The organism is Pseudonocardia sp. D17 (genome assembly GCF_036984265.1).
In the GTDB taxonomy this organism is placed as follows: Bacteria; Actinomycetota; Actinomycetes; order Mycobacteriales; family Pseudonocardiaceae; genus Pseudonocardia; species Pseudonocardia benzenivorans.
This window is the reverse complement of the sequence record NZ_BPRG01000216.1, coordinates 53,355-94,685: the sequence shown is the minus strand read 5'-3', so window position 1 is coordinate 94,685 and position 41,331 is coordinate 53,355. Positions and strand designations below refer to the sequence as shown.

The 41,331-nt window shown below is 73.3% G+C and carries 40 protein-coding genes (1 of these 40 cut by a window edge); 24 read left to right on the top strand and 16 right to left on the bottom strand.

All coding sequences use genetic code 11. The features are described from left to right. Together PSD17_RS29425 and PSD17_RS29420 are read right to left on the bottom strand one after the other, a co-directional pair. The coding region (locus PSD17_RS29425) for a polysaccharide deacetylase family protein (protein ID WP_339125668.1) at positions 1-1,648 on the bottom strand (1,648 nt) is incomplete at its 3' end. Further along, positions 1,645-2,397, bottom strand: coding sequence for a hypothetical protein (locus PSD17_RS29420; protein WP_339125666.1), 753 nt, complete (start codon positions 2,395-2,397; stop codon positions 1,645-1,647). The genes PSD17_RS29420 and PSD17_RS29425, both read right to left, overlap by 4 nt. A gap of 626 nt (positions 2,398-3,023) precedes the next feature. Between PSD17_RS29420 and PSD17_RS29415 the strand changes: the two genes are divergently transcribed. Next, on the top strand, positions 3,024-3,632 hold the full coding sequence (locus tag PSD17_RS29415; protein WP_013672781.1) for a hypothetical protein: 609 nt from the start codon (positions 3,024-3,026) through the stop codon (positions 3,630-3,632). Positions 3,633-3,693: 61 nt separating this feature from the next. On the opposite strand, the gene PSD17_RS29410 is transcribed toward PSD17_RS29415, so the two are convergent. Next, positions 3,694-4,182 (bottom strand): MarR family winged helix-turn-helix transcriptional regulator, encoded by a 489-nt coding sequence (locus PSD17_RS29410; protein WP_339125664.1) that lies wholly within the window; start codon positions 4,180-4,182, stop codon positions 3,694-3,696. Between the two features lie 54 nt (positions 4,183-4,236). Here PSD17_RS29410 and PSD17_RS29405 point away from each other — a divergent pair, with 54 nt between their 5' ends. Next, positions 4,237-4,668, top strand: coding sequence for a cupin domain-containing protein (locus tag PSD17_RS29405; RefSeq protein ID WP_339125662.1), 432 nt, complete (start codon positions 4,237-4,239; stop codon positions 4,666-4,668). Positions 4,669-4,699: 31 nt separating this feature from the next. Beyond that, positions 4,700-5,317: a mycofactocin system transcriptional regulator gene (mftR, locus tag PSD17_RS29400; protein WP_013672784.1), complete on the top strand. Its 618-nt coding sequence runs from the start codon at positions 4,700-4,702 to the stop codon at positions 5,315-5,317. A gap of 244 nt (positions 5,318-5,561) precedes the next feature. On the opposite strand, the gene PSD17_RS29395 is transcribed toward mftR, so the two are convergent. Beyond that, positions 5,562-6,176 (bottom strand): hypothetical protein, encoded by a 615-nt coding sequence (locus PSD17_RS29395; RefSeq protein ID WP_339125660.1) that lies wholly within the window; start codon positions 6,174-6,176, stop codon positions 5,562-5,564. Between the two features lie 608 nt (positions 6,177-6,784). On the opposite strand from PSD17_RS29395, the gene PSD17_RS29390 reads away from it, so the two are divergent. From PSD17_RS29390 to PSD17_RS29370, 5 genes are all read left to right on the top strand, one after another. Then, a complete protein-coding gene (locus tag PSD17_RS29390) occupies positions 6,785-6,988 on the top strand; it encodes a cold-shock protein (RefSeq protein WP_013672786.1) in 204 nt (67 codons plus the stop codon). A gap of 403 nt (positions 6,989-7,391) precedes the next feature. Beyond that, positions 7,392-7,919, top strand: coding sequence for a bifunctional DNA primase/polymerase (locus PSD17_RS29385; protein ID WP_013672787.1), 528 nt, complete (start codon positions 7,392-7,394; stop codon positions 7,917-7,919). Positions 7,920-8,187: 268 nt separating this feature from the next. Further along, positions 8,188-9,534, top strand: a complete 1,347-nt coding sequence (locus PSD17_RS29380; protein ID WP_103383640.1) for a DUF445 domain-containing protein — start codon at positions 8,188-8,190, stop codon at positions 9,532-9,534. Positions 9,535-9,824: 290 nt separating this feature from the next. Then, positions 9,825-10,841, top strand: coding sequence for a daunorubicin resistance protein DrrA family ABC transporter ATP-binding protein (locus PSD17_RS29375; protein ID WP_013672789.1), 1,017 nt, complete (start codon positions 9,825-9,827; stop codon positions 10,839-10,841). Further along, positions 10,838-11,641, top strand: a complete 804-nt coding sequence (locus PSD17_RS29370) for an ABC transporter permease (protein WP_103383641.1) — start codon at positions 10,838-10,840, stop codon at positions 11,639-11,641. Before PSD17_RS29375 ends, PSD17_RS29370 begins: the two co-directional genes overlap by 4 nt. A 25-nt stretch (positions 11,642-11,666) precedes the next feature. Here the strand turns inward: PSD17_RS29370 and PSD17_RS29365 are convergent, their stop codons facing one another. Both PSD17_RS29365 and crcB read right to left on the bottom strand, forming a co-directional pair. Further along, positions 11,667-12,035, bottom strand: a complete 369-nt coding sequence (locus tag PSD17_RS29365; RefSeq protein ID WP_013672791.1) for a fluoride efflux transporter FluC — start codon at positions 12,033-12,035, stop codon at positions 11,667-11,669. Further along, positions 12,032-12,520, bottom strand: a complete 489-nt coding sequence (gene crcB / locus PSD17_RS29360) for a fluoride efflux transporter CrcB (RefSeq protein ID WP_013672792.1) — start codon at positions 12,518-12,520, stop codon at positions 12,032-12,034. Before crcB ends, PSD17_RS29365 begins: the two co-directional genes overlap by 4 nt. Positions 12,521-12,681: 161 nt before the next feature. Here crcB and PSD17_RS29355 point away from each other — a divergent pair, with 161 nt between their 5' ends. From PSD17_RS29355 to lon, 5 genes are all read left to right on the top strand, one after another. Further along, positions 12,682-13,131 (top strand): helix-turn-helix domain-containing protein, encoded by a 450-nt coding sequence (locus PSD17_RS29355; RefSeq protein ID WP_013672793.1) that lies wholly within the window; start codon positions 12,682-12,684, stop codon positions 13,129-13,131. A 5-nt stretch (positions 13,132-13,136) separates the two neighbouring features. Next, entirely contained in the window at positions 13,137-13,937 is an 801-nt protein-coding gene (locus tag PSD17_RS29350; RefSeq protein ID WP_013672794.1) for a hypothetical protein, read from the top strand. A gap of 157 nt (positions 13,938-14,094) precedes the next feature. After that, entirely contained in the window at positions 14,095-14,448 is a 354-nt protein-coding gene (locus PSD17_RS29345; RefSeq protein WP_013672795.1) for a DUF2516 family protein, read from the top strand. Continuing rightward, positions 14,445-15,002 carry a YbaK/EbsC family protein gene (locus PSD17_RS29340; RefSeq protein ID WP_013672796.1) on the top strand — a complete coding sequence of 186 codons (558 nt, stop codon included), beginning with the start codon at positions 14,445-14,447 and terminating at the stop codon, positions 15,000-15,002. Before PSD17_RS29345 ends, PSD17_RS29340 begins: the two co-directional genes overlap by 4 nt. An 89-nt stretch (positions 15,003-15,091) precedes the next feature. Beyond that, the gene (gene lon, locus PSD17_RS29335) at positions 15,092-17,407 is read left to right on the top strand and encodes an endopeptidase La (RefSeq protein WP_339125652.1); all 2,316 of its coding nucleotides are present in this window, start codon (positions 15,092-15,094) and stop codon (positions 17,405-17,407) included. Positions 17,408-17,568: 161 nt separating this feature from the next. Here lon and purU read toward each other — a convergent pair whose 3' ends face one another. Further along, positions 17,569-18,435: a formyltetrahydrofolate deformylase gene (gene purU / locus PSD17_RS29330; protein WP_041760365.1), complete on the bottom strand. Its 867-nt coding sequence runs from the start codon at positions 18,433-18,435 to the stop codon at positions 17,569-17,571. Positions 18,436-18,593: 158 nt separating this feature from the next. On the opposite strand from purU, the gene PSD17_RS29325 reads away from it, so the two are divergent. Further along, a complete protein-coding gene (locus PSD17_RS29325) occupies positions 18,594-19,769 on the top strand; it encodes an MFS transporter (RefSeq protein ID WP_103383650.1) in 1,176 nt (391 codons plus the stop codon). Here PSD17_RS29325 and PSD17_RS29320 read toward each other — a convergent pair. Continuing rightward, positions 19,738-20,244 (bottom strand): DUF2505 domain-containing protein, encoded by a 507-nt coding sequence (locus PSD17_RS29320; RefSeq protein WP_103383645.1) that lies wholly within the window; start codon positions 20,242-20,244, stop codon positions 19,738-19,740. The genes PSD17_RS29325 and PSD17_RS29320 overlap by 32 nt on opposite strands. Positions 20,245-20,268: 24 nt before the next feature. Here PSD17_RS29320 and PSD17_RS29315 point away from each other — a divergent pair, with 24 nt between their 5' ends. Further along, positions 20,269-21,348, top strand: coding sequence for a UDP-N-acetylmuramate dehydrogenase (locus tag PSD17_RS29315; protein ID WP_339125649.1), 1,080 nt, complete (start codon positions 20,269-20,271; stop codon positions 21,346-21,348). Between the two features lie 153 nt (positions 21,349-21,501). Continuing rightward, complete coding sequence (locus PSD17_RS29310; RefSeq protein WP_339125647.1) at positions 21,502-22,677, top strand: L,D-transpeptidase; 1,176 nt, start codon at positions 21,502-21,504, stop codon at positions 22,675-22,677. A gap of 25 nt (positions 22,678-22,702) precedes the next feature. Here the strand turns inward: PSD17_RS29310 and PSD17_RS29305 are convergent, their stop codons facing one another. From PSD17_RS29305 to PSD17_RS29295, 3 genes are read right to left on the bottom strand one after another with little or no spacing between them, the layout of a single operon-like run. Next, complete coding sequence (locus PSD17_RS29305; RefSeq protein ID WP_013672803.1) at positions 22,703-23,719, bottom strand: NADPH:quinone reductase; 1,017 nt, start codon at positions 23,717-23,719, stop codon at positions 22,703-22,705. Position 23,720: 1 nt separating this feature from the next. Next, a complete protein-coding gene (locus PSD17_RS29300) occupies positions 23,721-24,467 on the bottom strand; it encodes an SDR family NAD(P)-dependent oxidoreductase (RefSeq protein ID WP_013672804.1) in 747 nt (248 codons plus the stop codon). Positions 24,468-24,503: 36 nt separating this feature from the next. Beyond that, positions 24,504-24,755: a DUF2530 domain-containing protein gene (locus PSD17_RS29295; RefSeq protein ID WP_339125644.1), complete on the bottom strand. Its 252-nt coding sequence runs from the start codon at positions 24,753-24,755 to the stop codon at positions 24,504-24,506. A 207-nt stretch (positions 24,756-24,962) separates the two neighbouring features. Between PSD17_RS29295 and PSD17_RS29290 the strand changes: the two genes are divergently transcribed. Both PSD17_RS29290 and PSD17_RS29285 read left to right on the top strand, forming a co-directional pair. Further along, positions 24,963-26,375: an NCS2 family permease gene (locus tag PSD17_RS29290; protein WP_049803596.1), complete on the top strand. Its 1,413-nt coding sequence runs from the start codon at positions 24,963-24,965 to the stop codon at positions 26,373-26,375. Between the two features lie 79 nt (positions 26,376-26,454). Beyond that, entirely contained in the window at positions 26,455-27,771 is a 1,317-nt protein-coding gene (locus PSD17_RS29285) for an MFS transporter (RefSeq protein WP_132975180.1), read from the top strand. A gap of 95 nt (positions 27,772-27,866) precedes the next feature. Here PSD17_RS29285 and PSD17_RS29280 read toward each other — a convergent pair whose 3' ends face one another. After that, on the bottom strand, positions 27,867-28,613 hold the full coding sequence (locus PSD17_RS29280) for a hypothetical protein (RefSeq protein WP_013672808.1): 747 nt from the start codon (positions 28,611-28,613) through the stop codon (positions 27,867-27,869). Positions 28,614-29,703: 1,090 nt separating this feature from the next. Then, the gene (locus PSD17_RS29275) at positions 29,704-31,212 is read right to left on the bottom strand and encodes a glutamate--cysteine ligase (RefSeq protein ID WP_013672810.1); all 1,509 of its coding nucleotides are present in this window, start codon (positions 31,210-31,212) and stop codon (positions 29,704-29,706) included. A gap of 160 nt (positions 31,213-31,372) precedes the next feature. On the opposite strand from PSD17_RS29275, the gene PSD17_RS29270 reads away from it, so the two are divergent. Both PSD17_RS29270 and PSD17_RS29265 read left to right on the top strand, forming a co-directional pair. Next, complete coding sequence (locus tag PSD17_RS29270) at positions 31,373-32,179, top strand: TrmH family RNA methyltransferase (protein ID WP_103380714.1); 807 nt, start codon at positions 31,373-31,375, stop codon at positions 32,177-32,179. A 247-nt stretch (positions 32,180-32,426) separates the two neighbouring features. Beyond that, positions 32,427-32,999: a DUF2537 domain-containing protein gene (locus PSD17_RS29265; RefSeq protein ID WP_339125638.1), complete on the top strand. Its 573-nt coding sequence runs from the start codon at positions 32,427-32,429 to the stop codon at positions 32,997-32,999. Between the two features lie 9 nt (positions 33,000-33,008). Here PSD17_RS29265 and sepH read toward each other — a convergent pair whose 3' ends face one another. The 3 genes from sepH to PSD17_RS29250 form a co-directional block, all read right to left on the bottom strand. After that, complete coding sequence (sepH, locus tag PSD17_RS29260) at positions 33,009-34,487, bottom strand: septation protein SepH (protein WP_339125636.1); 1,479 nt, start codon at positions 34,485-34,487, stop codon at positions 33,009-33,011. Positions 34,488-34,776: 289 nt separating this feature from the next. Beyond that, entirely contained in the window at positions 34,777-35,910 is a 1,134-nt protein-coding gene (gene serC, locus PSD17_RS29255) for a phosphoserine transaminase (protein ID WP_013672813.1), read from the bottom strand. 187 nt (positions 35,911-36,097) lie between these two features. Beyond that, positions 36,098-37,270 carry a citrate synthase 2 gene (locus tag PSD17_RS29250; RefSeq protein WP_339125634.1) on the bottom strand — a complete coding sequence of 391 codons (1,173 nt, stop codon included), beginning with the start codon at positions 37,268-37,270 and terminating at the stop codon, positions 36,098-36,100. 272 nt (positions 37,271-37,542) lie between these two features. Between PSD17_RS29250 and pdxH the strand changes: the two genes are divergently transcribed. From pdxH to PSD17_RS29230, 4 genes are all read left to right on the top strand, one after another. Next, the gene (gene pdxH / locus PSD17_RS29245) at positions 37,543-38,202 is read left to right on the top strand and encodes a pyridoxamine 5'-phosphate oxidase (RefSeq protein WP_013672815.1); all 660 of its coding nucleotides are present in this window, start codon (positions 37,543-37,545) and stop codon (positions 38,200-38,202) included. 145 nt (positions 38,203-38,347) lie between these two features. Then, the gene (locus PSD17_RS29240) at positions 38,348-39,793 is read left to right on the top strand and encodes an MFS transporter (RefSeq protein ID WP_445261043.1); all 1,446 of its coding nucleotides are present in this window, start codon (positions 38,348-38,350) and stop codon (positions 39,791-39,793) included. Positions 39,794-39,898: 105 nt separating this feature from the next. Beyond that, a complete protein-coding gene (locus tag PSD17_RS29235) occupies positions 39,899-41,203 on the top strand; it encodes a citrate synthase (RefSeq protein ID WP_103380716.1) in 1,305 nt (434 codons plus the stop codon). 104 nt (positions 41,204-41,307) lie between these two features. Further along, a protein-coding gene (locus tag PSD17_RS29230) for a cryptochrome/photolyase family protein (protein WP_339125630.1) crosses the window boundary here: on the top strand, positions 41,308-41,331 show its 5' portion. Its footprint extends 1,365 nt past the window's final position; 24 of the gene's 1,389 nt are visible here — the first part of the coding sequence; its start codon is at positions 41,308-41,310; the stop codon falls past the right edge of the window.

The following is a 41,331-nucleotide window of genomic DNA, read 5'->3' as shown; positions in this document are numbered from 1 at the left end:
GCTCCTCGAAGACGATCCGCCAGCCCCCGATGCCCATGGCCACTGTGAGGTCGGTGTCCTCGGCGAGCGTGTCGTCGCTGACGCCGCCCACGTCGAGCAGGGCGGTGCGGCGGAACGCGCCGACGGCGCCGGGCACGGTGGTGATGCAGCCGAAGACGTCCTGCATGCGGCGGTCGAGGTTGAACCCGATCACGTACTCGATGTGCTGCCAGCGGGTGACGAGGCTGGTCCGGTTGGCGACCTTGGCGTTGCCCGCGACCGCGCCGACGGTCGGGTCGGCGAAGGGCTGGGCCAGCAGCCGGACGGTGTCGCGTTCGAAGATCGTGTCGCCGTCGAGCATCACGACGATCTCGTGCGACGCGGCGCGGATGCCGGCGTTCAACGCCGCCGGCTTCCCGGCGTTGACCTGCCGGATGAGCCGGACGCCGGGGATGTCGAGGGCGTCGACGATGTCGGCGGTGCCGTCGGTGGAGCCGTCGTCGACGACGATGATCTCCACGGGGTGGTCGCTGGCCGCGACGGCGCGGACGGTCGCGGCGATGCACTCCTTCTCGTTGTAGGCCGGGATGATCACCGACACCGGCTCGGAGACCGGCTCGGTCCGGGACGCGGCGCGGCGCGCCCGCCGCGAACGACGGGCGTGCACGACGGCGACCGCGAGGACCAGGACGAGCCGGACGATGACGAGCAGCCCCAGCACGAGCAGGGCCAGTTCCATCGCCCGGACGATCCACGTCGCGACGGTGACCCCGGTGACGAGGCCGAGCCCGAGGTTGCGGTCGCTCGTCGAGGCGACCTGGTCGGCAGGCGGGAGGCCGACGCCCTTGCTGACGGTGGTGAAGGTGTAGCCCTGGGCCTTGAGGTCCGGGATGAGGCGATCGAGAGCGGCGACGGTCTCGGAGCGGTCGCCGCCGGCGTCGTGCATCAGGATGGCGCCGCCCGCGCCGTTCGCCGGCGTCGCCGCGGCGACGATCGGGTCGACGCCCTTGCGTTCCCAGTCGCGGCTGTCGATGTCGGTGAACGCCGTCACGAAGCCGCGGTCGCCGAGCTCCCGGACGACGTCGAACTGGCTGTTGTCCAAGGCGGTGACCTCGGACGAGTACGGCGGCCGCACGAGGTAGCTCACCCGGTTCGTGGCGCCCGCGATGACGAGCTGGGTCTGGCTCAGCTCCCGGCCGAGGCGGTCCGTCGAGACGGTCGTCAGGTCGGGGTGGGTGAAGGTGTGGATGCCGATCTCGGAGCCGGAGTCGACGATCTCGCGCAGCAGGTCGGGGTGCTGCGCGCCGAGCGAGCCGAGCACGAAGAACGTGCCCGGCACGTCGTACCGGCGCAGGACGTCGAGGATCTGCGGGGTCCACTGCGGGTCGGGGCCGTCGTCGAAGGTGAGGGCGACGGTCTTCGACGGGTAGCCGAGGCTGCGCAGCCTGCCGGCGGTGGCGTCGACGACCGAGCCGCCCTGCACGACCGAGAGCGGCACGCGTTCCTCGGGGCCGTGCGGGGCCTGCCGCTCGGCGTCGGTGCCGACCTTCGGGTTGACCAGGCCGTTCAGCGCGAGGACCGAGGCGACCATCGCCATCGCGACGACGAGGAAGACCCATTTCGGCCGGGGCACGCGGCCGCGGCCGAGGAGCCTGCCGGACCGGGTCACACGGCACCGTCCGCGGCGACCGTCGTGGTGGGTGCCGGTTCGGTCGTCGGCGGCTCACTGGGCGGCGGGGGCGGGGGCGGATCGCTCGTGACGGGCGGTGGAGGTGGCTGCGTGGCCGGCGGCGGGTCGACCGGATCGGACGGCGGTGGCGGCGGTGGTGGCGGTGGCGGTGTATCGGTGTGACCGGACCCGGTCCCGGGATCGGCGGGCGCCGGGTCGGCACCGCCCTCGGTGTTCGGGGGCGGCGGCGTCGTACCGGGCGGGGGCGCCGGCGGTGCGGGCGTCACCGGCGCGGCGACGGGCGGGACCGCCGGTGCCGCGACCGGCGCGGCCGGTGCGACCGGTGCGATCAGCGGTGCGAGCACCGCCGCCGGCGCGGTCGGGGCCAGGGCGCCCGCTGACGCCACGGGCGCGATCGCGCGCGCCAGCGCCGCACCGAGCGGGACCGGTGGCCGGGTCGCGGGCCGTGCCGCACCCGGTCCGACGACCTCCTGCTCGGAGAGGATTCCGGCGGATTCGGGATCACCCGCCGCGACCGAACCGGACCCCGGCAGCGCGAACAGGGTGGTCTCCTGGTGGGCGGCGAGACTGACGCCGACCACGGCCATGTATGCGGCACACGCCGACGCGGCCACGTAGGCGACCCGCTTGACCCGCTTGCTGCGCCTGCCGGTTCCGTCGACGAAAACCGGGCCGCTGCCGTGCTCTGCTCGGCCCGGTTCGGGGATGGGTTCCCTGTCGCCGCTCATGTCACGTTCCGTTCGTTCCAGGCCGTCGGGACGGCGGTGACGTCCCGAGGGCTGCGGGGCGGAGGCGGCGGCGCCCGCGACGTGCCGTAGCGCCATCCTGCCTCCAAACAGCGTAAGCACTGCCCTTATGGGCGAATTAGGCGGAAGTGCCCGATAGACCGTGGCGCCGGGCACGCGTATCGCACGGACTCCCCCTGAACCCACGCTTCTTGCGGGTCCGTCGACGAGTTCGGCGGCGAGGCCGTCGGCGTTACAGCAGCTAGAAGCGATCTTCATTGCCCGACGTCAAGACTGAGAACGTTCTCAGGTTCGTGGGGCAGGCGGGCCGGTGGCGAGTGCCGCAGCCGCACGTCAGCGCGACCACGTTACTACGATGTGTCATCGACTAATCATGACTACCCTGAACAGAGCAATGGGTCGTGCGCGCGCGTTGCGGTCGGTGGGAGTGGCCAGTGGCTTGTCCGTCGTGCGTCGGCGAACGGTCCGGACGGGAGCCTTCGGCGGCCTGACCGGCGACGGGATGGCATCCTGCGCAGGGTGAACCGTCGGTCCGGCCGATCCGTGTACGTGGGGCAGAGGTGCGGCCGGCAGGTCTGCGAGGACCCCGACGAACGGTGCAGTAGGCGATGAGCTCGACGCAGGACAGCGCGCGGCCGCGGTGGCGGTCGTGGCTCGGCAGGGCGGCGGTGATCGTCGTCGCCGGGCTGGTCGCCGCCGGGTGCTCGGCGGGCGGGCAGGACGGCGGGTCGGCGGCGGCGACGACGCCTCCCGCCCCGACCCCCAGCCGTGCCTACGCCGCCGCTCAGGTGCAGGCGACCGTCACCTTCTACTCGGCCGCCGACAACGACCCGCCGGGCAGCACCGACATCGCCCATCCGTCGGACCGGCACCGCACGGCGGGTGGCTCCGGCACCTTCGAGGACCCGATCACGATGGCCACCGACGTCCGCGAGATCCCCGTCGGCGGCGTCGTGTACTCGCCCACCCTGCGGCGCTACTTCGTCATGGAGGACGACTGCGCGCCGTGCGTCCAGGAGTGGGGTGCGTCGAAGAAGGCGCACGTCGCCTTCTGGGTCGGTGGCGGCACGGACTCGCGGGTCGCTGCGTGCGAGGACTCGCTGACCTCGGCGCGCCCGGTGACGATCGAGTACGACCCGCCGCCGGGGTTGCCCGTCGACACCCGGCCGCTGTACTCCGACGGGAAGTGTTGGCCGGCGACCTCGCCGAGGGGATGACCGCCGACCCGGCGGTTCGCGGTCCCGCACCGGCGGGACGGGTACCGCAGGTGTGCCGCGCTCAGCGGCCGAACCAGCCGGGGGAGTCCAGGCCGATCGCGACGTCCGGGGCGAGCGTGCGCAGCGCCGCCTCGAAGGCGGGCATCGCGTCGCCGACCTGCTCGGCGCGCCGGGCACGGAGCCGCTCGAAGATCTCCGCCGAGAGGGCCAGCAGCTCGTGGCCGCGCGGCGTCACCGTCACGATCTTGCGCCGGGCGTCGGCCGGGTCGGCGTCGCGGCGGACGTAGCCGCGCTCCTCCAGCGCGTCGATCGTCTTTCCGGCCGCCTGCTTGCTGACGCCGAGCCGCTCGCCGAGCTCGACGGCCGTGGCCCCCGTGGGCCCGACGGCCTGCAGGGCGAAGCCGTGCAACGGGCGTGCCTCGGCATGGCCGCGCCCGGCCAGCTCGGCGTGCAGGTCGTCGACGAGGCCGCGGAAGGCGGCGAGCAGGCGAAGTGCGAGCTCGGCGCCGCTCATCGGGACGTGGGCGCGCCGCATCGGACTGGACGACATCGACAACCTCGTTTACGGTATGGACAACGTAGTTGTCGATTATAGGAGGTCCCGATGTCCGTCGCGCGCAGTGCCGAGGTCCGCAGTGCCGCCGTCCGCGGTGCCGTCGTACGGGATGGAGAGGCGCGCCGTACCGAGACGCCCAACGCCGTCATGACCACCTTCGCCTCCCCGACGCTCGGCGGTGCGGCCCAGGCGTTGTGGCAGGTCGAGATGGCGCCCGGCGCGTCCGGACCGGTGCACGTCATGGACGCGGAGCAGATCTGGCGGGCGGTCGCAGGCGGGGCGACGGTGCACCTCGGGGGCGTGGACGAGGGCGAGGACGTCCCGCTGGCGCCGGGCGACACGGTCGTGCTGCCCGCGGGCCTCGTGCGCCGGATCGAGGCCGATCCGGACGCGGGGTTCACCGCCGTCGTCACGGGGGCCGGCGGTGCGCGCGCCTGCGTCCCCGGCGGCGAGCCGGTCGTCCCCGGCTGGATCTCATGATCCGGCACGCGGTGCGTGACATGCTGTGACGATGTCCGCTGTCGCCGAGGAGGGAACCCGCCGCGCGGGTCGCCGGCCCGTCACGTCGCGATTCGAGATCGAGCACATCGCGCTCGACCTCTTCGCCGAGCGTGGGTTCGACGCCACGACCGTCGACGACATCGCCCAGGCCGCCGGCATCGGCCGCCGGACCTTCTTCCGCTACTACGCCTCGAAGAACGACGTGCCCTGGGGCGCGTTCGACGAGCAGCTGACCAGGATGCGCTCGACGTTCGCCGCGCTGCCGCCGGACGTGCCGGTCATGCGGGCGGTGCGCGAGGTCGTCCTCGACTTCAACGACGTCGCTCCCGACGAGCAGCCCTGGCACCGGCAGCGGCTCCGGCTCATCCTGGGCACGCCGACGCTGCAGGCCTACTCGACGTTGCGGTACGCGGCGTGGCGCCAGGTCGTCGCCGACTTCGTGGCCGCGCGGCTCGGCACCACGCCCGACGACCTCGTGCCGTTGACGGTCGGCCACGCGAGCCTCGGGGCCGCGCTCGCCGCCTACGAGACGTGGCTGACCACGGACCACGACCTGCGGTCGCTGCTCGACGAGGCGTTCAGAGCGCTGGAGGCGGGCCTGGTGCCGACCGAGGCGGATGGCTCCTGAGGTTGCGCTCCTGAGGTTGCCTCCCTGACGTGACGCTGCGTGGTCCGTCGTCGCCGATGCGGCGACACGGAGTGACGCCTCGGGGGGACGAGGCGGGGTGGCGACGCAGTGCGCGTCGCCACCCCGAGTGCATTCGGATTGCCGTCGACCCATGTTTCGGTGCGGCGGTGCGTCGGTATTCGTCGGCGTCCGCCGGTGTGGAATTCGCTTTCCTTTCGCCTCCTCGGGCCGGGACGGAATTCGCTCAGCTCCCGGCCGTTCCCGCGGGGACGGCCGGCGCGTCCGTCGGCAGCGCGGGGGCGTCGGTCGGCAGGGCGGGGGCGTCGGTCGGCAGCGGCGGCGCGGCGGGCAGGTCGGTCGGGACCGGCGGCACGGCGGGGACCGCCGGTACGTCGGTCGGGACCGGGGGGACTGCGGGGACGTCGGTCGGCAGCGACGGGACCGGCGGGACGGCCGGGATGTCGGTGGGGACCGGCGGCACCGCCGGGACGTCCGTGGGCAGCGGCGGAGTCGGAACCGCAGGCACCTCGGGTACCGACGGGACCGGAGGCAGCTGGTCGGCGGCGTCCGGGGCCACCGCGGGGACCGCCGGCACCGCCGGGACCGCCGGCACCGCCGGCACCACGGCCGGGACCGGGACGAGCCCGCCCAGCAGGCCGGGTACGAGCCCCTGCACGGTGACGAGGACGCCGTTGAGCAGGGTGCCCAACGGGGTCGCGGGTACGGCGGGGACGACGGGGACGGCGGGGACGGCGGGCAGTTGCTCGGGTTCGGCCGAGGCGACCCCCGTGCCCAACACCACGGCCGAGCAGCCGGCCGCGAGGGCGACGAGCGAGGCTGCCAATCTGCGGGAGCGCACCGATTCCTCCTGACGAGAAGTGCGGGAACGAGTCGTCCGGAATGATGCGTCGACGCTTTACGGCGGACCAGGGTGCGGATCTCCGGCGCCCGGGAAACAGCGCTGCTGATCGTCACGGAATGCAACGCCAACGGATCTGAACCCCTGAACGACGGTCACCTGACAGGGTGGGTCTGCTCGTGCGGGCCCGGGCGCGCCGCGCGACCCGCCGTCCGTCGCGGACCGGATCGGGTGGAGTTCACTCGACGGCGTACGAGTTCGGCGAATTGCTCACGAACGAGGGACATGGTGACGGACCGTCACGAATCCGGCCTCGACGGCCACGAGTGGTGATCACGCCCGTGGGCCGGCGCCGTCGCGACCGGCCCTGGCCACGGCGAACACGCCCATGATCCGGCGCGTCGAGCCGTCGTCGCAGCTCACGCGGCCCGTGATACGGTTCTCGCCGGTTGCAGTCGTGTTTTCCTCGATCGTTGTGAAGCGTCCGTGGAGAGTGACGGTGGGCGCGGTCGACGGTCGAGGGGTCAACCCTCCCGCGTCGGCGACGTCCGCGCAGCCTCCGGCCGGCACGGTGCCGTCCGGATTCGCTTCACGTGTGGGAGAAACGCATGCCGCAGGGCACCGTCAAGTGGTTCAACGCCGAGAAGGGCTTCGGCTTCATCGCCACCGACGACAACGGACCGGACGTCTTCGTCCACTACTCGGCGATCCAGACGGACGGGTTCCGTACCCTCGAGGAGAACCAGCGGGTCGACTTCGAGGCCAGCCAGGGCGCCAAGGGCCCGCAGGCCGACTCGGTCCGCCCCATCTGATCGTCTCGCTCCACCCGATCCCTCGGGATCGCACCACGATGCCGGCGTCCTTCGGGACGTCGGCATCGCCGCGTTCTGGGGGTCTCCGGCCGGTGCCGTGCCCGCGGGCGCGACCCGGGGCCGGCGGGGGTTGCGTCGTCCGGCCGACGAACCGGCGAGCGGAGCGACGACCGGGTCACTCCCGAACGGAGTAGCCGCCGACCCGCCCGTCCCAACCGGTCGACCGTCGGCGACTGGTCGGCCGGCGCCGCTCGCGGAGGCGTCGACCCGCTCGTCTCGAATGTGGGCTCGGTCACCGCGAGCCGGGTTTCGGGTCGTTCCCGATGTCGCATCCTTGCGTTGCACGACATGTCAGGACGGTGCCGCGCAGGTGCCATTCCGGGAGCAGGCAGGAGGACGGACGATGTCTCGGTGGGACAGCTATCGCGCCGTGTACGGCGCGGAGCTGAGGGCAGCCGCCCGCGAGTACGCGGATCACGGATGGCCATTGATTCCCGGGACGGGCTCGGACGTACTGCTGAGCACCGGTGAGGTACTCGACGTCGTCGAGGTGCCCGACGAGCTGGGCCGCCGCGTGTGCGCCACGCTGCGCGCCCGCGGGCTCGTCGTCCCCGTGGCGGCGACCACGATCGGCACCTGGTGGTTCCCGATGACCGCGGGCTTCGGGCTGCCGCCCGAGCTGAGCCTGCACGCCGACGTCGTCCTGCACACCGACGGCATCGGGGTCGTCGCGCCGCCGAGCGAGCGGCCCGACGGATGGGTGCACTGGCGAGTCGCGCCCGGGCTCACCGGCTACTCGGTGCCCGATGCGGCGACAGTGATCGACGCCGTCATCGCCGCGGTGCGGTGGCGGGCCTCGGGAGGCGACGAGCAGCCGGGCGCCCAGCGGCCCGCAGCAGCCGTCGCAAAGGGGGCGCGGTCCCGGTCCTGACCGGGTCGACCGCAGCCGCATCCGGCTCGACGTCCCGCTGCCGCGGTGGTTCTCACCGCGCCGGGACGGCCGGGTGCACCGGTGTGGCGCCCGGGGGAGCATTTCTCCCCCGCCGCGCGGCCACACCTCGACGTGGCCGGGGCCGGCGGAACACCGGCGGCCCCGGCCAGAGCCATGATCGTGTCGCCGCGTCCGTTCCCGGACGACCTCGTGCATCCGCTGAGCGACCCTGCCGCCCCACCCTGGCCCGGGCGGGCACTATGGATCCGTGCAGACCTCGCAGGAGCAGCCCGCGCTGCCCGCGCCGCCGGCGGCCACGGCGACGTCGGTGACGCCGGCCCCCCGCGTGCCGCTGGGTGCGTTCGGGCCCCTCGACGACTCGGTCAAGCGCCGCGACCTGCGGCGGATGAAGCTCGTCGCCACGGGTTTCCTCGTCGGCGCGACGATCGTGTTCCTCGTCGGGCGTTACCTGGAGCTCCACGTGGGTGCCGGCTGGGGCTACATGCGCTCGGCGGGGGAGGCGGGCATGGTCGGCGCGCTCGCCGACTGGTTCGCCGTCACCGCGCTGTTCCGGCGGCCGCTCTCGCTGCCGATCCCGCACACCGCGATCATCCCGACCAAGAAGGACCAGATCGGCAACAGCCTCGGCGACTTCGTCGGCGAGAACTTCCTGTCCGAGGGCGTCGTGCGCGACAAGCTCGAGCGCGTCGGCATCGCCTCCCGGGTCGCGTCGTGGATCTCCCAGCGCGAGCACGCCGACCGGCTCACCGCCGAGCTCGCGACAGCCGCGCGCGGCATCGTCACCGTGTTGCGCGACGAGGACGTCCAGGACGTCATCGAGCAGGTGCTCGTCCGCAAGCTGCTGGAGAAGCCGATCGGGCCGCCGCTGGGCAAGGTGCTCGAGGGCGTGCTGGCCGACGGCGCCCACCACCGTCTCGTCGACCTCGTCTGCGACCGTGCCTACGACTGGGTCACCGCCAACCAGTCGACCGTGCTGCGCATCGTCCACGAGCGGGCACCGGGCTGGACGCCGCGGTTCGTCGACGAGATGTTGGCCGACAAGGTGTTCTCCGAGGTGCAGAACTTCGCCTGGGCGGTCAAGACCGATCCCGAGCACCCCATGCGCAAGGCCGTCGACACGTTCCTCATCGAGTTCGCCGGCGACCTGCAGAACGACGAGGCCACGATCGCCCGCGCCGAGCAGGTCAAGCAGCAGGTCGTCGACCACCCGGACGTGCAGGCGTTCATCGGGCAGGCGTGGGGCACGGTCAAGCGGATGATCCTCGACGCCGCCGACGACCCCTCCAGCGCGCTGCGCACCCGGGTGCGCGACGGCATCCAGGGGTTCGGCCACCGGCTCGCGTCCGACGACGAGCTGCGCGGCAAGATCGACGGCTGGATCGCCGACGCCGCGGGCTACGTCGTCCGGCACTACCGCGGCGAGATCACGACGTTGATCACCGACACCGTCGCCCGCTGGGACGCCGAGGAGACCTCACGCAAGATCGAGCTGCAGGTGGGGCGCGACCTGCAGTTCATCCGGATCAACGGCACCGTCGTCGGTGCGCTGGCCGGGCTGGTCATCTACGCCGTCTCGCAGCTGATCTTCTTCTGACGGCGCGCAGGCCACCGTCGTCCTGCCGGATCCGGCCGAGCGTCGACGTGCGCGCCGGGTCCGGGCGCAACCTCACGGTCGTCCTGCGGGCTCGAGAGGACGCTCGGGTTGCGGCCTCACTTCCGGGCGCAACCTCAGGGTCGCGCGGACGGCGTTCGGGAGCCGTGGGGTTGCGGCCGGGCCGGGCCGGGTCGGCCCGGCTCGGGTCGGGGGGTCGGGCGCGGCGCCCGGCCGGGCACCCTCGGACAAATGGGAGGACTTTGTCGGGGTTCGCCTCTACCCTCCGCCGCATGAGTGTGGCGGCGGTGCGGGTCGAGGGACTGACCAAGGCCTTCGGGGCGACCCGTGCCCTCGACGGGGTGGACCTGGAGATCCCCACCGGGACAGTGCTCGGTCTGCTCGGGCCCAACGGCGCGGGGAAGACCACCACGGTCCGCATCCTCACCACGTTGCTGCGGCCCGATGCCGGGCGCGCGACGGTCGCGGGGTTCGACGTCGTCGAGGAGCCGCAGCAGGTGCGGCGCGCGATCGGGCTGTCGGGCCAGTACGCGGCGGTCGACGAGAACCTCACCGGCGCCGAGAACCTGTACCTGGTCGGCCGGCTCTACGGTCTGTCGCGGTCCGCGGCACGGGCGCGGGCGGCGGAGCTGCTGGCCCGGTTCAAGCTCACCGAGGCGGCGGAACGCCCGTCGAAGACGTACTCGGGCGGTATGCGTCGCCGGCTCGACCTCGCGGGTGCGCTGGTGAGCGCGCCGCAGGTCGTCGTGCTGGACGAGCCGACCACCGGGCTCGACCCGCGCGGGCGGCTCGACACCTGGGCGATGATCTCCGAGCTGGTGTCGGACGGGGCGACGGTCCTGCTCACCACCCAGTATCTCGAGGAGGCCGACCAGCTGGCCGACCGGATCGTCGTCATCGACCGGGGGCGCGCGATCGCCGCGGGCACGGCCGACGAGCTCAAGTCGCAGGTGGGTGGCGAGCGGCTGCACGTCGTCGTCGGCAGGCCGGAGCAGGTGCGGTTCGCCGCGCAGGTGCTCGCCGACGTCGGTACCGCCGAGCCGCTGGTCGACGAGCACGTCCGCAAGGTGTCGGTGCCGGTCAGCGGCGGGACGAAGGCCCTGGTCGAGGCCCTGCGGCGGTTCGACGGCGAGGGCGTCGAGCTGCTCGACGTCGGACTGCAGCGCCCGACGTTGGACGACGTGTTCCTCCAGCTCACGGGCCATCTCGCCGAGGAGGAGCCGGCGGCGCCGCCGCAGAGGGGCAGGCGTCGGCGTCGCGACAAGAAGAACGAGGGGGCGAGCGCGTGACCGCGCTGACGCAGGCGGTGCGCGACAGCTCCGTCATCACCTGGCGCAACTGGGTCGGGATGAAGCGCGTGCCCGACGCGCTGATCGGCCTCACCGTGCAGCCGATCATGTTCGTGGTGCTGTTCGCGCTCGTGTTCGCGGGCAGTCTCGGCGGCGAGCAGTACCGGGAGTTCCTCGTCGCGGGGATCTTCGCGCAGACCGTGGCGTTCAACGTCTTCTTCACGACGATCGGCATGGCCAACGACCTGGGCAAGGGCATCATCGACCGGTTCCGGTCGCTGCCGATGTCGCGGGTCGCGGTCGTGCTCGGGCGAACGGTGTCCGACCTCGGGGTCACGCTGATCACGCTGGTCGTCATGTCGCTGACGGGGCTGATCGTCGGCTGGCGGATCCGGGGGAGCTTCCTCGACGCGCTGGCCGGCTACGGCCTGCTGCTGCTGTTCTCGTTCGCGATGTCGTGGATCGGCGTGCTCGTCGGCCTGATGGCGCGCAACGTCGAGGTCGCGCAGAGCGCGGGACTGATCTGGCTGTTCCCGCTGACCTTCGTGTCCAGTGCGTTCGTCTCGGTCCAGGGCTTCCCGGGGTGGCTGCAGCCGGTCGGGGAGTGGAACCCGGTCAGCGCGGTGGCCCGGGCCAGCCGGGAGCTGTTCGGCAACCCGACCCAGCTGCCCGGGTTCGCGGAGTCGACGGCGTGGCCCGCGCAGCACGCGGCGCTGTACGCGGCGTTGTCGTCGCTGGCGATCGTCGCGATCTTCCTGCCGTTGGCGGCGGCCCGGTACCGGAGGGTCGCGAGTCGCTAGGGCAGGTCGCCTCGCGCCGGAGCCTTCAGGTCAGGGAGCCGAGCGCGAGGCCGAGACCGGCCGCACCGAGACCGGCGAGGACCGAGCCCACGGCGTTGAGGACGGCGAACAGCCGCCCGCCGCCCGCGGTCAGCTGGACGGTCTCGTAGGCGAACGTCGAGTACGTGGTGAGCGCGCCGCAGAACCCGGTGCCGACGAGCGCGATCACCGCGGGACTCGCCGTCGACCCCAGGGTGAGGCCCAGGATGAAGGAGCCGACGGCGTTGACGGCGAAGGTGCCCCACGGGAAGCCGGTGGCGTGGCGTGACTGGACGAGCCGGTCTGTGAGGTAGCGCGCCGGCGCCCCGACGACCGCCCCGGCGACGACGAGCAGCGCCGTGAGTCCCGGGTTCACCGCGCCGTCCTCCGGGCGGCGATGCGCCGCCGGTACACCAGCCGGGTCACCTCGAGGCCGGCCCATGCCGCGATCACCGCGGCGACGAGTGTCAGGCCGAGGTAGCCGAAGGCGGAGCCGATCCGGTGCGCGGCGACGAGGTGCTGGGCGTCGACGGAGTAGGTCGAGAACGTCGTGAAGCCGCCGAGGATGCCGGTCGCGAGGAACGGCCGGGCGAGCGGGTGGGGGTCGGTCAGCTCGGTCACCGCGACGACCACCACCCCGATCAGGAAGCAGCCGAGGACGTTGATCCCGAACGTCGCCCAGGGGAAGCTGCCGGGCGGCGTCGGGATCGCGAGCCCGACGGCCCAGCGGCCGATCGCGCCGATCGCGCCGCCGACGGCGACCGCGCCGAACGCGCGGGCCTGTCCGCGCAGCGGCTCCAGCGGGTTGGCGGGTGGGGCGAAGACCTCTTCCTCGCCGGTTCCCGGCAGCGGTGCGGTCACGGTTCCTCCCCGTCCTGTCCGGGCCGTCCCGGCATTACCCGGCGGACCCTATCCGCGGCCTCGGAGCGGTGACACATGCCACGTGACCTGCGCAAGCAGTCTGCTTGCAAGAGCTAGCACTCGCGGGTACCGTCGGAGACACGGACGGGGGGTGGACACCGATGACCAAGGCCGACAAATCCGCCGAGAAGGTGGAGAAGGCCGTCGAACAGGTCGGCCAGGCTGTGGGGCAGGCCGTCGACGACATCGGGTCCTACATCCGCTCGCAGCGCGAGTCGGCGCAGGTGTCGTTGCGCCAGCTCGCCAAGGTGACCGGCGTCAGCAACCCGTACCTCAGCCAGGTCGAACGCGGGCTGCGCAAGCCGTCGGCGGAGATCCTGCAGCAGATCGCCAAGGGGCTGCGAATCTCCGCGGAGGCGCTGTACGTCAAGGCCGGGATCCTCGACGAACGACCCGCGAGCGCCGTCACCGACGCCGTGCTCGCCGACCCGCTGCTCACGGAGCGCCAGAAGCAGGTGCTCCTCGACATCTACCAGTCCTTCCGACGGGAGAGCGACGTCGCCGTCGCCCCCGCCGCGGACACCGTGACGACCGAAGAACAGGGGAAGTGATCAACATGGCCGTGTCGCTGCCGACCGCTGCGGACGTCCGCAAGGTCCGCGAGCAGGCTGCCAAGAACGCCGCCGAGCGGGCCGAGGCCGCCAAGACGCCGCTGCTCGCCGTGCTGGGTGCGGGTGACCGTGCCGTCGCCGGTGTGACGAGGTTCGCCACCGAGGCGCGCACCCGCGCCGAGAAGCGGGCCGACGTCGTGCAGCAGCGCGTGCTCGACCTGCCCGCCGAGCTCGACGGCCTGCGGGCCCGGCTCACCGGCGACGAGCTGCGCAAGGCCGTGGAGGCCGTGCGTGAGCAGGTCGCCGCCTACTACGCCGAGCTCGCCGGTCGCGGTGAGGTCACCTGGGGTCGCATCCGCAAGCAGCCTCAGGTGGAGCAGGCCCTGAGCGCGCTCGGGGAGTACGGCGAGAAGCTCGACGCGCGTGTCGACGAGCTCGTCGACGACGCCCACGACGCCGCCGAGAAGGCCCTCGCCACCGTGACCCGCCAGACCCGGGCCACCGGTGAGAAGGTCGCCAGGACCACCGACGAGGTCGTGGAGTCCGCGGCCGAGACGGTCGCCGACACCACTGCCGACGCCGGCAAGGCCGTCGCCGACGCGGGCGAGGGTCTGGCCGAGACCGTCGAGGAGGTCGGTGCCGAGGCCGCGCACGCCACCCGCACCGCCGCTCGACGCACGGCCAACCGGACCACCCCGAAGCCGGCGGCCGCGAAGGCCGTCGCGAAGCCCGCGCCGAAGACGGTGGCCAAGAGCACGCCGAAGCCCGCCGTGAAGCCGGCGACCCCTCGCGACACGACCTCCTGATCCGGGCTCGACCTCCGGACGCGCGATCCGACGACGCCCCCGCCGCCACGGCTGCGGGGGCGTCGTCGTGCCGTCGTGCGGGTCGGCCCCGGGCTCGGTCGGGCGGCGAACGGGGCGGGAGTGTCACGAATCGCCCGACGCACGTAGTCTGGCGCCCGTGAGCGTCCTCCGCCCCGACTATGTGGTGCTGTGCGTCATCGGCATCGTCGTCGCCGTGGTCTCGGCGTACGCCCTCGTGCACGCGGCGAGGGCGCGCAAGGACGCCTTCGAGCTGGCCGGCAAGCTCTCCAAGAACGCGTGGCTCGGGATCGTCGGCGCGTCGTCGCTGTTCCTGCTGCTGATCCCGGTCATCTCGGTGATCCGGTTCCCGTCGCTGGCGGGAGTGATCCTCGCGTTCCAGGGCCTCTACGGCCAGTTCACCATCTTCTGGCTGGCCGGGCTGGTCGCGACGCTCGTGTACCTCGTCGACGTCAAGCCGGCCGTCGCCGGCATCGGGCGCGGTGAGCGGTGAGCTGGTCGGTCCTCGGATCGCTCGTCGCCGTACCCGCTCTCGACCGGCCCGACCTGCTCGCCGATCCCGTCGCGCACGCGCTCAAGTCCCTCGACGCCGCGTCCGCGGCCGCCGTCGGGGTCGCGGAGATCGACCCCGCACTGGCCGACACCGCGGCCTTCTGCGAGGCCTACGGGTCCCCGCTCGACGCCTCGGCGAACTGCGTCGTCGTGGCCGGCAAGCGTGGCGGCGACGTCCGCTACGCCGCCTGCCTGGTGCTGGCGACGACCCGTGCCGACGTGAACGGTGTCGTGCGTCGCCGGCTCGACGCGCGCCGGGCGTCGTTCGCGCCGATGGACGACGCCGTGGCGCTGACCGGCATGGAGTACGGCGGGATCACGCCGGTCGGACTGCCGGAGGAGTGGCCGCTGCTCGTGGCGCCGGAGGTGGCGGCGGCGGAGCACGTCGTCGTCGGGAGCGGGATCCGGGGCAGCAAGCTCGCGGTCCCGGGTGCCCTGGTGGCGTCGCTGCCCGGCGCCGAGGTCCTGGAGGACCTGGCTCGCCCCGTGGGTTGAGTCGACACCGCTCAAGGTTCCCGCGTTCGCTGTCAGCAGACTTACTTGAACGCTGGAATGAGTTCAACGGTGTAAGCGTTGGTCGGGACATGACACAGACGCTGAAGCTGCCGGTGCTTCCGCTGACCGACTCGGTGGTGCTGCCCGGCATGGTGGTTCCCATCCGTCTCGACGCGCCGGAGGTTCAGGCAGCCGTGGACGTCGCCAACGGTGACGCCACGGAGAAGAAGGTCCTCGTCGTCCCCAGGCTCGACGGCAGGTACGCCGCGATCGGTGTGGTCGCCGTCCTCGAGCAGGTCGGGCGGCTGCCCAGCGGCGAACGTGCCGCCGTGGTCCGCGGTGAGACGCGGGCCCGCATCGGTGCCGGGGTGACCGGACCGGGCTCCGCCCTGTGGGTGGAGGCCGAGCCGATCGAGGAGTCCCCGGTCACCGGCCGCACCCACGAGCTGGCCAAGGAGTACAAAGCGCTCGTCGTCTCGATGCTGCAGCAGCGCGGGGCCTGGCAGATCATCGACGGCGTCCAGCAGATCACCGACCCGTCCGAGCTCGCCGACACCGCCGGCTGGAACCAGTGGCTCGACGTCGAGCGCAAGTCCCAGCTGCTCGCCGAGACCGACGTGACCCGCCGGCTCGAGCTGCTCCTCGACTGGACGAAGGAGCACCTCGCCGAGCAGGAGGTCACCGAGAAGATCGCCGGTGACGTCCGCGAGGGCATGGAGAAGCAGCAGCGGGAGTTCCTGCTGCGCCAGCAGCTCGCCGCCATCCGCAAGGAGCTCGGCGACGACGATCCCGAGGGCGAGAACGACTACCGCGCCCGCGTCGAGGCCGCCGACCTGCCCGAGCACGTCCGCAAGGCCGCGCTGACCGAGGTCGGCAAGCTGGAGCGGGCGTCCGACCAGAGCCCCGAGTCCGGCTGGATCCGGACCTGGCTCGACACCGTCCTCGACATCCCGTGGACGACCCTGACCACGGACTCCGACGACCTCGTCGCCGCCCGCGCGGTGCTCGACGCCGACCACGCAGGCCTCGACGACGTGAAGGAGCGGCTCATCGAGTTCCTCGCCGTCCGCTCCCGGCGCGACCGCAAGGGCATGGCGAAGGTCGGTGGCCGTGGCTCCGGCGCGGTGCTGGCCCTCGTCGGCCCGCCCGGCGTCGGTAAGACGTCGCTGGGTGAGTCGGTCGCGCACGCCCTCGGCCGCAAGTTCGTCCGCGTCGCACTCGGTGGTGTTCGCGACGAGGCCGAGATCCGTGGCCACCGGCGCACCTACGTCGGCGCGCTGCCCGGCCGGATCGTCCGCGCCATCCGTGAGGCCGGCGCGATGAACCCGGTCGTCCTGCTCGACGAGATCGACAAGGTCGGCAGCGACTTCCGTGGCGACCCCACGGCCGCGCTGCTCGAGGTGCTCGACCCGGCGCAGAACCACACGTTCCGCGACCACTACCTCGAGGTCGATCTCGACCTGTCCGACGTGTTGTTCCTCGCGACCGCCAACGCCTACGACACCATCCCCGGCCCGTTGCTCGACCGCATGGAGGTCGTGACGCTCGACGGCTACACCGAGGCGGAGAAGGTCGCCATCGCGCGCGACCACCTGCTGCCCCGGCAGATCGAGAAGGCCGGGCTGGAGCCGTCGGACGTCGAGTTCTCCGAGGTCGCGCTCGGCATGATCGCCGCCGAGTACACCCGCGAGGCCGGGGTGCGGCAGCTGGAGCGGGGCCTGGCCAAGGTCCTGCGCAAGGTCGCCGTCGGGCTCGACTCGGGTGAGGAGGCGCCGATCCACGTCGACGCCGAGACGCTCGTCAAGTACCTGGGCCGGCCGAAGTTCACCCCGGAGTCGGCGGAGCGCACCTCCGTCCCGGGTGTGGCGACGGGCCTCGCGGTCACCGGTGCCGGTGGCGACGTGCTGTTCATCGAGGCCACCAAGATGGACGGCGACCCCGGACTGATCCTCACCGGTCAGCTGGGCGACGTCATGAAGGAGTCCGTCTCGATCGCGCTGTCCTACCTGCGGTCGAAGGGGCTGGCAGGCGACCTCGCCTCGAAGAAGCTGCACGTGCACGTCCCCGCGGGCGCCGTCCCGAAGGACGGGCCGAGCGCCGGTGTCACGATGACCACCGCCCTCGCGAGCCTCGCGAGCGGGCGCCCGGTCAAGTCGAGCGTCGGCATGACGGGCGAGGTCACGCTGCAGGGCAAGGTCCTGCCGATCGGCGGGGTCAAGCAGAAGCTGCTGGCCGCCCACCGCGCCGGCCTGACCGACGTGATTATCCCGAAGCGCAACGAGCCCGACCTCGACGACCTGCCGGAGTCGGTGCGCGGTGCGCTGCGGATCCACCCGGTGGCCGACGTCGCCGAGGTGCTGGAGCTGGCCCTCGAGCCGGCCCCGGAGCACGCCGCGGCGGCCTGACCCGCGGGCGCTCCACGAACGTCAGGAACGGCACTTTCCCGCAACCCAGTTGCGGGAAAGTGCCGTTCCTGCATGTGGGCATGAAGGGCATGAGGCAGGGCATGCGGGCACGGGCATGAGGCAGGGCGCGCAGGCGTGTGGAGGGCGTGCCTGCGGACGGGTCAGCGCAGGACGACGGTCTTGTTGCCGTGCACCAGGACGCGGTCCTCCAGGTGCCAGCGCAGCCCGCGGGACAGGACGAGGCGCTCGATGTCGCGGCCCCTGCGGACCATGTCCGAGGCGGTGTCGGCGTGGTCGACGCGGATGACGTCCTGCTCGATGATCGGGCCGGCGTCGAGGTCGGCGGTCACGTAGTGGCAGGTGGCGCCGATGAGCTTCACGCCGCGCGCGTGGGCCTGGTGGTACGGCCGGGCGCCGGCGAACGAGGGCAGGAAGCTGTGGTGGATGTTGATCGCCCGCCCGGCCCACTGCTCGCACAGGTGCGCGGGCAGGACCTGCATGAACCGGGCCAGGACGATCGCGTCGGGCTGCTGCTCGTCGACGAGCTTGCGGAGCTCCTCGAACGCCTCCAGCTTCAGGCTCTCCCGGCGCTCCTCCCGCGGCCCCGGGAACGGCACGTGATGGAACGGCACCCCGTGGGCGGCGACGACGGGCTGCAGCGTCTCGTGGTTGCCGATCACGGCGGTCAGCTCGACGGGCAGCTCCCCGGCCGACACCCGGCCCAGCAGGTCGTGCAGGCAGTGCGGCTCCCGCGTCACGAGCAGGACCGCGCGCTTCTTGACGCCGGTGTCGGTGACCCGCCACGTCGCGTCGGGGCCGAACTCGTCGGCCACCTCGGCGAACCGGGAGCGCAGCTCGTCGGCGTCGAACGGGACGGAATCGGCGCGCACGACCTGGCGGGTGAAGAACCAGTTCTGCTCGGCGTCGGCGTGGTAGGCGGCCTCGACGATCCAGGCTCCGGCGTCGGCCAGGAATCCCGCGATACGGGCGACGATCCCCGTCCGGTCGGGGCAGCTGAAGGTGATCACGTAGCGTCGGGAGGCGGGGGGTTCCACGGCCCGATCGTGCCACGCGGTCGATCTCACACCGCCGTGCGCCTGCACACGCCGCCCCCGCGAGGCACGCTCGGATCGTGACCCCCGAGGAAGGCCTGACCGACCGTCGACGTCGAACCGCGGTGGCGGCCATGACGTTCGCAACCGGCGCGATCGTCGCGAACCTGTACTACGCGCAGCCCCTCGAGGCCACGCTGGCCGAGCACTTCCACGCGTCCAGCGGTGCCGTCGGCGCGGTCCTGACGGTCACGCAGATCGCGTACGCGATCGGCCTGGCGACGGTCGTCCCGCTCGGTGACCTCCGTGAGCGCAGGCGGCTCGTCGTCGGGTTGACGTGCGTCGCGGCGGCCGGCCTCGTCCTCGCGGCGGCCGCCCCCGCGCTGACCGTGCTGGGTGTGGCGGCGGCCGTCGTCGGCGTGACGTCGGTGGCCGTGCAGGTGCTGGTGCCGTTCGCCGCGCAGCTGGCCAGGCCGGGGGAGCAGGGCCGCACGGTCGGCACCGTCATGAGCGGGCTGCTCGTCGGTGTGCTGGTCGCGCGGGTGGTGTCGGGGCTCGTCGCCGAGTGGCTGGGCTGGCGCGCGATCTTCGTGCTCGGCGCGGTGCTGAGCGCGGCGTGCGCGGTGACGCTCTGGCGCACGCTCCCGGTGCTCGCGCCCACCGTGGAGATGAGCTACCCCCGGCTGCTGGGGTCGGTCTTCGGGCTCATCCGCCGCGAGCCGCTGCTGCGCCTGCGGATGATCTACGGTGCGGCCGGCTACGCGGCGTTCGGCGTGCTGTGGACGAGCGTCGGCTTCCTGCTCGCGGCGCCGCCGTTCGACCTGTCCGACGCCGAGATCGGGCTGTTCGCGCTGTTCGGCGTCGCCGGGGCGCTCGCGGCGCGGTTCGCGGGCCGGCTCGCCGACCGCGGGCACACCCACGGCGCGACCGGGGTGTTCCTCGCGATCGCCGCGGCGTCGTTCGCCCTGATCGGTCTCGGCGCGCACTCGCTGCTGTGGCTGGCGGTCGGCATCATCGTGTTCGACCTCGCCACCCAGGGCAGCCACATCACGAACCAGAACGTCGTCTACGCGCTCGCGCCCGACGCCCGCAGCCGGCTCAACACGGCGTACATGACCAGCTACTTCGTCGGTGGCGCCGTCGGGTCGGGGCTGTCGGCGGCGATGTACGCGGCGCACGGCTGGGCGGGTGTGTCGATCGTCGGCATGATCTTCCCGGCGGTCGGCTTCCTCGTGTGGGTCGGCGAGTCCGTCGCCCGCAGGCGCCCGGGCACGGCGCTCAGGAGTGCTGCCGCAGCCAGTCGAGCGTGAACGCCGTCTCGGTGCCGAGCAGCCCCTCGATCTGCCCGGCGACCATGCTCTCGATCTTGCCGCCGATCAGCGGGACCTTCACCGTCACCGCCGCGTCGACGACGAACTCGCTGGTGCCCTCACCGAGGTCGGCGAGCCGCATGCCGCCCTGTGCCGATGCGGGCGTGCCGGGGATCGCGACCGCGACCGTTCCCGAGTAGCGGCCCGGCCCGTCCGGGACGAGCGTCTCGTCGCGCTGGATGACGAGATCGCCGTTGACCAGGCTGCGGACCATCGGCGGCACGGCGTCCGCGTCGACCCCGTGGCGGAGCCGGTAGCGCGCGCCCTTGTCGTCGACGTGGTGCTCCAGCAGCGCCGCACCGGGCCCGCCGAGACGCGCGAGCCGTGCCTTCAGGAACTCGGGGTCGACCATGACCGTGTACACCCGCTCGGCCGGGAACTCCGCGATGGTCCGATGGGTGATCTGGCGCGCCATGGGCGGAGGCTACCCTCGGCGGTCGTGCCGGTTCCCGAGGTGGCCGCCCCCGCCCGCCAGTCCGCCCAGCAGCCGATCGCGCCGATGACCACGCTGCGTCTCGGTGGGCCGGCCGACCGGGTGGTCGTGGCGTCGTCGGCCGCCGAGGTCGTCGACGCGGTCCGCGCGGCCGACGAGGCGGGCGAGCCGGTGCTCGTGCTCGGCGGGGGATCGAACGTCGTCGTCGCCGACGCGGGGTTCCGCGGGACGGTCGTGCGGGTCGCGAGCCGCGGGCTCGACACCGCGATCCGTCCCGACGGGAGCGTGCTGCTCACCGTCGAGGCGGGCGAGGACTGGGACGACGTCGTCGCGACGACCGTCGACCGCGGGCTGGGCGGGCTGGAGTGCCTGTCGGGCATCCCGGGCCGCACGGGGGCGACGCCGGTGCAGAACGTCGGCGCCTACGGCGTCGAGGTCGCCGACCTGCTCGTCGACGTCGACCTCTACGACCGCGCCGCGCGGACCGTCCGCGAGCACGTCCCTGCGGCGGAGCTGGGCCTGGGGTACCGCACGAGCGTCCTCAAGAACACCGACGCCGCCGTCGTCCTGCGGGTACGGTTCGCGCTGCCGGGCGGGCCCGGGAGTGCGCCGCTGCGCTACCCCGAGCTCGCGGCGGCGCTCGGCGCGCGGCAGGGGCAGCGGGTCCCGGCCGCGTCCGCGCGCGCGGCAGTGCTGGACCTGCGCCGGTCGAAGGGCATGGTCCTCGACGCCGCCGACCACGACACGTGGAGCGCGGGGTCGTTCTTCACCAACCCGGTCGTCGACGCGGGCGCCGTCCCCGGCGGTCCGGACACCGAGGGCATGCCGCGGTGGCCGGCCGCGTCCGATCGGGTGAAGCTCTCGGCCGCGTGGCTGATCCAGCACGCCGGATTCGCCCGCGGGCACGCCGGTCCGGGCGGCCGGGTCGCCCTCTCGGGCCGCCACGTCCTGGCCCTGACCAACCGCGGTGACGGCACGACCGAGGACCTCTTGGCGCTGGCAGCGGAGGTGCGCGCCGGTGTCCTCGACCGTTTCGGCGTGTACCTGCACCCCGAGCCCGTGCTCGTCGGCTGCCGCCTGCCGTGACCTCGTCGGCGACACCCGCGACCGTCGGTCCCGACGCGTAGCCTCGTCGTCCGGGCCGGGGTGACCGTCGGCCCCACTCCCCGTCGCACACGCAACCGCACGGGAGGCCGCACGTCCTCGAACTGGGGGAGGAAGGTCGCAATGGGGGATCGAATGCGCAGAATCCTGCTGGTCCTGGCCGTCGTGGCGGTCGGGTCCATGGGAGTCGTCACGGCGGCCACCGCGGCGGGCCGCGGCCCGGCCGACTCCGGAGGCGGCCCGCTCGCGATCCTCGGTCCCAAGGCAGCGATCACCTACACCCCGGCCGCCGAGGCCACCGCCGTCGACCCGAGGACGACGGCGTCGGTCGCGGTCGCCGACGGCACGTTCGACCAGGTCTCGCTGGTCGACCCCGCGGGCAAGGCGGTCAAGGGGACGTTGGCGGCCGACCGGGCGTCGTGGTCGACGAGCGCGCCGCTCGCCTACGGCGCCACGTACTCGTGGAAGGGCACCGCGACCGGGACCGACGGCAAGCAGGTCCCGCTCGCGGGCGGGTTCAGCACCGTCACCCCGGCCAAGCAGGTCCGCGGCACCGTCAACATCGGCGACGGCCGCACCGTCGGTATCGCCGCGCCGATCGCCATCCAGTTCAACAGCCACGTCGACGACAGGGCCGCGGTCGAGCGCGCGCTGTCGGTGACCACGTCGGTGCCGACCGAGGGCGCGTGGGGCTGGCTGCCCGACGAGAGCGGCGGCTCCCGGGTCCACTGGCGGCCCAAGGAGTACTGGAAGCCCGGCACCAAGGTCACGGTGAAGGCGAAGCTGTTCGGCGTCCCGTACGGCGGCGGCGCGTACGGCGCGGCCGACGTCAGCTCGTCGTTCACGATCGGGCGCGCGCAGGTCGTCAAGGCCGACGTGAACTCCTTCCAGATGGTCGTCATGCGCGACGGCAAGCAGGTCGCGAGCTACCCGGCCTCCTACGGGCTGGGGTCGGACCCGAACCGCAACACCCGCTCGGGCATCCACGTCGTGAGCGAGAAGTTCACCGACAAGCGGATGGTCAGTGAGCAGTACGGCTACGACGTCGTCGAGAAATGGGCCGTGCGGATCAGCAACAACGGCGAGTTCATCCACGCCAACCCGGCCTCGACGGGTGCGCAGGGCTCGTCGAACGTGACCCACGGCTGCGTCAACCTCTCGATCGACAACGCCAAGGCCTACTACGACACCGCGATCTACGGCGACCCCGTCGAGGTGACGGGCACCCCGGTCCAGCTCTCGGCCAAGGACGGCGACATCTGGGACTGGACCCTGTCGTGGAGCCAGTGGAAGGCGCTGTCGGCCCTGTGAGGTCCTGTCGGCCCTGTGGCGCCACTCACGGGATGTCGATCAGGACCTTGCCCACCGTGCCCGCCTCGACGGCATCGTGGGCCGCGGCCGTCTCGGCCAGCGGGAAACGGGTGATCGGCAGTCCGTGCTCCTCGCCGACGCGCAGCGCGCCGTCGGCCAGCGCGGCCGAGACGGCGGCGACGGCGTCGGCCTTCTGCTGGTTGGTCACGGTGTAGGTGAGCACGAACTGCAGCCGCAGGTTGGGCGTCATGGCGGGACGGACGGGCATGGTCAGCGGCTCGTCGGTGTCGACGGCGTAGACCGCGACGGTGCCGCCGGGCGCGATCGCGGCGATGTCGTCGCCGATGTTGGCGACGACCGCCACGTCGACGATCACGTCGGCCCCGCGCGGGCTGATCTCGCGGACGCGGGCGGGCACGTCCTCCTCGCGATAGTTGATCACGTGGTGGGCGCCGGCGGCCTGGGCCAGCGCGGCCTTGGCCGCGCCTGACACCGTCGTCAGGACGGTCGCGCCTGCCCAGACGGCGAGCTGGATCGCGGCGTGCGACACCGCCCCGGCGCCGCCGGTGACCAGCACGACCCTGCCGTCGAGCGCACCCGGTGCCAGCCGCGCCGGGCCGTCCTCGTGCGCGGTCAGCGCCCGGTGCGCGGTCAGCGCCGGGATCCCGAGCGAGGCCCCGGTGTCGAACGACTCGCCGTCGGGGAGCGCGACGACCCGCTCCACCGGCACGACGACGTACTCCTGCGCGGTGCCCTCGTCGGTCTGCCAGGCGACGTCCCACAGCCACACGCGGTCGCCGGGCCCGAACGTGTCGACGCCCGCGCCCACGGTGTCGACGGTCCCGGCCCCGTCCTGGTTGGGCACCTTCGGTGCGGCCAGCGGCGCACCGGTGGTGCCGGCGCGGGCCTTCCAGTCGGTCGGGTTGACCCCGGAGACCGCGACGCGGACGCGCACCTGACCCGGGCCGGGCTCGGGCAGCGGCCGTTCCCGCAGCTGCAGCACCGACGACGGGCCGGTCCGCTCGTAGACGACGGCGCGCACCTCACTCCTCCCGGTAGGCCCGCATCGCGGACGCCTGCGCCCGCGGCTTGAGCACGATCAGGTCGATGTTGACGTGTGAGGGTCGCGTCGCGGCGAACACGATCGTCTCGGCGACGTCCTCGGCGGTGAGCGGGGTGAGGCCGCGGTAGACGTTGTCGGCCTTCTCGGCGTCGCCCGCGAACCGGACGAGGGAGAACTCCGTCTCGACCATGCCCGGCGCGATCTCGGTCAGCCGCACCGGCTGCCCGAGCAGCTCGCCGCGCAGCGTGCGATGCAGCATCGCCTGCGCGTGCTTCGCCCCGGTGTAGCCCGCGCCGTTGTCGTAGGGCTCCAGCGCCGCGATCGAGGTGACGGTGACGATGTGCCCGTCGCCCGACGCGACCAGCGCCGGCAGCAGGCCCTTCACCATCCGCAGCGTGCCCAGGACGTTGGCCTCCCACATCCAGCGCCACGCGTCCTCGTCGGCGTCCGCGACGGGCTCGAGGCCCTTGGCGCCGCCCGCGTTGTTGACCAGCAGCCGGCACTCGGGCACGGCGGCGACGAACGCGGACACCGACTCGGGGTCGGTGACGTCGAGGCGGACGGCGGTGCCGTCGATCTCCCGGGCGATCTCCGCGCACCGGTCCACGCGCCGCGCGCCCAGCACGACGTGGAAGCCCGCACCCGCGAGGGCACGTGCGGTGGCGGCGCCGATCCCGGAGCTGGCGCCGGTGACGACGGCGGTCGGACGGTCGCTGGGGCTCGTCATGGCGCCCACCCTAGATCGGGACGCCGGCCGACCGGTTCAGTGCAGGCCCTGCTGCGCGGTGCGGGTCCCGCGCCGGGCGGCCGACCGCTGCCAGCGGAAGATCGCGTAGCCGATCCCGCCGAGTACGACGCCGGCGACACACGTGCCGAACCACAGGTCCAACGGCCTGCCGCCGACGACGTGCGCCACCAGCAGTCCCACCGCGCCCGCCAGCCACAGCAGGGTGCCCACCGAGGCGATCACGCCGATGTCGGACAGCCGTGGCGGCAGCTCGGGCGGGTTCTGCATGACATCAGTATCACGGATCGGCGCGGCGGTCGTGCGCATCCAGCGGACGGCCGGGCCCGGCTCTACCGTGTCCGCGTGACGCGTCCGAAGCCGGATGACGAGCCGGCCACCGCAGCCCGCCCCGACGACGCCCCCCCCGACGCCCCCACCGACGACGCGGCGTCGGTCGACGCCGCTCCCCGGTCCGGGCTCGACCGCTTCTTCAAGCTGACCGAACGCGGCTCGACCGTCGGCCGCGAGGTCCGCGGCGGCCTGGTCACCTTCGTGACGATGTCCTACATCGTCGTGCTGAACCCGCTGATCCTCGGCAGCTTCAGCCCCACGGGTCCCGGCGCCAAGGTCGACGTCCTCGGCAACACGCTGTCGGTGCCGGAGGTCGCGGCGGCCACCGCGCTCGTCGCCGGCGTGATGACGCTGCTGATGGGTCTCGTCGCCAACATGCCGTTCGCGCTGGCCACCGGCCTGGGCATCAACGCGCTCGTCGCGTTCACGATCGCCCCGCAGGTGACCTGGCCGGAGGCGATGGGCCTCGTGGTCGTCGACGGCATCATCATCGTCATCCTGGTGCTCACCGGGTTCCGGACGGCCGTGTTCAACGCCGTGCCGCCCTCGCTCAAGGCCGCGATCGGTGTCGGCATCGGGCTGTTCATCGCGTTCATCGGGCTCGTCGACTCGGGCTTCGTGCGCCGGCTGCCCGACGCCGCGAACACGACCGTGCCCGTCGGTCTCGGGATCGACGGCTCCATCGCCTCCTGGCCGACGTTCGTCTTCGTCGTCGGCCTGCTGGTCACCGGTGCGCTCGTGGCGATGCGGGTGCGGGCCGGGATCCTGCTCGGCATCGTCCTGACCACGGTCGTCGCCATCGTCGTCGAGGCCATCGCCAAGGTCGGCCCCTCCAACGGGACCAACCCGAAGGGCTGGAACCTCGGGTACCCGGCGCTGCCCGGCTCGGTGTTCGGCCTGCCGGACCTCTCGCTCGTCGGCGACGTCTCGTTCGGGGCGTGGACCCGGCTGCCCGCGATCACCGCGGCGCTGCTCGTCTTCACACTTGTGCTGGCGAACTTCTTCGACGCCATGGGCACGATGACCGGGCTCGGCAAGCAGGCCGGTCTGGTCAGCCGGGACGGCAAGCTGCCCAACGTCGGGCGTGCGCTGTTCGTCGAGGGCACCGGCGCGATCGCGGGCGGTGCGGCGTCGGTGTCTTCGAACACGGTGTTCGTCGAGTCCGCGTCCGGCATCGCGGAGGGCGCGCGCACGGGGCTGGCCAACGTCGTGACCGGCGTGCTTTTCCTCGCCGCGATGTTCCTGACGCCGCTCTACTCGGTCGTCCCGATCGAGGCCGCGGCGCCCGCGCTGGTCATCGTCGGGGCGCTGATGATGCGGCAGATCACCGAGATCGACTTCACGGAGTTCCGGGTCGCGCTGCCCGCCTTCCTGACGATCGTCGTCATGCCGTTCACGTACTCGATCGCCAACGGCATCGGCGCCGGCTTCATCAGCTACGTGTTCCTCGCGGCCGTGACGGGCAGGGCGCGGACTGTGCACCCGCTGATGTGGGTGGTCGCGGTGGCATTCGTCGCCTACTTCGCGGTGGGGCCGATCGAGGCGCTGATCCACTAGCCACGGGACGGAGAGCGGCGTCGCGCGCGCCGGAGAAGAGCGGCGCGCGCGAACTAGTTGTTGTACGATAAGCAATAGAATGAGCGCAGTCGTCGACACCCCCGGTCCCACCCCGCCGCCCGCCGTTCCGCCCCCGCCACCCCCCGGCGAGCAGCGCCGCGGTGGGACCTTCGCCTCGCTGCGGGTCCCGAACTACCGGCTCTACGCGGGCGGGCAGGTGGTCTCCCTCGTCGGGACCTGGATGCAGCGCATCGCGCAGGACTGGCTGGTGCTCGACCTGTCCCACGGCAACCCGACGGCCCTGGGGATCGCGACCGCACTCCAGTTCGCGCCGACGCTGCTGCTGTCGCTGTGGGGCGGCGTCCTGGCCGACCGCGTCGACAAGCGGCGCACGTTGATCCTGCTGCAGGCCGGCATGGGGCTGTGCGCCCTCGTCCTCGGCCTCGCGGTGGTGACGGGCATGGCCGCGCTGCTGCAGGTCTACGTCTTCTGTCTGGTGCTCGGCTGCTTCTCCGCGCTCGACATGCCGATGCGGCAGTCGTTCGTCTCCGAGCTGGTCGGCCCCGACCAGGTGACCAACGCCGTCGCGCTCAACTCGCTGACGTTCAACCTCGCCCGCATCGCCGGCCCCGCCGTCGCGGGTGTCCTGATCGCGGCCGTCGGCAGCGGCTGGGTCTTCCTGATCAACGCGGCGAGCTTCGCGGGCGTCATCGTCGCGCTGGCGCTGATGCGGCCCGACCGGCTGTTCCGGGCCGCTCGTGTGAGCCGTGCGCCCGGGCAGGTCCGCGAGGGACTGCGCTACGTGCGTGCCCGGCCCGAGCTCATCGGCGTGCTCGCGATGGTCTTCCTCGTGTCGGCGTTCGCGATCAACTTCCCGGTGACGATCCCGGTGCTCGCGCGCAACGTCTTCGGCGGCACCGCGGAGTCCTACGGCCTGATGACGACGCTCATCGCCGTCGGGTCCGTCGTCGGCGCGACGCTCGCCGCCCGCCGGACCGCGGCACCGCGTGTGCGGGTCGTCGTGATCGCCGGCATCGCGTTCGGGCTGCTGCTCGTCGTCGTCTCGCTGATGCCGACGTACGCGGCCGCGGGTGCGGTGCTCGTGGTCGTCGGGTTCTCGGCGCTGCTGTTCACGACGGCTGCGAACTCCTTCGTCCAGCTCTCTGCCGATCCGGCGGTCCGCGGTCGGGTCATGGGGCTGTACATGCTGCTGTTCCTCGGCTCCACGCCGTTGGGTGCACCGCTGCTGGGGATGGTGGCCGAACACTGGGGAGGACGGGCTCCGCTGCTGCTCGGCGGGGTGCTGACCGTCGTCTCGGTGGTGCTGGTCGCGGTGGTGCTCGCCGTGCGCGGCCGGAGTCGCGCCACCCGGGCGGAGGTCGGGGCTTGCGCCTAGAGGCAAGGTTAGGCTAACTTCATGGCGTCGCTTCGTGGTGGGAGCGGCGCGTCAGTTCGGGACACGTGAGGGCCCCGGCCATCAGGCCGGGGCCCTCACGGCGTGACGGGCGGTTCCCCGCCCGCGGCGAGCAGTTCCTCGTCGGGGTCGACGACGAGGCGGTCCCCGTCGACGCGCACCGGGACGCTGATCCGCACCCAGCGCGCGGGCAGCCCCGTCCAGCCCGGCGCGCTGGGGGCCGGCGCGGCGGCGGGGGAGCCGAGCGGGTCGGGGCTCCTCGCGGCGGGGCCGGCCGGCGCGGGCGTCCCGGAGCGGGCGTACGGCGTCACGCGCACCCGGACGTCGACGAGCAGGCGGGCGTCGCTGCTGTCGTCGTGCAGGGCGCCGGGCAGGGCGATCTCGCTGCGCTGTCTGCCCTCGCCCGACCAGCCCGGTCCCCGCGCACCGCGGACGGCCGACGCGAGCGTCTCGGGCAGGTGGTCGGCGAGGGCGTCACCGCGCCGGCCCGGGTCGTCCTCGTCCCAGGAGAGGTAGTCGGCGGCGAACGCGGCGGCGACCGCCCGGGCGAGCGCCGGGTCGATGCCCTGCGGTGACGCCCGGTCCGACCCGCCGATGACACCGTCGCGGGCGTCGTCCGGTGTCGCGGCACGGACCCCGGTCGCCGCTGCGTCCGCCGGGCCGGGCCGTTCCGGCGCGGCGTCCGTACGGACGGGCTGTCCCGCGCCGCGGTCCGACGGGCCGGGCGGTCCCGGGGCGGCGTCCGGCGGGCCCGGCCGCACCGCCGCGGGATGCGTGTCGACGGCAGGGAAGCCGACCGGGTCGGTCGGCGGGTCGTCGGGCACGGCGGAAGCCGATGGCCCGGCGCCCGCGGCGGTGGCGGCGCAGGACAGCGGTGACGGAGTTCGGCGGGATCCGGGTGCGGCCTCGACCGCCGACGGGTCCGGCCATGGATCGGGCCATGGATCGGGCCATGGATCGGGCGCCGGGTCCCGCGGTCCGGAACCGGGCTCGACCACCGGCCCGGACGCCTCGCCGGGCCACGAGTCGCCGGGCCACGGCTCGGCGGACCACGGGCCGGATCGCCGGGAATCGCGAGGCCACGGCTCGGCCGCCGCCTCGCCCGTCCTGCCGGGCGGCTCGGCCGGCCCTCCTTCGACCCGGGGCGGCCGGGGCAGCTCGGCCCGTCCCGCACCGGTTCCCGGCCCGGTCCGTGTGGCCGCCCATGCTCCGGACGGGCGACCGCCGCCCGGTGAGCGTGCCGACCTCCTCTCGGGCGCGGGTCGGGCACCGCCGCTGCCGGGCCACCATGCGCCGTCGTGGCGACGGTCGACGGCGGGCGTCAACGGCCACGGATCGCTCGGCGCGCGGAACGGTTCCCGCTCGTCGGCGGTCGCGGGCGGGCCCGGCCAGGGGCTGCTGGGTGCGCGGAACCGTTCCCGCTCGTCCTCGGTCGCGGGCGGTGTCGGCCACGGGTCGCGCGGCGCGTGACTCGGTTCCCGCTCGTCGGTGCTCGCGGGCGGCGTCGGCCAGTGGTCGGCCGTGCGGAACGATCTCCGCTCGTCGCCGGCCGCGGGTCCCGCCGGCCACGGGCCGCCCGGCCCGGGGAACGGTCGCTGTCCGTCGGTGGCCGCGGGGCCCGCCGGCCACGGCGCCGCGGCCCCGGGCGGGACCGGCTGCCCGCCGCCCGCACCAGGCCGCCCACGTGTCGCGGCACGCGACGTCAGCGCCGCGGGGCTGCCCGGGGCCCAACGGGCGCGCTCGTCGTCGGGACGGGCGAAGAGCCGGAACCTGCCCACGCGTGCGCCTCCCCGGCCGCGACGACGGCCGGCGCGCCGGGGCGCGCACCGGGCAGGTCTGGCGGCCGGACGGACGCTACGGCCGTCCGCGGCACGCGCGGGCCGGTTCGCGGGAACCCGTCGCGCCCGCGAACGGTCAGGCGGGCAGCGGCCAGGTGTGCACGGGCTCGTTGGCGTCGGAGCCGTCGAGGTAGCGGGCGAGCATCCCGTGCAGGGCGGCCTGCCGGTCGGCACCGCGACGCTCGAGCGCGGCCACGGCGTCGAGCTGCCAGACGCTGCCCGTCCGCCTCGTGGTGCAGCGTCGCTCGATGACCGACAGGTAGCGGTCGATCACCTCGCCCCCGACACCCCATTTCGCCAGGCCCTCCTGCGCCTGCGGGAGCAGCTTGCGCAGGACCAGCTCGTCGGGCCGGATCCAGCCCGACCCCGGCCAGTACAGCGGGCCGTCGAGGCCGTGCCGCGCCGCCGTCGTGAAGTTCTCCTCGGCCGCCTCGAACGACATCGAGCTCCACAGCGGGCGGTCGGCCTCGACGAGCACCCGCAGCAGCCCGTAGAAGAACAGCGCGTTGGCGACCATGTCGACGGCGGTCGGGCCCGCGGGCAGCACCCGGTTCTCGACGCGGACGTGCGGCGCACCGTCGGACACGTCGTAGACGGGCCGGTTCCAGCGCCAGATCGTGCCGTTGTGCAGCCGCAGCTCGTCGAGTCCGGGTACCCGTCCCGCGTCGAGGTCGGCGAGCGGGTCGCTGTCGTGCGTGAGCGGCATCAGCCCGGGGAAGTAGCGGGCGTTCTCGGAGAAGAGGTCCAGGATCGAGGTGATCCAGCGTTCGCCGAACCACACCCGTGGCCGGACGCCCTGGTTGTGCAGCTCGGGGCTGCGCACGTCGCACGACTGCTCGAACAGCGGGATCCGGGTCTCGGCCCACAGCCGGGAGCCGAGCAGGAACGGGGAGTTCGCCCCGACGGCCAGCTGCACCCCGGCGAGGCACTGGGCGGCGTTCCAGTACGAGCCGAAGTCGTCGGGGGAGACCTGCAGGTGCAGCTGCATCGACGTGCAGGCGGCCTCGGGGATGATCGTGTCGAAGTCGGCGACGAGCCGGTCCGGCGCGACGGCGTGACAGCCGGAGGCGTCGTCACCGGTGATGTCGACCCGGATCGGCTCGCCCCGGGCGGTGAGCATCTGCTCGTTGAGCACGGTGTAGCGCTCGTCCTGGGAGATCGCGTCACCGACGAGATCCTCGCGGCGCAGGGTCGGCAGGATGCCGATCATCGCGAGCTGCGACGCGCAGTCCCGGGCCTTGGCCCGCGCGACGGCGAGCTCGTCGAGGAGCTGGTGCTCGAGGTGGCGCCATTCGTCGCCGGGCAGCGGGCGCGGCGGCAGGTTGAGCTCGAGGTTCCAGCGGCCCAGCTCGGTCTGGAACTCCGACGACCCGATGGCCTGCAGGACGTCCCGGCCGGTGAGGGCGGGACGGAGGTCCTTGTCGACGAGGTTGAGCTCGACCTCGATGCCGGTCATCGGCTCGTCGTGTGCGAACGGGTGTTCGCGCAGCATCGTCGCGAGCGCGTCGAGGCAGCGATGGACCTTCACCCGGTAGCGCTGCCGGTCCCGTCGACTGAACGTAGTCCGGTCGACGCCCTGGCCCATGCGGTCACTGCCTCCGATCCCCGGACCCGGACGCGCCCCACCAGCGCCGTCCGTGGTCACGAGCGGTCATCAACCGTGTCACACGGTCGGGGAGACCGGTACCGGCTGACCGGATGACGGATCGCGAGCGGCTCGTGGCCACCTGCGACGATCTCGCGTCGTGGCCACCATCACCAAGGTCGACGACCCCGCCGACCCGCGGATCGACGACTACCGCGACCTCACGCACTCCGACCGCCGCCCCGACCGGCCCGGTGGCCGCGGCCTCGTGATCGCCGAGGGCGTGGTCGTCGTCCGGCGGCTGCTCGACTCCCCCTACCCGCTGCGCTCGCTGCTCGGCGTGCCGCGCAGGCTCGCCGAGCTGTCCGACGACCTCGCCGGTGTCGACGTCCCCGCCTTCGAGGCCGACGCGCACACGATGGCCACCGCTGTCGGCTTCCACCTCAACCGCGGGGTGCTCGCCGTCGCCGACCGGGCACCGGAGCCCGACCCGGCCGAGCTGCTGCGGGGGGCGCGGGTCGTCGCCGTTCTCGAGGGGGTCAACGACCACGAGAACCTCGGCTCACTCTTCCGCAACGCCGCCGCCCTCGGTGTCGACGCGGTCCTCCTCGGGCCGCGCTGCTCCGATCCGCTGTACCGGCGCAGCGTCCGGGTGTCGATGGGACACGTGCTGCGGGTACCGTTCGCCCCGCTCACCGGGCCGTGGCCCGGCACGCTGGACGTCCTGCGGGACAACGGGTTTCGGGTCGCGGCGCTGACGCCCGCCGCCGAGGCGACGCCCATCGGGGCGGCGGGTCTCGTGGGGGAGCGGGTCGCGCTCCTGCTGGGCGCGGAGGGGCCGGGGCTGACGCCCGAGGCACTCGCCGCCGCCGACCTGCGCGTCCGGATCCCCATGGCGACCGGGGTGGACTCGCTCAACGTCGCGACGGCCGCGGCGGTCGCGTTCCACGCCGTCGCGGCGCCCTGAGACGAGGTTCCGGGGGTCCGGCAGCGGCGCCGGGACGCAGCGATCCGTGTCGCGGACGCGCGTGCCACGCCCCCGCGGCACGTGCCGGCGCCGCTCGCCCACCGCGGCGCCACCACGGCCGCACGAGGCGCTCGGGCGTCGTCGCGACACCCCTCGGCGCCGTCGCACCTCGGGACGCGACCCGCGGCACACCGCCGACCGGCTGACGGTCCGACCGCGGTGGCCTGACGCCGCATAGTCTGATCACGTGCGCGTGGCCGACGGGGGCGGGGTCGAGATCAGCGGGCGGCGCCCGGGGGATCCCGCGTTGCCGGCCGAGCTGCGCGCGGCGCTCGAGGAGTGGGGTGAGGTCGCCGCGCGCACCGACGTCGCGCTGGGGCAGGAACAGCGCGACCTCGTGCGCATGCGGGGCCGCCAGCTCGCGGGCCGCTGCGCCGAGGCGCTCGGCAGGCCCGTCGACTTCCACGACCCGATCACCGGCCGCGTCGAGATCGTCAGCGGGCGGCTGGCGAACCGCCCGGTGATCCCGGCGCCGCGGGCCGCCGCGGTGCCTCGCGAACCGACGCCCTGGGCCACCGGGCTCCCGATCTCGGCCTTCTTCGCCGTGTTCACCGCGGTCGTGGTCGTGGTGCTGAGCACGGCGGTGCGCGACGCGTTCGGTGCGCTCTGGGTGGCCGCCGACATCCTGGTCGCCGCCGGGCTGGCCCCGTCGCTGTGGCTGATGCGCCGGGTGCCGCTGTGGCGGTGGGTCGCGATCGGCGTGGCGGCGGGGCTCGTCGGCGCGTGGGTGTGCCTGCTGGTGTCGCTGCTGGAGCCCTGAGAGAGCCGGTCAGCGCTGGCCGCGGACCCCGAGCAGGACCTCGTCCCACGACGGCATCACGGGCTTGCCCTTCTTGGTGCGACGGGCCGGCCGGCCCTCGGTGCGGGCATCGGCCTTGGCCCCGTCGGGCTCGGCCGGCGGCGCGGTCTCCGCGGCGGCGGCCGCCGCACCCGAGGCCTCGCCCGGACCGTCGTCCGGAGCCTGGGACGGAGGCGTCGACACCGCGTCGGCTCCGGCGTCGACGGCCGCGGGTTCGACGGCTGAGGCATCGGGCACCTGCTTGGTGGCGGCCTTCCCCGCGACGTGCGGCGCGGCGTCCGGCCCGGCCTCGACGGCGTCGTCGGCCTCGGCGTCCGCGGTCTGGGGCGTCTCGACGACCTCGGTGCTGATCGTCTCGTCGCTGGTCGCCCCGTCGCCGCTCGCCCCGGTGCTGGTCGGCTCGGTGCTGGTCGGCTCGGTGCTGGTCGGCTCGGTGCTGGCGGGCTCGTCGGTGTTGGTCAGTGCGGCGGCGCCGGCGGGCTCCTCGGCGGGAGCGGGCTCGGCGACCGGTGCCGGTTCGGGGGCCGGCCTCCCGGCAGCGGGACGCGAGACCTCGGCCCGCTCGGCGACCTCGGGCGGCTCGGGGGTGCGTGCCGTCGTCGAACCCGGGCGCTCGGCGGGCAGGTCCGGCGTCGAACGCGCGGGCTCGTTCCGGCCGGCGGTCTCCTGGGAGCGCCGGGGCTCGGGCGTGGCGGGCCGGCCGGGTCGGGGATCGTGCCGCGGTTCGGGCGCGACCGGGATCGGTCGTTCCCGCAGCGGCGCGCCCACTGCAGCCCGGACGATCTCGGGCTCGGCCGGCTCGTGCAGGGGCTCCTCGTCGTCGGGACGCCCGCCCAGCTCGATGACGGGGCCGACGGTGCGCAGCGGACGCAGCGGCAGGCCCTCGATCAGGTCGCTGGCGTGCTCGTCGAGCGCGGTGACGGTGCCGCCGTGGGCACCCGGCTGGTAGGTCCAGTGCGCGCGGTTGTCCGAACGGCCTGCCCGCCAGCTCAGCGCGACGACCCAGCGGCCGTCCTCACCCCGCCAGGAGTCCCACTCGGCCTCGAGGTAGTCCTGTCCGCGCAGGCCGAAGGTGTGTGCGACGGTCTCGCCCAGGGTGCGGACGTCGGGGCCGTCGGCACGCATCGGGTGCGCGCCCTGCGCCATCTCCGCGGTCCGTGATCGCTCCAGCAGGACCGGGTAGGCGAAGCGTTCGATCTTCTGCAGCGGAACGCCGGCCGCCGCGGCGACCTGCTCCACGGACGCTCCGGCGCGGATGCGTGCCTGGATCTCGCGTGGTCGCAACTGGCTCTCCAACTCGATCGCGATCTGGCCGAGCCGGGTCAGGTCGCCGCGGGCGGCAGCGCGTAGCTGCTCGTCGGCAGGCACGGTGAAACGTTCGGAGCGCCCGGGGTCCTCGAGGACGACCCCGCCGTCCTCGGTGATCCCGACGACCCGCAACGCCCGCATCGGCGGCCTCCCCCGTTCTCCGCTCTCCCCGTCCGGGTGACGGTAGTTGCCGAATCGCAACCTGCCGTGGAGGCGCGCCGGACCGGAAATCTCCCAGGTGGACGCCGGTTCCTGCCACGATGCGCCGTTCCCCCCGTGGGGTTCGTGATCAGCGTGTCACGCCGTGACCATTTGGTAAAGCTGAGGCTCGTGTTACGGGAGTGACCACGCAGGGTGACGGAATGTGCCTCGGAGACGACGATGCCGGGCGACCGACGAGGTCGCCCGGCATCAGGCCGGGGAGGGGCGCTCAGCCCAGCCGCTCGACCACGTGGTCGATGCAGGCGGTCAGGGCGGAGACGTCGTCGGGGTCGACGGCCGGGAACATGCCGATGCGCAGCTGGTTGCGGCCCAGCTTGCGGTACGGCTCGGTGTCGACGATGCCGTTGGCGCGCAGGATCTTCGCGACCGCCGCCGCGTCGACGTCGTCGTTGAAGTCGATCGTGCCGACGACCTGCGAACGGTGCTTCGGCTCGGCGACGAACGGCGTGGCGAACGCGGACTTCTCGGCCCACTCGTAGAGCCGGCCCGACGAGTCGGCCGTGCGGGCGACGGCCGCGTCGAGGCCCCCGAGCCCGTTCAGCCACTCGATCTGCTCCACGAGCATGATCAGCGTCGCGACGGCGGGCGTGTTGTAGGTCTGGTCCTTCACCGAGTTGTCGACGGCGGTGGCCAGCGACAGGAACGGCGGAATCCACCGGTCGCCCGCGGCGAGCTCGGCGACCCGGTCCTGGGCGGCCGGGCTCATGAGCGCGATCCACAGACCGCCGTCGGAGGCGAAGCCCTTCTGCGGGGCGAAGTAGTAGGCGTCGGCCTGCGTGACGTCGACGGGCAGGCCCGCGGCGCCGGAGGTGGCGTCGATCAGGACGAGCTGACCGTCGGTGGCGCCCTCGGGACGGACGACCGGCACGGCGACGCCGGTGGAGGTCTCGTTGTGGGCCCATGCGATGACGTCGACCGACTCGTCGGTGGTGGGCTCGGGCGCACTGCCCGGCTCCGCGGAGACGACGATCGGGTCCTGCAGGAAGGGCGCACCCTTGGTGGAGTCGGCGAACTTCGCGGAGAACTCGCCGTAGGCCAGGTGCAGCGAGCGCTGCCGGACGAGGCCGAACGCGGCGGCGTCCCAGAACGCCGTGGACCCGCCGTTGCCGAGGACGACCTCGTAGCCGTCGGGCAGCGAGAACAGCTCGCGCAGGCCGGAGCGCACCCGACCGACGAGGGACTTGACGGGCTTCTGCCGGTGGGAGGTGCCCATGACCGCCGCCGCGTCGGCGATGGCGGCCAACTGTTCCGGCCGGACCTTCGAGGGCCCGCATCCGAAGCGCCCGTCCGCGGGCTTGAGGTCGGCGGGAATCTGCAGGTCGGTGCTGGTCGAGGACGTCACGACCCCCAGTCTGACAACCGCGGGCCGAGCCCGGTCGCGCGGGGGCCTCCGCCGCCCGCCCGGAGTGACGGCCGTTACCTGCAGACCCCGACGTTCCGGATCTCGGGCGCAGAGCGTCGGGCCGGTTGGCCGTCGTCGCGGGCGCCCACGACGACGGCCGGCGGAGGGTCGCGTTCCAGCGGCAGGCTCAGTGCTGCTTGCCGACCTGGTCCCAGCCCTCGACCTCCTCGGGGTGGCGCGGGCCCGGACCGATGTACTGCGCCGACGGCCGGACGAGCTTGCCCTCGCGCTTCTGCTCGAGGATGTGCGCCGACCAGCCCGCGGTCCGGGCACTGGTGAACATGGCCGGCATCATGTGCGGCGGCACCTCGGCGAAGTCGAGGATCACCGCGGCCCAGAACTCGACGTTGGTCTCGATCGGGTGGTCGGGCCGGCGCTCGCGCAGGATCCGCAGCGCGGCCTCCTCCAGCCCGGCGGCCGCCTCGTAGCGGGCCGCATCGAGCTCGCGGCAGGTGCGGCGCAGCACGCGGGCCCGCGGGTCCTCGGCCCGGTAGACCCGGTGCCCGAAGCCCATGAGCTTCTCCTTGCGGTCGAGGATCCCCGTGACGAGGGCCTCGGGATCGCCGGTCCGCTCCACCTCGGCGATCATCGGCAGCACGCGCGCGGGCGCGCCGCCGTGCAGCGGGCCGGACATCGCGCCGATCGCGCCGGACAGCGACGCCGCGACGTCCGCACCGGTCGAGGCGATGACGCGGGCGGTGAACGTCGACGCGTTCATGCCGTGCTCGGCGGCCGAGACCCAGTAGGCGTCGACGGCCGCGACGTGCGCGGGATCGGGTTCGCCGCGCCAGCGGACCATGAACCGCTCGGTGATCGTCCGTGCCTGGTCGACGCGGCTCTGCGGGACGGCGGGCACGCCGATCCCGCGGGCCGACTGCGCGACGTAGGACAACGCCATGACCGACGCGCGGGCCAGCTGGTCGCGGGCCTCCTCGTCGTCGATGTCGAGCAGCGGGCGGTAACCCCAGTAGGGCGCCAGCATCGCCAGCGCGGCCTGCACGTCGACGCGGACGTCACCGGTGTGGACCGGGATGGGGAAGGGCTCGGCGGGCGGCAGCCCGGAGCCGAAGCGGCCGTCGACCAGCAGGGACCAGACGTCGCCGAAGGTGACGTTGCCGACGAGGTCCTCGATGTCGACGCCGCGGTAGCGCAGGGCGCCGCCGTCCTTGTCGGGCTCCGCGATCTCGGTGCGGAACGCGACGTGGCCCTCGAGCCCGGACTTGAAGCCGGGCGGGGGCGGCGGGGGTGTGGAACCGTTCGTCGTCTCCGGTCCTGACGGCGCGGTGGGCGCTGTGGCCACGCGACCTCCTCTGACGTCGTCCCCGGCGACGCGCCGGTGGCCGCCGCCGGGTGGCGCGGGCCGGGCCGGTGCGCGATCGCGACCGGTCAGGTGGTCCGGCCGCGGTGCCTCCCACGGTCCGGGTCGGCATGGTTACCGTGGTGGGGTCACCCTGCCTGCGCGCGGGGCGGACAGGCAACCTGGGGCTCGGGTGGCCTCGATCACCGGATCGGTCCATTCGGGTCGCTCACCTGCGACGACAGGTGGATTCTCAGCGTGTGGAGAGGGAACGAATGCCTGATCCGTCCACATCGGGCGGGCTCGCCGCGATGCGGGTCGACTACGACATGCCCCCTTTCGACGTCCGCGACCTCGCCCCCACGTGGCACGAGCAGCTCGTCGCCTGGCTCGCCGCGGCGGCGACGGCGGGCCTCCCCGAGCCCAACGCCATGGTTCTCGCGACGGCCGACGAGGCGGGCGTGCCGTCGTCGCGCACCGTGCTGTGCAAGGGGGTCGACGCGCGGGGGGTCGTCCTCTACACCAACCTCACGTCGGCGAAGAGCCACGACATCCGCATGACGCGCGTCGCCTCGGCGACGTTCCCGCTCTACGCGATGCACCGGCAGGTGCACGTGCGCGGCGGCGTCGAGGAGGTGTCGACGGCCGAGTCCGACGCCTACTGGGCCACCCGGCCGCGCGGCTCGCAGCTCGGGGGCTGGGCGTCGGCGCAGTCGAGCGTCGTGGCCAGCAGGCTCGCGCTGGAGGACGCGGTCGTCGCCGCCGACCGTCGGTTCCCCGGCGAGGTCCCGCGCCCGCCGCACTGGGGCGGCTGGCGGATCGTCCCCGATCGGGTGGAGTTCTGGCAGGGCCGCCACGACCGGCTGCACGACCGGCTGCGTTTCGAGCGCGACGGCGACGACCACTCGTGGCGGGTGCGCCGGCTCGCCCCGTGATCGCGCCGGCGACGGGCCGGGCGGGCGTGACGTCGGTCTCACCGGCCGTGCGACCAGGTGCTCCCTGGGCGGTTCGTGCCCTCTCGGGCGGTTGGCGGTGCCCGGGCTCGGGAACGATCAGGCGCGTTCGTGTCAGTCTGGCCGGGTGATCGTGCCCGGCCCCGAGGAGACCTCCCGGCGCAGCTCCGGTCCGGAGCCCGCCACCCGCGACCTGCGGACGCCGCCGTCGGGCGGGGATCCGGCCGGCCCGACCGATCGGTTGCGCACCAACGGGTCCGAACCGCCGACCCGCCGGCTCGCGCCCGGGCCGACGCGGCGACTCGGTGCGGTCGTGCGGGCCGTCCTCGCCGACACGACGCCGCTGCGCACGCCCGCCTACCGGCGGCTCTGGGGCGCGGGCGTCATCACCGTCATCGGCGCGCAGCTGTCGGTGGTCGCCGTGCCGACGCAGATCTACCAGCTGACGGGATCGTCGGCCTACGTCGGCCTGACGGGTCTGTTCGGCCTCGTGCCGCTCGTCGTGTTCGGGCTGTGGGGCGGCGCGATCGCCGACGTCATGGACCGGCGGATCCTGTTGCTGCTCACCGGGGCCGGCATCGCGGCGACGTCGCTGGCGCTGTGGGTCACCTCGGCGACCGGCGTCGGCAACGTCTGGGTGGTGCTGACGCTGTTCGCGGTGCAGTCGGCGATGCTCGCGATGAACCAGCCCACCCGCAACGCCGTCATCCCACGGCTGATCCCGGCCGACGAGCTGCCCGCGGCCAACGCGCTGAACATGACGGTCTTCCAGCTCGGCGCCGTCGTCGGGCCGCTGCTGGCCGGTGTGCTGATCCCGGTCGTCGGGCTCTCGACGCTCTACCTGATCGACGCGTGCGCCCTGCTCGCGACGCTGTGGGCGACGTGGATGCTGCCGCCCGTCCCGCCGGGCGAGGTCGGCACGCGGCGCCGGGCCGGCCTGCGCAACGTCCTCGAAGGCTTCCGCTACGTCTCGACGAAGAAGGTGCTGCTGGTCTCGTTCCTCGTCGACCTGGTCGCGATGGGGTTCGGGATGCCCCGCGTGGTGTTCCCCGAGATGGCGGAGAAGACCTTCGGCGACCCGCCCGGCGGCGGTATCGCGCTCGGCCTGCTGTTCGCGGCGATCCCGGTCGGGATGGTCGCCGCGGGGCTGTTCTCCGGCTGGCTGCAACGGATCCGCCGCCAGGGCATGGCGGTGACGTTCGCGGTGATCGTCTGGGGCGTCGGGGTGGCGCTGTTCGGGCTGACGAGCTCGCTGTGGCTCGCCGTCGTGCTGCTCGCCGTCGCGGGCGGGGGCGACCTGATCAGCTCGGTCTACCGGAACTCGATGTTGCAGTCGGTCGCGACCGACGAGATGCGCGGCCGGATGCAGGGCGTGTTCATCGTCGTCGTGGCGGGCGGTCCGCGGCTCGCCGACCTCTGGCACGGGTCCGCCGCGGCGGCCGTCGGCCCTGGTCCGGCGGCCACCATCGGCGGCGTGGCCGTCGTCGTCGGGGTCGTGGTCGTCGTGCTCATGTTCCGGGAGTTCTGGACATATCGGGGTCCCGTCGCGGGCTCGTCCACGACCGCGGAGTGACGCACGTCCATCTCGGTCGAACGCTGCGGATCCGTCGGAGCGGTCTAGCGTTGGCGGTGGGTTGACACGACACCGCACATGACGATTGTGAGAGGGAACCTCCACATGGCCACCGAGTCCGCCGGCGACAGCGCCGTCCTGCACTATCCAGGCGGCGACTACGAGATGCCGGTCCACGCCGCGTCCGAGGGCGCCGCGGCGTTCGACGTCAGCAAACTGCTGGCGAAAACGGGTCTGACCACGTTCGACCCCGGCTTCAACAGCACCGCCGCGTGCGCCTCCGCGATCACCTACATCGACGGTGACGCCGGGATCCTCCGCTACCGCGGCATCCCCATCGAGCAGCTCGCGGAGCGGTCGAGCTTCCTCGAGGTCAGCTACCTGCTGATCTACGGGGAGCTGCCCACGCAGGCCCAACTCGACTCGTTCACCAGCAACATCAGCCGGCACACCCTCCTGCACGAGGACCTGAAGAACTTCTTCGACGGATTCCCGCGCGACGCGCACCCCATGCCGGTGCTCTCCAGCGCCGTCAGCGCGCTGTCCACCTTCTACCAGGACAGCCTCGACCCGTTCGACGACGACGCCGTCGAGCTCTCGACGGTGCGCCTCATGGCCAAGGTCTTCACGATCGCGGCGTACGCGTACAAGAAGTCCGTCGGCCAGCCGTTCCTCTACCCGGACAACTCCCTCGGTCTGGTGGAGAACTTCCTGCGGCTGACGTTCGGCTTCCCGGCCGAGCCCTACGAGATCGACCCGGTCATGGCCAAGGCCGTCGACACGCTGCTGATCCTGCACGCCGACCACGAGCAGAACTGCTCGACCTCGACGGTCCGGCTGGTCGGCTCGTCGCAGGCCAACCTGTTCGCCTCGATCTCCGCCGGCGTCAACGCGCTGTTCGGCCCGCTGCACGGTGGCGCCAACCAGGCCGTGCTCGAGATGCTCAGCCGCATCAAGGACGTCGAGGACGGCAACGTCGACGCGTTCGTCGACCGGGTGAAGAACAAGGAGCAGGGCGCGAAGCTGATGGGCTTCGGGCACCGCGTCTACAAGAACTACGACCCGCGCGCGAAGATCGTCAAGCAGAACGCCGACGAGGTCCTCAAGGCCCTCGGTGTGAGCGACCCGCTGCTCGACATCGCGATGAAGCTCGAGGAGAAGGCGCTCGCCGACGAGTACTTCATCGAGCGCAAGCTCTACCCGAACGTCGACTTCTACACCGGCGTCATCTACCGGGCCATGGGCTTCCCCACCCGGATGTTCACCGTGCTGTTCGCGCTCGGGCGGCTCCCCGGCTGGATCGCGCACTGGCGGGAGATGATCAGCGACCCGCAGACCAAGATCGGCCGCCCGCGCCAGCTCTACACCGGGCCGACCGAGCGGAACTACGTGGACATGAGCGACCGCTGACGTCCCCGTGAGTGGCGATGATCGCCGGGGCGACCATCGCCACTCACGACCGGGCCGGCGGCGTTCGCCGCGCGACCCTCCCGGTGCGCCGCTAGCGTCGGCGCATGGGTGCCGACTCGGTCGTGTGG

Bases quoted from the DNA above. Each gene is read 5' to 3' on its own strand.
- PSD17_RS29275 (WP_013672810.1), bottom strand. From the start codon at position 31,212: ATGGGCCAGGGCGTCGACCGGACTACGTTCAGTCGACGGGACCGGCAG.
- PSD17_RS29300 (WP_013672804.1), bottom strand. From the start codon at position 24,467: ATGACGAGCCCCAGCGACCGTCCGACCGCCGTCGTCACCGGCGCCAGC.
- PSD17_RS29405 (WP_339125662.1), top strand. From the start codon at position 4,237: ATGTCCGTCGCGCGCAGTGCCGAGGTCCGCAGTGCCGCCGTCCGCGGT.
- PSD17_RS29310 (WP_339125647.1), top strand. From the start codon at position 21,502: ATGCGCAGAATCCTGCTGGTCCTGGCCGTCGTGGCGGTCGGGTCCATG.
- PSD17_RS29410 (WP_339125664.1), bottom strand. From the start codon at position 4,182: ATGTCGTCCAGTCCGATGCGGCGCGCCCACGTCCCGATGAGCGGCGCC.
- sepH (WP_339125636.1), bottom strand. From the start codon at position 34,487: ATGCGGGCGTTGCGGGTCGTCGGGATCACCGAGGACGGCGGGGTCGTC.
- PSD17_RS29375 (WP_013672789.1), top strand. From the start codon at position 9,825: ATGAGTGTGGCGGCGGTGCGGGTCGAGGGACTGACCAAGGCCTTCGGG.
- PSD17_RS29320 (WP_103383645.1), bottom strand. From the start codon at position 20,244: ATGGCGCGCCAGATCACCCATCGGACCATCGCGGAGTTCCCGGCCGAG.
- PSD17_RS29420 (WP_339125666.1), bottom strand. From the start codon at position 2,397: ATGAGCGGCGACAGGGAACCCATCCCCGAACCGGGCCGAGCAGAGCAC.
- pdxH (WP_013672815.1), top strand. From the start codon at position 37,543: ATGCCTGATCCGTCCACATCGGGCGGGCTCGCCGCGATGCGGGTCGAC.
- PSD17_RS29295 (WP_339125644.1), bottom strand. From the start codon at position 24,755: ATGCAGAACCCGCCCGAGCTGCCGCCACGGCTGTCCGACATCGGCGTG.
- PSD17_RS29355 (WP_013672793.1), top strand. From the start codon at position 12,682: ATGACCAAGGCCGACAAATCCGCCGAGAAGGTGGAGAAGGCCGTCGAA.
- PSD17_RS29385 (WP_013672787.1), top strand. From the start codon at position 7,392: ATGTCTCGGTGGGACAGCTATCGCGCCGTGTACGGCGCGGAGCTGAGG.
- PSD17_RS29325 (WP_103383650.1), top strand. From the start codon at position 18,594: ATGACGTTCGCAACCGGCGCGATCGTCGCGAACCTGTACTACGCGCAG.
- PSD17_RS29350 (WP_013672794.1), top strand. From the start codon at position 13,137: ATGGCCGTGTCGCTGCCGACCGCTGCGGACGTCCGCAAGGTCCGCGAG.
- PSD17_RS29235 (WP_103380716.1), top strand. From the start codon at position 39,899: ATGGCCACCGAGTCCGCCGGCGACAGCGCCGTCCTGCACTATCCAGGC.
- PSD17_RS29285 (WP_132975180.1), top strand. From the start codon at position 26,455: ATGAGCGCAGTCGTCGACACCCCCGGTCCCACCCCGCCGCCCGCCGTT.
- mftR (WP_013672784.1), top strand. From the start codon at position 4,700: ATGTCCGCTGTCGCCGAGGAGGGAACCCGCCGCGCGGGTCGCCGGCCC.
- PSD17_RS29390 (WP_013672786.1), top strand. From the start codon at position 6,785: ATGCCGCAGGGCACCGTCAAGTGGTTCAACGCCGAGAAGGGCTTCGGC.
- PSD17_RS29415 (WP_013672781.1), top strand. From the start codon at position 3,024: ATGAGCTCGACGCAGGACAGCGCGCGGCCGCGGTGGCGGTCGTGGCTC.
- lon (WP_339125652.1), top strand. From the start codon at position 15,092: ATGACACAGACGCTGAAGCTGCCGGTGCTTCCGCTGACCGACTCGGTG.